Origin of the sequence: Pseudomonas sp. SLBN-26 (genome assembly GCF_006715895.1) — a bacterium.
GTDB classification, from domain to species: Bacteria; Pseudomonadota; Gammaproteobacteria; order Pseudomonadales; family Pseudomonadaceae; genus Metapseudomonas; species Metapseudomonas otitidis.
Window position 1 is genome coordinate 5,397,985 of sequence record NZ_VFOB01000001.1, and the last position, 54,464, is coordinate 5,452,448.

Sequence of the window (54,464 nt, forward strand, 5' to 3'; positions counted from 1 at the left end):
GCTGGCGGACCTCCAGTACCCCGACCAACCCCTGCTGGACCCGCCCGACGCTGCCGAGCCTGCGCGCTATCAAGACCGCCGGGAGCTGCGCCTGTTCGGCCGTGACTGGCAGTTGCAGGTCACTGGCACAGCGGCCTACGCCAGCCTGCAAAGTGATGGCGGACTGCGCTTCACCCTGGTTGCCGGGTTGTCGGCCGCGTTGCTGCTATCCCTGCTGGTCGGGGCTTACCTGTACCTGCGCGAGCGCGAACTGCTGGCCAGCAGCAAGTCCGCCGCCCTGCTGCAGGAACGCGAAGCACACCTGCGCGCCCTGGTGGCGCGGTTGCCGGTGGCCACGCTGCTGTGCGAAGGCGACGGGCGCATCGAGCTGGCCAACGACAGCGCCGGGGAGTTGCTGGGTTGCGACTCCGAGTGGCTGGTGGGGCAGCACGCCCTGCGCTTCCTGCCGGGTGCCAGCGGGCTGGAGGCTCTGGCTTTCGAGAGCGAGCACGCGTCGATCAGCGAGTACGAGGCGCGCTGTGACGACGGCCGGCGCACACCGGTGGCCCTGCGCCTGACCCGTATCGACCGCGCCGATGGCCCCCGCTACCTGATCAACCTGCTCGACCTGCAGGCCCGTCGCAGTGCCGAGGAGCGCTTCCGGCTGGTGGTCGAGGCTTCGCCCAACGCCATCCTGCTGGTGGACACCGGCGGGCGTATCGCCATGGTCAACCGCCAGGTGGAGCAGATGTTCGGCTACAGCCGCCAGGAGCTGCTGGGCGAGCGGGTCGAGCGCCTGCTGCCGGTGGCCCTGCGCGAGGCCCACGTGGGCCTGCGCCAGGGCTTCCAGGCCAAACCCGAACCCCGGCGCATGGGCGGTAACCGCGAGCTGTTCGGCCAGCACCGGGACGGCCACATGATCCCGCTGGAGGTGGGCCTTTCGCCGATCCGCAGCGACAGCGAGACCTGGGTCCAGGCCGTGGTGATCGACATCACCGAGCGCCGCGTCGCCGAGCAGCGCCTGCGGGAGCAGGCCGAGCAACTGATGCTCGCCAACCGCTACAAGTCCGAGTTCCTCGCCAACATGTCCCACGAGCTGCGCACGCCGCTCAACAGCATCCTCATCCTCAGTGACCAGCTGCGCCAGAACGCCGCCGGCAACCTCACCGACAAGCAGTCGCGCCACGCCGACATCATCCACCGGGCCGGCAGCGACCTGCTGCAACTGATCAACGACGTGCTCGACCTGGCCAAGGTGGAAGCCGGGCGCATGCAGCTCAAGCTGGAGCCGCTCAACGTCCAGGACATGCTGGTGGAGCTGGATGCCAGCCTGCGGCCGATGGCCGAGCTGAAGGGCTTGCAGCTGGTGAGCCGGGTCGACCCGGGGGTGCCTCGGGTCATCCACAGCGACCGGGTGCGCCTGCACCAGATCCTGCGCAACCTGTTGTCCAACGCCCTCAAGTTCACCGACCAGGGCGAGGTGGAACTGTCCGTTTCGGTGGACGCCCAGGACCTCGGCCCCGGCCGCGAGATGCTGCGCTTCAGCGTGCGCGACACCGGCATCGGCATCGACCCGGAGCAGCACGAGCGGGTCTTCCAGGCCTTCCAGCAGATCGACGGCTCCACCAGCCGGCGCTTCGGTGGCACCGGCCTGGGGCTGGCAATCACCCGCCAACTGGTGCTCGCCCTGGACGGGCAGATCAGCCTGCGCAGCCGCCTGGGCGAAGGCGCCTGCTTCACGGTCTGCCTGCCGGTGGCCGTGGGGTCGCTGGAGCCGGAGGTGGAGCTGACCGAGCCGTTGCGCAGCGGCGAGGGGCCGCCGGTGCTGATCGTCGAGGACGATGCCGGCTTCGCTGCGGTGATCGCCGAAGCGGCTCAGGGCCATGGCTTCTCCACGGTGCTGTGCAGCAACGGTCGCCAGGCAGTGGCGCTGCTGCAGGAGGAGCGCTATGCGGCGATCATCCTCGACATCCTCCTGCCCGACCTCAGCGGTTGGCAGATCTACCGGCGCCTGCGCGGGCTGCCCAATCACCGGGGCACGCCGGTGCACATCATCTCCTGCGTGCCGCAGCCGCCGGACTGGAACGACAGCGACACCCGCTACCTGGTCAAGCCCATCGGTCGCACCGAGCTGGAACAGGTGTTCGGCGGGCTTGGCGAGCCCGACGCGCAAGGCCACCGGATACTGCTGGTGGAAGACGTGGAGGTGGAGCGCGACCACTACCGCGAGCATCTGCAGCAACTGGGCTTCGAGGTGGTGGCGGTGGGCACTGCGGAGCAGGCCATCGTCGCTTACGAGGCGAACAGTTTCGCAGCCATAGTGGTCGACCTGAACCTGCCGGATCTGGACGGCTTCGAGCTGCTCGACCGGCTGGATGCCCGTCGCTCCCTGCGGAACGTGCGCGTGGTGGTGAACACCGGGCTCGATGTCGGCCAGCAGCACCTGCAGCGCCTGCGGCGCTATTCGGCGACGCTGGTGCCCAAGTCCGCCACCGACCCGGCCGCCCTTGGCGAGGCGGTGCAGGGCTTTCTCGACAGCCTGCACACGCAGCCGGCAACCCATGGGCATTCCGCCCTGGAGGGCGCGCGGGTGCTGCTGGTGGACGACGACGTGCGCAACATCTACGCCCTGACTGCCGTGCTGGACGAAGCTGGCCTACGGGTCACTCCGGCGCGCGATGGCATGGAGGCCATTGCCTGTTTCCAGCGCGAACCCTTCGACCTGATTCTCATGGACATGGCGATGCCCAACATGGACGGATACACCGCGACACGGACGCTGAAAGAGGAACACGCTTGCCACATCCCGGTCATAGCCCTGACGGCCCACGCCATGAAGGGCGACCGGGAAAAGTGCATCACCGCCGGTGCCGACGACTACCTGGCCAAGCCGGTGAACCGTCAGGAACTGCTGGACATGCTGGAACGCTGGCTCGAAGCCGCCGGAGGTCGCCATGACGCAGCCCTTGCCTAAGCTCAAGGCCCCCGAAAGCATCCTCCTGGTGGTGGACGACCGCCCGGAGAACCTCGCTGCCATGGAGGCGGTGCTGGACGACTCCACCTGGGACGTGCGCACCGTCGACTCCGGCGAGGCGGCTTTGCAGGTGCTGTTGGAGGAGCAGGTGGGTCTGGTCCTGCTGGACGTGCAGATGCCCGGCATGGATGGCTTCGAGGTGGCCCGGCTGATGCGCGGCAGCCCGCACACCCGCTACACGCCGATCATCTTCATCTCCGCCATCGCCCACACCCAGGAAGCGGTGCTGCGCGGCTACGCCACCGGCGCGGTGGACTTCATCCTCAAGCCGTTCGACCCGCAGGTGCTGCGCCACAAGGTGCAGGCGCTGCTGGACCACGAGCGCAACCGCTGCGACCTGCTGCAGCTCACCCAGCAACTGGACAGTGCCCGGGCGTTCAACGCCTCGGTGCTGGAGAACGCCGCCGAGGGCATCCTGGTGGTGGGTGAGGACGGGGTGATCAGCTTCGCCAACCCGGCCATGGCGCTGATGCTCCAGGGCACCGTCAGCGACCTGGAAGGCCGCGAGTTCCTCAGCCTGATCGCCGCCCCCGAATACGCCGGGGACTGGCGCCTGTCGGACTTCTACCGGCACTGGAAGCGCGGCGAACCCTACCGCCTGCACGACGCCGCGCTGAAGACCCAGGCCGGCGGCAGCCTGCCGGTGGCGCTGTCCTGCGCGCCGTTGCCCAGGGCTCAGCGCTCGATGGTGGTGATCGGCCTCGACATGTCGGCGGTGCGCCAGCTGCACGCCCAGCTGGAGGCCCAGGCCATCACCGACTCGCTCACCGGGCTGCTCAACCGGCGCGGCTTCTACCAGGCGCTGGAGTCGGCCCTGGCGCGGGTGGAGCGCAACGGCAAGCGCATGGCGGTGCTGTACCTGGACCTGGACGGCTTCAAGCGCATCAACGACTCCCTCGGCCACGACGCTGGCGACCAGGTGCTGCGCCGCGTGGGCGAGCAACTGAAGACCTGCATGCGCCCCTACGACATCCTCGCGCGCATGGGGGGCGACGAGTTCACCGCGCTGATCGACTCCCTCGACCACCCGGAAGACGCGGCGCGGGTGGCGGAGAAGCTCATCGAGCTGGTTTCGGTGCGCTACCGGGTGGACGGCATCGACGTCACCCTCGGTGCCAGCGTGGGCATCGCCTGCTTCCCCGAGTGCGGGCAGACGGTGGACGGCCTGCTGCGCGCCGCCGACATCGCCATGTACGAGGCCAAGCGCGCCGGACGCCAGCAGTACCGCTTCTTCTCGCCGGAGATGAATGGCCGCGCGCGCTCGCGGCTGATGCTGGAGGAGAGCCTGCGCAACGCCATCGAGCAGGACGACTTCGTGCTGGTCTACCAGCCCCAGGTGTACCTCGCCACCGGGCGCCTGCGGGGCTTCGAGGCGCTGCTGCGCTGGGAGCACCGGGTGGCCGGTACGGTCGCGCCCAATGTGTTCATCCCGCTGCTGGAGGAGACCCGGCTGATCAACCGCCTGGGGGACTGGATCTTCCAGCAGGGGGTCAGCCAGGGGCTGAAATGGCGCGAGCGCTTCGGCGAGGACCTGGTCATCAGCCTCAACGTCAGTCCGGTGCAGTTCGGCATGCCGCACCTGGTGGAGGACCTGCGCCGGGCGCTGGAGCAGCGCGGCCTGCGCCCTTCGCAGATCGAGGTGGAGGTGACCGAGAGCGCGTTGATGCAGGACCTGGACATCACCCGCGAGCAACTGCGCCAGTTGCGCGAACTGGGGGTACGGGTGGCCATCGACGACTTCGGCACCGGCTACTCCTCGCTGGCGTACCTGCGCCACTTCGAGCTGGACACCCTGAAGATCGACCGGCTGTTCATCGCCAACATGCTGGAGTCGCCCCGTGATGCGGCGGTGGTCGCCACCATCATCGACCTGGGCCGCCACCTGGGCCTGGAGGTGATCGCCGAAGGGGTGGAGACGGCGGCACAGCGCGACTGGCTGATCGAGCACGGCTGCTCGGTGATGCAGGGCTTCCTGGTGGCGCCCGGCCTGCCCGTGGCCAAGGCGGGCGAATTCCCGCTGCAGCTCGACTGGCAGGCGTTCGACGCCGCGCGGTAAAGCCGGCGAAGGCGGCCTACACTTGCGCCGACGGCGCGTGAGGTCGCCGCATTCGCAAGGAGCATCCTATGTATTGCCTGTTCGTCGCCTACCCCAACAACGAGGGGGGCACCTTCGATTTCACCTACTACCTGGAGAAGCACATCCCCCTGGTGCGCGAGCTGCTGGGGGACAACCTGGTCAAGGTGGAGGTCCAGAAGGGCCTGGCCTCCGGAGACGGTTCGGCGGCGCCGTTCCTGTGTACCGCGCACATCTGGATCCGCTCCATCGACACCCTCCAGGCCACCCTGCGCAAGCATGGCCAGGCCATCAACGACGACATCCCTCGCTACACCAGCATCGCGCCGTTGCTGCAGGTGAACGAGGTGCTGGGCGACTGAGGCTACCGGCTCCTGAATGACGAAGCCCGCCGATTGGCGGGCTTCTGCGTCCTGGGGGTCAGGAACGGGGCGGGTGGCTCTGGTGCAACGCCGCCAGCTCGGCGTCCTTGCGTTCCCACAGCTGGTTGACCCAGAGCTGGAAGTCCTTGCGGTAGGCCTCGTCCTGGTCATAGCTGCGGCCGAGGAAGCCGGCGGGGATCGGCAGCGCCTCGATGCGCACCACCACCTCACCGACCTGGCCGGCCATCAGCGCCCAGAAGCTCGGGTTGCCGCCGGGGTAGTGGATGGTGATGTTCAGCAGCGCCTCCAGTTGATCGCCCATGGCGTCCAGCACGAAGGCCACGCCGCCGGCCTTGGGCTTGAGCAGGTAGCGGAAGGGCGAGGCCTGCTGGGCGTGCTTGGCCGGGGTGAAGCGGGTGCCTTCGAGGAAGTTGAAGATGCCCACCGGGTTGTGGCGGAACTTGTCGCAGGTGCGGCGGGTGGTTTCCAGGTCCTTGCCTTTCTTCTCCGGGTGCTTGGCCAGGTAGGCCTTGGAGTAGCGCTTCATGAAGGGGAAATCCAGCGCCCACCAGCACAGGCCGATCACGGGGACCCAGATCAGCTCCTGCTTGAGGAAGAACTTCAGCGGGCGGATGCGCCGGTTGAACACGTACTGCAGCACCAGGATGTCCACCCAGCTCTGGTGGTTGCTGGTGACCAGGTAGGAGTGCTGGTAGTCCAGCCCTTCCATGCCCTGCACGTCCCAGCGGGTGTGGCGGACCAGGTTCATCCAGGTCTTGTTGCAGCTCACCCAGGACTCGTGGATGAAGCTCACCAGCGGGTTCAGCGCCTGGCGCACTGCCTGGAACGGCAGCAGCAGCCGCAGCAGGGTGATGGCGAACAGCGGCCAGCACCAGAACAGGGTGTTGAGGGCGAGCAGCAGGGAGGCGAGGACGCCGCGCAGGGGCGCGGGAAGGAAGCTGAGCATGGGAACCTCGTGTCTGGGCGGTCTGTGCCGCCCTGTTCGGTGGACGCCGTGCCGGTGGGCGGCCCGTTGGTGGCCAAGGTTAACGGTTGTTCACTGGACTGCAAGCGCGAAGGGTGACCGGTCGGTCGCAGCGGTTTCGCCGCTGCCCGGCCCCCTCCCGGCGGGAGGGGGCACGCGGCTCAGGCGTCGGGTCTGGTGGTGGCGGCCTGGATGGCGGTGAGGGCGATGGTGTAGACGATGTCGTCCACCAGTGCCCCACGGGACAGGTCGTTCACCGGCTTGCGCAAGCCCTGCAGCATGGGGCCGACGCTGACCACCTGGGCGCTGCGCTGTACGGCCTTGTAGGTGGTGTTGCCGGTGTTCAGGTCGGGGAACACGAACACCGTGGCGCGCCCGGCCACGGCGCTGCCCGGCGCCTTCTGCCGGCCGACGCTGTCGATGGCGGCGGCGTCGTACTGCAACGGGCCGTCGATGGACAGGTCGAGCCGCGCGGCCTTGGCCAGGCGGGTCGCCTCGCGCACCTTCTCGACGTCTTCACCGGTGCCGGAGTCGCCGGTGGAGTAGCTGATCATCGCCACCCGCGGGTCGATGCCGAAGGCGGCGGCGGAGGCGGCGCTCTGCACGGCGATCTCGGCCAGCTCCTCGGCGCTGGGGTCGGGGTTCACCGCGCAGTCGCCGTAGACCACCACCTGTTCCGGCAGGAGCATGAAGAACACCGAGGACACCAGCTTGTAGCCGGGAGCGGTCTTGATCAGCTGCAGGGCCGGGCGGATGGTGTTGGCAGTGGTGTGCACGGCGCCGGAAACCAGGCCGTCCACTTCGTCCAGGGCCAGCATCATGGTGCCCAGCACCACGTTGTCTTCCAGTTGCGCGGCGGCCATCGGTGCGTTCAGGCCCTTGCCCTGGCGCAGGGTCACCATGGGCTCGACGTAGCGCGGGCGCACCAGGTCCGGGTCGAGCACCTCCAGCCCTTCGGGCAGCACGATGCCCAGGGCGCGAGCCACGGCCTGCACGTCCTCGGGCTTGGCCAGCAGCACGCAGCGGGCGATGCCGCGCGCCTGGCAGATGGCGGCGGCCTGCACGGTGCGCGGTTCGGCCCCCTCCGGCAGGACGATGCGCTTGCCCGCCTGCTGGGCGCGCTTCACCAGCTGGTGGCGGAACGCCGGTGGCGACAGGTGCGGCACGCGCGGGGTGCCGCAGCGCTCGCGCAGCCAGTCGTGGTCGAGGAAGCGGGCGATGAACTCGGTGACCTTCTCCGCACGTTCGCGGTCGTCCACCGGGATCTCGCGGTTCATGCGGTTGAGGTCGGTGGCGGTGCCATAGGTGCCGCTGGCCACGCTGAGCACCGGCAGGCCGCCCTGCAGCGCGCCTTGGCACAGCTCCATGATGCGCGGGTCGGGCGGGAAGTCGCTGCACAGCAGCAGGCCGGCCAGGGGCACGCCGTTCATGGCGGCGAGGCTGGCAGCGAGGATGATGTCGTCGCGGTCGCCCGGGGTCACCACCAGCACGCCGGGTTTGAGCAGCGGCACGGTGTTGGGCACGGTGCGCGCGCAGAGGATGATCTTCTGCACCCGGCGCTGGTCGTAGTCGCCGGCATTGATCACCCGCGCGCCCAGCAGGTCGGCCACGTCGCGGGTGCGCGGGGCGTTCAGCTCCTCTTCCCAGGGGATGCAGCCGAGCAGGCGGAAGTGCTTGGCGCGCAGCAGGGCGGTGTTGTCCTGCAGCTGCGGGCCGAGGGTTTCGTCGCGCACCTTGTTGAGGATCACGCCGAGTACCTTGGGATCGTCCGGGCCGCCGAAGAGCTGGGCCTGGATTTCCAGGCGGTCGGCCAGCTCGGTGACCGTCTCGTCCTCCGGCGCGGAGACCAGGATCACCTCGGCGTCCAGGCTGCGCGCCAGGTGGGCGTTGACCCGCGCCGCGTAGCTGGCGTGGCGGGTCGGCACCATGCCTTCGACGATGACCACGTCGCGGCCTTCGGCCACCTGCTGGTAGCGGCCGACGATCTCTTCCAGCAGCTCGTCCAGCTGACCGTCGCCGAGCAGGCGTTCGACCTGGGCCAGCTCCATCGCCTTGGGCGGGGTCAGGCCGTGGGTGCGGGCGATGAGCTCGCTGGAGCGTTCCGGGCCGAGGTCGCCGGGGTGGGGCTGGGCGATGGGTTTGTAGAAGCCGACCTTGAGGCCGGCCAGTTCCAGGGCGCGGACCAGGCCGAGGCTGATGGAGGTCAGGCCGACACCGAAGCCGGTGGGGGCGATGAAGAAGGTATGCATGGGTGCCTCAGGTGAGCAGGGCGAGGGTGTCGAGGGCGATCTGCCGCTCCTCGTTGGTGGGGACGACGAGGATGCGGGTCCGTCCGTAGCGGTGGATGGGCCCGGCGATGCCCTGCACGCAGCGGGCATTGGCCTCCTGGTCGATAGCCAGGTCCAGCAGTTGCAGGTGGGCCACGGTCTTGCTGCGGATCAGCGGCGAGTTCTCGCCAATGCCGCCGGTGAAGATCAGCCCGTCCAGCTGGGGCAGGGCGCAGCTCATGGCCGCCAGGCTCTTGGCCAGGCGGTAGCAGAACACCTCGATGGCCAGCGTGGCGCCGGGGTGGCCCTGGCTGCGGGCCTGCTCCAGGGTGCGCATGTCGTTGGAAAGCCCGGAGAGGCCCTTGAGGCCGCTCTCGTGGTTCAGCACACGGGCCACTTCGTCCAGGCTCCAGCCCAGGGTACGGGCCAGGTGGCTGTGCAGGTTGGGGTCGATGTCGCCGCTGCGGGTGCCCATCACCGTGCCCTCCAGGGGCGTCAGGCCCATGCTGGTGTCGCGGCTCTGGCCGTTGACGATGGCGCAGGTGGAGCAGCCGTTGCCCAGGTGCGCCGACAGCCAGCTGCTGTCGCCGATGGACAGCCCGGCGATCTCCGCCGCGCGGTGGCTGACGTAGCGGTGGCTGGTGCCGTGGAAGCCGTAGCGGCGCACGCCGTGGTCGCGGTAGAGCGACTCGGGCAGGGCGTAGCGGTAGGCGTGTTCGGGCAGGCTCTGGTGGTAGGCAGTGTCGAACACCGCCACCTGGGGCAGTTGCGGGTAGACGCTCATGGCGGCTTCGATCCCCTGCAGTGCCGCCGGGTTGTGCAGCGGCGCCAGGGGCGAGATGGCGCGGATGGTAGCGAGCACGTCGGCATCCAGCCGCCGCGCCGAGGTGAAGCGCTCGCCGCCGTGCACCACGCGGTGGCCGATGCCGTGGAGCTTGCCGCCGGTGACGGCCTGTACCAGTGGCAGCAACTGGGCGAGGGCGGCGCGGTAGTCGCCATTGGGCAGCATCAGGCTGTCCTTCTCGCCGCCCCGCTGCCAGCGCAGCTCGGCCTCCGGTGTGCCCAGGCGGTCGGCGATGCCGCGCAGGGGGAACTGCGAATGGGCCTCGCTGACCAGGGCGAACTTGATCGACGCACTGCCACAGTTGATCACCAGGATATTGCGTGCGGGCATCTCGCCTCCTTGTCGGTTAGTCCTTGTCCTCGGTGTCCTGCTCCCTGGCGCACCAGCCACAGGCAAAGGGCTGGCCGAGGTGCGCCTCGCGCTGCCGTGGGTCCAGGACCCAGGCCCGCGACTGCCACGGCGGCTGATGACGCAGATGCTGGGTGTGCCCGCAGGAAAGCAGGGCCACCCAGTGGCCGTCCTCGTCCTGGCGGAAACCCAGCAAACGCGAGCCCCGTCCGTCAATCGGCGGGTCGCCATCGGCCGGTTTGGCAGTTAGACTTGCCACCTTTCCACTCTTATCCAAAAGGTCTCGCACCATGCTGATCGCCGCCAACAAGGCAGTCTCCATCGACTATACCCTGACCAACGACGCCGGTGAGGTGATCGACAGCTCCCGTGGCGGCGCGCCGCTGGTCTACCTGCACGGTGCGGGCAACATCATCGTCGGCCTGGAGCGTGCCCTCGAAGGCAAGCAGGCCGGCGACGAAGTGAAAGTGGCCATCGAGCCCGAAGACGCCTACGGCGAATACAGCGCCGAGTTGGTCGCCACCCTGAGCCGCGCCATGTTCGAAGGCGTGGACGAGCTGGAAGTCGGCATGCAGTTCCACGCCTCCGCTCCGGACGGCGGCATGCAGATCGTCACCATCCGCGACATCGACGGCGACGACGTCACCGTCGACGGCAACCACCCGCTGGCCGGCCAGCGCCTGAACTTCGAAGTGAAGGTGGTCAACGTGCGTGAAGCCAACGCCGAAGAGATCGCCCACGGTCACATCCACGGCGAAGGTGGTCACCACCACTGAGTGATGACAGGCGATCTGCGGCGCGCGGCGATGCGGATCGGCTGCTAAGCTCAAGCTCACCGGAAAGGCGCCCTCGGGCGCCTTTTTCGTCTCTCGTGCAAACCCGCGTCGATCCAGGAGTCTGTGAGATGAGTGCCTTCCACGACCTCAAGCTGCGTGCCCTCGACGGCCAGGAACTGCCGCTTGCTCCCTACAAGGGGAAGGTGGTGCTGGTGGTCAACGTTGCTTCTCGCTGTGGCCTGACGCCGCAGTACGCCGGGCTGGAGAAACTGCACCAGCAGTTCCAGGACCGGGGCTTCAGCGTACTGGGTGTCCCCTGCAACCAGTTCGCCGCCCAGGAGCCGGGCAGCGAGGACGAGATCCGCGAGTTCTGCACCCTGAACTACGGCGTGACCTTCCCGCTCGGCAGCAAGATGGACGTCAACGGCGCCAGCCGTCACCCGCTCTACCGCCTGCTGGCCGGTGAAGGGGCCGAGTTCCCCGGCGACATCACCTGGAACTTCGAGAAGTTCCTGGTGGGCAAGGACGGCCGCGTGCTCGCCCGCTTCTCGCCCCGCACCACCCCCGAAGATCCCGCCCTGGTGGCGGCCATCGAGAAAGCGCTGGGCTGACGCTTCTTTCCCCTCTTCCCATCCACCATGCGGGGGGCTGCTGAGGCCAGTTGCAGCCCTGCGGGCTGCCTGGCGACTGAAGTCGCCCCTGCAAGGTGCACGGGTTACCCCCGCGCAGGCCATTACCTCGGGGTAAGCCGCGCGGGCTTTCTGACCCAAAATCACCCTGATCAATAGTGCTGTGCCGAGCGAGACGACCGGTCATATGCTCGCCGCCATGAACAGCATCCGACTCGACAAGCGTGACCTCATCCTCGCCAAGGGCACCCAGGTGATGACCCGTGCCGGCTACCACGGCACCGGCGTGCAGGAGATCGTCCAGGCCGCCGGCATCCCCAAGGGCTCGTTCTACCACTACTTCGCCAGCAAGGAAGACTTCGCCCTCCAGGCCCTGGACTACCTGTACCAGCCGCGCCTCGAGCGCTATGCCCAAGCCCTGTCCGACCCGGCGAAGAGCCCGTGCCAGCGGGTGCTCGACTACTACGGTGAACTGGTCAGCCACTTCACCCGCCACGAGAAGCTGGAATACCACTGCTTCATCGGCAGTCTGAGCTTCGAGATGGCCGAACTGTCGCCGGCCATCGGCGCCCAGGTGGACGCCATCCTGCAGCGCTCGGCGGACATCCTCCAGGCCTGCCTGGAAGAGGCCCAGCGTGCCGGCGAGCTCCCGGCCGATGAAGACTGCGCCAACCTCGCCGGCTTCATCGCCAACGCCTGGCAGGGCGTGCTCACCCGCCTCAAGGTCGGTGCCGGCGCCCGGCCGCTGTTCGATTTCATGACCCGCCTGCAGCGCCTGCTGCGGGTGTGACCCCCTAAAAAGCCCATTAACGAGACGACCGGTCACTTGGCCGGAATCAGGAGACCCCGATGACCGCATCCGTAGACGCCCTGTTCGCCCCCTTCCGCCTCGGCGCCCTGGAGCTGCCGACCCGCGTGGTGATGGCGCCCATGACCCGCTCCTTCTCCCCGGGCGGCGTGCCCACCGAGCAGGTGGTCGAGTACTACCGCCGCCGTGCCGCAGCCGGTGTCGGCCTGATCGTCACCGAAGGCACCACCATCGGCCACCAGGCCGCCAACGGTTACCCCCACGTCCCGCGTTTCTACGGCGAGGACGCCCTGGCCGGCTGGAAGCAGGTGGTCGAGGCCGTGCACGCCGAAGGCGGCAAGATCGTCCCGCAGCTGTGGCACGTCGGTAACGTCCGCCGCCTGGGCACCGAACCGGACGCCAGCGTTCCCGGCTACGGCCCCAGCGAGAAGCTCAAGGACGGCCAGGTGGTGGTCCACGGCATGACCCAGCAGGACATCGACGAGGTCGTCGCCGCCTACGCCCAGGCTGCCCGTGACGCCAAGGCCATCGGCATGGACGGCGTGGAGCTGCACGGTGCCCACGGCTACCTGATCGACCAGTTCTTCTGGGAAGGCACCAACCAGCGCACCGACGGCTACGGCGGCAGCCTGGCCAACCGCTCGCGCTTCGCCATCGAAGTGATCGAGGCCGTGCGCGAGGCCGTCGGCCCCGACTACCCGATCATCTTCCGCTTCTCCCAGTGGAAGCAGCAGGACTACACCGCCCGCCTGGTGCAGACCCCGGAAGAGCTGGAAGGCTTCCTCAAGCCGCTGTCCGAGGCCGGCGTGGACATCTTCCACTGCTCCACCCGCCGCTTCTGGGAGCCGGAGTTCGAAGGCTCCGACCTCAACCTGGCCGGCTGGACCCGCAAGCTCACCGGCAAGCCCACCATCACCGTCGGCAGCGTCGGCCTGGATGGCGAGTTCCTGCAGTTCATGGTCAAGACCGACAAGGTCGCCCAGCCGGCCAACATCGAAGGCCTGCTGGAGCGCCTGAACAAGCAGGAGTTCGACCTGGTGGCCGTGGGCCGCGCCCTGCTGGTGGACCCGGACTGGGCGACCAAGGTCCGCGAAGGCCGCATGCAGGACATCCTGCCGTTCAGCCGCGATGCCCTGACCAGCCTGGTCTGAACACGACCCCCGGTGCGTCGGCCTGGCCGGCGCACCCATTTCCAGCCCCGTCTCATGCGGGGCTTTTTTGTGGCTACGGTTTTTGCAACTCGCCGGCGCCGAACGCTCTGAAGCAGCAAGTCATGAGCGCACTCGGTGGTCGTGCTTGCCAAGAGGGTGAGGCAGGGAAACTGCCCCTTCAGGAGGCCGAGCGCAGTCGTTGCGCAGGGGGACGAGCGGCATGGATGCCGCGAGAGGCGCGTCAGGCCATGGATGGCCCATCGCGCCGGCCCCCGTAGCAGCGACGGAGCGAGGGAAGTCCCGCGCAGCGGGACCCGAATGGCGGGGCGAGCCTTTTTGGTTTCTTTTTTGTGGGCGGCATTCCGACGATTGAAAAAAGAAACTCGCCTGGGAAGGCGAAACAGGGAACATCCGCAGAACTCGATAATCAGCTTGGTCCCCCAAATAGTGGGCTTAGGGCACGGCCTTCGACAGGCCACCCTCACCACAAACCCTCAATCGGTTGGGCTGACTTGCCCCGGACGAAGGCGCATGGTCCGGGCACCACAACAAGCGGCCGGTCCACCGGCCCTAGGAGTCGTCCCATGCGCACCGGATTGGTGGTGGATGCCACCTGCGATCTGCCTCAGACCTTCATCGCGGAGCGGGGCATCCGCGTTCTGCCCATCCGTATCCGCCTCTGCCAGGACACCCTGGTGGACCGCCGCATTCCCGAGGTCACCGGGCGTTTCTACGTCGACCAGTTGCCCCGGGTCGGCCCTGGCGATGGCAGCGAGCCGCTGAGCGCTGCGGAAACCCAGGCCTGGTTCCTCGAAGAGCTGGTGACCCAGTACGACCACGTCATCTGCTTGACCCTTTCCGCCCAGCGCAGCGCCATCTTCGAGCACGCCACCCAGGCCTCCTTCGGCCTGCTGCAGTGTTACCGCGAGCGACGCAGCGCGGCCGGGCTGACCACGCCGTTCGCCATGCGGGTGATCGACGGCCGCACGCTGTTCGCCGGCAGCGCGGTGTTGGCCGCCGAGGCCGTGCGGCTGATCGCCGGGGGCGGCCATCCCAGTGCGGTGCGGGCGCGGCTGGAGCAACTGGCCGAGTCGGTGTGCACCTTCCTCATCGCCGATGACCTCGGCCACCTGCGCAAGCGCGGCTTCCAGAAGGGCGAGCGCAGCGGCCTGCTGGACCGCATGCGCGGTGCGGCCCTGGGGATCGGTTCGCTGCTGGACGTGAAGCCGGTGATCAGCGTGCAGCAGGGCGAGGACAAGCCCGTGACCCTGGCGCCGAGCTTCGAGCGGGCGGCGGAGAAGCTCTTCGCCCACGCCTGCGCGCGGGTGATGGCGGGCGACCTGCTGGCGCCGCAGCTGTGCATCAGCTACGCCGGGGAACTGTCCCTGGTGCGCGACCTGCCGGGATTCGCCGAGCTGGAGGCCGCCTGCCTCGCACGGGATGTGGTGCTGCAGGTGGCGATGCTCAGCCCCACCGGCGCCATCAACCTGGGGCGTGGTGCCCTCAGCCTGGCCTTCGCCGCACCGGCCCGGCCGTTCGGCTGAGGCCTCAGGGCGAGGGGGGCTGCAGGCGGGCGTCGGCAGGCAGCGCCGCCTCGGCGGAGCCGACGCTGCGCAGGTGCTGCTCGAACTGCTGGACGATGCTGTCCCAGCCCTGGCGGCCGGCGTGCTGGCGGGCGTTGAGGCGCACGCGGCGCAGGGTCTCGTCGTCTTCCAGCAGCCAGCAGGCCGCGTCGCTGAAGGTGGCCGGCTCGTCGGGCACCGCCAGGGCGCCGTTGTGCCCGTGGCGGATGTGCTGGGCCGCGGCGGCCTGGTCGAAGGCCACCACCGCCAGGCCCGAGGCCAGCGCCTCCAGCACCACGTTGCCGAAGGTCTCGGATTGACTGGGGAAGAGGAACAGGTCGGCGCTGGCGTAGTGCCGGGCCAGTTCCTCGCCGCGCTGGATGCCGCAGAACAACGCCTCCGGCAGCTCGGCCTGCAAGGCGGTGCGCGACGGGCCGTCGCCCACCACGATGAGCTTCAGGCGGCGCTGGGGATGGGCCTTGCACAAGGCCTGGAAGGTGGGCGCCAGCAGCCGCAGGTTCTTCTCCGGGGCCAGGCGGCCGACGTGCAGCACGGCGATGTCGTCCGGCTCCAGCCCCCAGGCTTCCCGCAGGCCCTGGCAGCGCCGGGCCGGGGTGAACAGCTGGCCGTCGACACCGCGTGCCAGCAGGGCCAGGCGCTCGAAGCCGCGGCGGCGCAGCTCCTCGCTCTGGCTGGCGCTGGGCACCAGGGTCAGTTGCGAGGTGTTGTGGAACCAGCGCAGGTAGTTGGTCAGCAGGCGCGTCAGCAGGCCCACGCCGTAGTGGCCGGTGTACTGCTGGAAGTTGGTGTGGAAGCCGCTGATCACCGGCACCCCCAGGCGCCGCGCCGCACGCAGGGCGGACAGGCCGAGGGGGCCTTCGGTGGCGATGTAGAGCACGTCGGGGCGGCGTTGCTTCCAGCGCGTCAGCAGCTTGTGCAGGCTCGACTGGCCCCATTGCAGCCCCTGGTAGCCGGGCAGCGGCCAGCCGCGCACCAGCAGCAGCTCGTCGCTGCTCTTCACGCCCTGGTCCACGGCCTGGCGGGGGCGCACCAGCTGCAGTTGGTGCCCGCGTGCGCGCAAGCCCTCGCACAGCCGCGACAGGGTGTTGGCGACGCCGTTGATTTCCGGCAGGTAGGTTTCGCTGACGAGGGCGATTCGAAGGGCAGGCAGGCTCATGACTTGAGTGTCGACGCCCGCCGTTTAGCCCGTGTGAATTTTGCGTGACCGGCCGGTGACAGCCGAGGAGGGCGGCGCGGGTCCGGGCCCGCGCCGGTGCATCAGCGGGGCAGGGCCTTGTCGCCGCCTTCGCGGACCCAGAACAGGGTGGCGCCGGCGACGGCGGCGGGCATCATCACGATGTTGACGAAGGGGATCAGCAGCGCCAGGTACACCGAGCCACCGAAGCCCAGGCTCTGCCAGCGCTTCTCGCGCAGCCAGGCGAGCATCTCGTTCCAGCCCAGCTTGTGGTTGTCCGCTGGGTAGTCGATGTACTGCACGGCCATCATCCAGATGCCGAAGACGAACCACAGCGGCGTGCTCACCAGGTTCACCACGGGGATGAAGCTGAGGATCAGCAGGCCCGCCGCGCGGGGCAGGAAGTAGCCCAGCTTGCGCAGTTCGCGGCCGACGGTGCGCGGCACCATGGCCACCAGTTCGGCCCAGCTGAAGGGCGGGAAGTCGTCCTGGCCGCGCACCACCACTTCCACCTTCTCGGCGAGGAAGCCGTTGAAGGGCGCGGCGATGATGTTGGCGATCATGGTGAAGGTGAAGAACACCAGCAGCACCACCAGCGCCACGAACAGCGGCCAGATCAGGTATTCGAGGAAGCTCGCCCAGTCGGGCAGGCTGGGCATGAAGGCATCGACCCAGCCGCTGAATTCGCGCATGGCGAAACCGATCATGGCGATGAACAGCAGGAGGTTCAGGGTCAGCGGCAGCAGCACGAACAGGCGCAGGCCGGGACGCAGGATGAGTTTCAGGCCTTCGCCGAGGTATTGCGGGCCGGACAGGGCAGGGGCGGGCATCGGGCGCTCCATGAAGGGGTGACTGGCGCGACCTTACCGGCTTTGCCGGGGCGGTAAAAGCGGCGGCGTCACGCGCCCGCCTGGCGATAGGGGCGTCCTATCGAGGGGATAAGCAATGCACATTTCCGTGGCCGGGGGCGGCGTCGGTAGCCTTGCCAGCATTTACGGGGGCTTGCCGGCTCCCGCTGGTTCGCGAGGCCGCTGCATTCCCTAAGCCTTCCCCAAGTGCTCGCAGCGGCCTCTTTTTATTACCTGAGGTGTCCGCCATGTCCGTCACTCGCCACGCCCGCGTCATCATCCTCGGCTCCGGCCCCGCCGGTTACAGCGCGGCCGTCTATGCCGCCCGCGCCAACCTCAAGCCCTTGCTGATCACTGGCCTGCAGGCAGGCGGGCAACTGACCACCACCACCGAGGTGGACAACTGGCCGGGCGATGCCCACGGGCTCACCGGGCCGGCGCTGATGCAGCGCATGCAGGAACACGCCGAGCGCTTCGAGACGGAGATCGTCTTCGACCACATCAACGCCGTGGACCTGGCCGGCGAGCCTTTCACCCTGGTGGGGGACAGCGGCACCTACAGCTGCAACGCGCTGATCATCGCCACCGGTGCCAGCGCCCGTTACCTGGGGCTGCCCTCCGAGGAACGCTTCATGGGCAAGGGCGTGTCCGCCTGCGCCACCTGCGACGGATTCTTCTACCGCAACCGCGAGGTGGCGGTGGTGGGCGGCGGCAACACGGCTGTGGAAGAGGCGCTGTACCTGGCCAACATCGCCAGCAAGGTGACCCTGGTGCACCGCCGGGAAACCTTCCGCGCCGAGAAGATCCTGCAGGACAAGCTCCGCGCACGCATCGCCGAGGGGCGCATCGTGCTCAAGCTCAATGCCGAGGTGGACGAGGTGCTGGGCGACGACATGGGCGTGACCGGCGTGCGCCTGCGCGGCCGTGACGGGCTGATGGACGAACTGAAGGTGGACGGCCTGTTCGTCGCCATCGGCCACACGCCGAACACCTCGCTGTTCGAGGGCCAACTGGCCCTGCGCGACGGCTACGTGGTGGTCAACGGCGGGCGTGACGGCAATGCCACCGCCACCAGCGTGGCCGGGGTGTTCGCCGCCGGTGACGTGGCCGACTCGGTGTACCGCCAGGCCATCACCTCCGCCGGCGCCGGCTGCATGGCGGCGCTGGACGTGGAACGCTACCTCGACGCGCTCTGAGGGCGCGTCAGACCCAGGTGTTGATGGGCAGTTCGGCCAAGCGCAGGGTGCGGGCGTCCAGGCGCAGGAACTGCCCTTCGAGGCGGGTGGCCAGGCCCCGGTCGTCGAGGGTCAGTTCGCCGCCCGCGTCGCCTTCCTGTTCCCAGTGGTACCGGCTCAGCTGCGCGTCGCGCTTCACGCAGCGGTAGCGCTGTGGGCGTGCCTGCACCGTCAGGGTGGGCAGGTCGATGTGCGCCACCTGGTGGGTGTGTTCTTCCCAGGTCTCCAGCGGCTTGCCCAGCAGGATCGGGCTGTGGGTGAAGGGGCTGGCGCCCAGCATCACCTGGTCGCAGGGCTCCAGGTCCGGGCAGGGCTGTCCGTCGAGGGTCCAGCGGCCGTCGTCGGCGCGCTGCAGGCGCAGGCTGCGGGGGCCGTGGTCGTCCACCTTCAGCCAGAGCTGGCGGAAGCGCCATTCGGGGTCGTAGTCCAGCACGTAGGTGGCGGCGAAACTGCTGCCGCCGCGGCTCTGCATGAGGTGGCTGCTGACGTGGACGCCGTCGGCGTCACGGTGCAGGCGCAGGTGCTCCACGCCGGGGTGGGACCAGGGTTTCCAAACGAGGGTCTGTTGCATCCATGCGACTCCGAAACTGCACGGGAAGGGGAAACGCTCAACGGGTGTATAGGCGTAGGACACCTTCCCTGGTGTTCCCGTTACGTCGCGCAGGATACGTTGTTCCTTTTGTGACGTATGTCAGCTTTCTCTGACAGATGAGTCGCGTGCAGAGCGGTTTATCAGGCCTTGCGCTTGAGCGGCTCGCCGTCGAAGCGAACGCCGTCCAGGCCGTTCTTCATCAGCGCGCGGATGTTGCCGTGGTCACTGCCCTCGGGGGTGGCCAGCACGGCGCGGTAGTGCTCGCCGAACGCCAGCAGGGCTTCGTCGCGGCTCAGGCCTTCCAGCAGGGCCAGGCCCAGGGTCTTGCAGGAGCCCTCGTTCTGCCCGGCGGCGTTCTCCACGCCGCCGTTGACGAAGGCACAGGGCTGGTAGTCGTAGCCGGCGGCGATGAAGGCCAGGGTGTCGGCGAAGAGGTGCTCGCCACTGGCCAGGCGGCCACGGAATGCATTCAGGTCGTTCATGCTTTGTTCGCTTTGTCGAAGGCCGCTTGCTGCTCGGCGCTGGCTTCTTTCTGGTACTTGGCCTTCCAGTCGGCATAGGGCATGCCGTAGATCTCTTCGCGGGCCTGCTCGGGGCTGACTTCGACGCCGATGTCGTCGGCGGCGGCCTTGTACCACTTGGACAGGCAGTTGCGGCAGAAGCCGGCGAGGTTCATCAGGTCGATGTTCTGCACATCGGTGCGGCTGCGCAGGTGCTGGACCAGCCGACGGAAGGCGGCGGCTTCGAGTTCGAGGCGCTGTTGCTCGTTCATCGGAGGACTCCTTGGGATCGGTGAGGAGGGCGCGGCGATGATAAGAGCCGCTCCCGGGGACGGCAATGCCCGGCGCGAGGCCGGGCAGCGGGGATCAGCGGTGGCCGGCGAGGGTGATCGACACCGACTCGGCGAAACGCAGGGCGTGGGGCTTGTCCACTTCCACTTCGGCGTAGCTCACCCGTGGGTTGGTCATCACCAGGTCGAGGATCTCCTGGGTCAGGCGCTCCAGCAGGGCGAAGCGGTTCTCCTCGACGTGCTGGATGATGGCCTTGGTGATGGTGCGGTAGTTCAACGCATGGTCGATGTCGTTGAAGTCCACCGCGTCGGTGGCCGGGTAGAGGATGGTGAGGTTGATCAGCACATCCTGCTTGTTGAGGATCTCCTCCTCCTTGATCCCGATGTAGGTACGCAGGCGCAGGTCCTTCACGCGGATCCGCGCCATTCCTGGCTCCAGTCTCGGCATGCTCAGCTCCGTCCGATGAGTTTGAGGAATTCCTGGCGGGTGCTCGGCGATTCACGGAAGGCCCCGAGCATGACCGAGGTGGTCATCACCGAGTTCTGCTTCTCCACGCCGCGCATCATCATGCACATGTGCTTGGCCTCGATCACCACGGCGACGCCGGCGGCGCCGGTCACGCGCTGGATGGCCTCGGCGATCTGCCGGGTGAGGTTCTCCTGGATCTGCAGGCGGCGGGCGAACATGTCGACGATGCGCGCCACCTTGGACAGGCCGAGCACCTTGCCGGTGGGAATGTACGCCACGTGCGCCTTGCCGATGAAGGGCAGCAGGTGGTGCTCGCAGAGGGAGTAGAGCTCGATGTCCTTCACGGTCACCATCTCGTCGTTATCGGACGAGAACAGCGCGCCGTTGACCACTTCCTCCAGGCTCTGCTCGTAGCCACGGCACAGGTAGCGCATCGCCTTGGCAGCCCGCTTGGGCGTATCCAGCAGGCCTTCGCGCTCGGGGTTCTCACCCACGCCCATGAGGATTTCCCGGTAGTGGGAGGACAGGTCGTCATTCATCTTGGCAGTCCGTACGGCCGGTTCACTTCAGGTGGCGGCCGCCATTGAGGGTTAGCGTCGTTCCAGTGACGTAGGGGTTGTCCAGCAGGTAGCGCAGGCCCTGGTACACGACTTCCGGCCCGGGCTCGATGCCGAGGGCGGATTTGGCCAGGGTCTTCGTCCTGTAGGTGGCGTCGTCACCGGTGTTGAACATCACCAGCGCCGGCGCGATGCCGTTGACTTTGATGGCCGGGGCATAGCGGGCGGCAAAGGAGAGGGTGAGGTTGTCCAGCCCGGCCTTGCTGGCGCAGTAGGCGATGCGCTTCTCGCTGCCCTTGCGCGCCACGTCGTCACTGATGTGGACGATGTCGGCCGGACCACCGTGGCGCAGCAGCGCCTCGGCATGCAGGTTGATCAGGTAGGGCGCCAGCATGTGCACGCTGAACATCCGCTGGAAGGCCTCGGCCTCGTGGCCGGGCGCTTCGGTGAGCCAGTCGGAGGCGTTGTGAACGATGGCCCGCAGGTGCGACGTAGCGGCCTTGAGCTGTTCGATGAAGGCGAGGATGCCGGCTTCGTCCGAGAAGTCCGCCGCGATCACGCAGGCGCCGCGCTCACGCAGCCGGTGCACGCCTTCGCGCTCGGTGCGGTAGCTGATGATCACCGGCTGGCCGTCGTCCAGCAGGCGTTCGGCGCAATGCAGGCCCACGCGCTGGCTGGCACCGGTGATCAGGATGGGAGCGGCCGAAGGGCTCATGGGGGCCTCGTGGCAGGGCGATACCCCAGGCTGGGGCGGAATGGTGAAAACTTATACCAGAAGCCTGAGTTTGTACAATTCTTGGCGCTGAAGAAATCCGGATTCCGACCGTAAATTCAGCCAAGGCCTTGATTTGTGTGGGGTTATAGAAAAAGAGAGGGTGTTGGAAGGTTGTACAGATTTTGCCTCTGTACAACCTTTGTGACGTTATCGGGAGGGAGCCGTGAGGCCGGGGCGGCGGGTACGGGAAGCCGGTTCGTTCAGCCAGGGAGCCAGCAAGCGGGTGGATAACGGGATGAACCAGTAGGTCATCAGCGGCGTCAAAACCAGCGTGCTCAAAAAGACGCGCAACAGCAGGTCGAGCCCGCCGAGCCAGGAGCCGAACAGCAGGTTGAAGCCCAGCGACACCGGGAAGAAGGCCAGCCAGATGGCGATGCTCTGCTTCCAGCGGGGCGGCCGGCGGTCAGCACTGCCGAACCAGGCGTCCAGGCCCAGCGCGCGGTGTTCGTGAGGACGGTCGAAAAGGCCGGCGCCGCGTTCCAGCCAGGCACGGCGAGAGGCGGAATGCTCCCAGGCGGCCAGGGTGGGCTCGTCGGCGAAGCGGAAGATCATCTGGAATTCGTCGTCGTTGGGCGGCGGGGCCAGGACGCCCGAGCCGAGATAGCCGGGGAAGTCGGCGGCCAGTTGCTCGCCTTCGCGCAGCCAGGCCATGAAATCGTCGTAGCGCTCGCGGGTGACCCGGCGCGCCACCATGAGGGTGACGGGATCGGCAGACATCGTGTATCTCCTGTTGCGGGCGCCGCCCAGGGTAGGGGCAGCGCAGGAAGCGGCCCGGGGTAGTAGGCCTGCTTCTTTCAGAGGCAAGGATTATTCCTGTTTCGGCTGAATACGCCAGTGCCGCGTGCCATGGGGCCGCCGGATGGCAACCGGACAGTGGAAGCCGGCTCGGTGCGCGCCCATGGCGCATGCCGCACCGCATCCGGGCACTGAGCAAGGAGCCGGGCCTGGGTTAGACTCTGCGCTTTCAAGCCCAGACCTTTTGCCATGACCGATAACGCAGCCATCGCCATGCAGCAGGAAGAACTCTTCCCGATCCGCGAAGTCTCCCGCCTCACCGGCGTCAACCCGGTCACCCTGCGCGCCTGGGAGCGTCGCTACGGGCTGATCCAGCCGACCCGCACCGACAGCGGCCACCGCCTGTATTCCTATGCCGACGTCGAGGCCGTGCGCAGCATCCTGGCCTGGATCGACCGCGGCGTACCGGTCAGCAAGGTCGGGCAGATCCTCGCCCGCAGCGCCTCCACCCGGGCACCCACCCCGGTGCAGCCGGCCGCCTCCATGGCGGAGTGGGGCGAGTGGCAGACGCAGTTGCGCCGGGCGCTGTCGGCCTTCGACGGCCCGGTCCTGGAGCGGCTCTATGGCCAGGTGTTCTCCACCTACCCGCTCACCGTGGTGTTCCAGGACGTGCTGATGCCGCTCTGGCGCGACCTGCTGCTGCGCCAGGATGAATACGGCGTGGCCAGCGAATGGGCCTTCTTCGATGCCTTCCTGCGCGGGCGCGTGCTGCAGCGCCTGCAGCTGTCACCGGGGGATGGGGAAGATTGCGTGGTGGTCGCCCCGCTGCAGGGCGAGTGCCGCGAACTGGAGCTGCTGGTGGCGGCCTTGCTGCTCAGCCATGGTGACTGCGCGATCCGCGTGCTGGGACTGGACCAGCCGTTCCAGGAGCTGCCGCTGGTGTGCGAGAAGATCGCGCCCCAGGCGCTGGTGGTGTTCTCCAACCACCCGCCGGCGGACGACCTGGCCGCGCGCCTCGGGCGCCTGGCGCTCTCGGTGGAGTGCCCGCTGGCCCTGGCCGGCGAAGCCGCCGACCTGATCGGCAGCGCCCTGGAGCGCAGCCCGGTGGCCACCCTGGGCAGCGAGGGGCGCACCATGCAACTGCGCTTGCGCCGCCTGCTCGACGGTCACCTGGACACCTGACAGAACCTGGAAGAACCCGCTGCGCCGCCGCAGCGGCCTTGCCTGCCTTGACGCCTCAGCCCTCCAGTTCCGCGATGCGGGCCTTCAGGGCTGCCACCTCCGCCTCCAGTTCGCGCACGCGCTGGCGTGCCTCGACCTCGGGGCTCACGTCCTTCTGGATGCCGATGTAGTACGTCAGCTGGTCCGCCTCGTTGTGCACCGGGGTGATGGACAGCTCGTTCCAGAACACGCTGCCGTCCTTGCGGTAGTTGCGCAGGATCTGCCGGCTCGGCTCGCCCTTCTTGATCGCCTGGCGGATCGCCGCGAGGCCGAGCTGGTCACGATCGCCCGCCTGCAGGAAGCGGCAATCGCGGTAGAGGATGTCGTCCTGGCTGTAGCCGGTCAGCCGTTCGAACGCCGGGTTCGCATAGATGAGGATGTTGTCGTCGCCTTCCTGTTCGGCGACGACGATGCCGTCGTTGGAGGCTTCGACCACCAGCTGGAGCAGTTTGGCGTTGATCATGACGAGTTCCTGGTTCGAGGTGCAGGGATTCTAAAACATCGGGGGCGGACTGCCAGTTGCGGCATAATGCGATTCATTTCGCGCTAACAGGAGAAGTCATGAAAGTCGCCATCCTATCCGGCTCGGTCTATGGCACCGCCGAAGAAGTCGCCCGCCACGCCGAGCGGCTGCTCAAGGCCGCCGGCCACGAGGCCCGGCACAAGACCGGGATGACCCTCGACGAACTCAAGGCCTTCGGCCCCGAAGCGTTCCTCAGTGTGACCTCCACCACTGGCATGGGCGAGCTGCCCGACAACCTGCTGCCCCTCTACCACGCCCTGCGCGACCAACTGCCCGACTGGCGCGGCCGTCCCGCCGCCGTACTGGCCCTCGGCGACTCCAGCTACGACCAGTTCTGCGGTGGCGGCGAGATGATGCGTGAGCTGCACGCCGAGCTGGGCCTGCGCGAGGTGCAGGAGATGCTGCGCCTGGACGCCAGCGAAACCGTCACCCCGGAAGTGGACGCCGAGCCCTGGATCGCCCGCTTCGCCGCTGCGCTCAGCGCCTGATGCATCCGCGCGCGGCGTACCTCATCGAAGCCCTGCAACTGGCCCCGCACCCCGAGGGCGGTTTCTACCGCCGGGTGTTCGAGGCCCAGGGCAGCCTGGCGGATGGCCGCTCGATGTCCTCGTCGATCTTCTTCCTCCTGCCCGCCGGCGGCATCAGCCGCTGGCACCGGGTGGACGCCGACGAGACCTGGCACTTCTACGAAGGCGACCCGCTGGAGCTGCTGATCGCCGACGACCCCCAGGCCCTGCGCCGCGAGCGGCTCGGGCCGGTGGGCGAGGGCAGCCTGCCGCAGCGCACCGTGCGTGCCCATGCCTGGCAGGCGGCGCGGGCCCTCGGGGCCTACACCCTGGTGGGCTGCAACGTCGCCCCGGCCTTCGAGTTCGACGGTTTCCGCCTGCTGGCCGACGACCTCGACGCCCAGCGCCGGTGGCCGCTGCTGGACCGGCAATTCCTCTAGCCCGCTGCGTCGCCTGACGCCGTCAGCGGCGAATATTCCTTCAACAGATCCAGCCAGGCCTGCGCCGCCCGTGACAGGTAGGCGCCCTGGCGCCAGACGAAGGCGATGTCCCAGCGCAGGTCCGGCTCCACCAGCGGCACCCGGCGCAGGCCCGGTCGTTCCAGCGTGCGGGCGACGATGCGCGGCAGCAGCACCACGCCCTGGCCGGCGGCCACCAGCGCCGCGAGGAAGTCCGCCTGGCCGCTGCGTCCCACCTCCCGTGGGGTGAAGCCGGCCTGGCGACACGCCAGCAGCAGGCGGTCGTTGAGGGTGAAGCTCTGCTGGTAGAGCAGGAAGGGCGCATCCTTCAGCTGGGCCAGGGCGATGCCGTCACACCCCGCCAGCTCATGGGCTTCGGGCAGCAGCACGTCCAGCGGCTCGTTGCAGAACGGCTGGAAGGCCAGCGCCGGATCGTTGGGTGTGAGGCTGCCGCCGATGTCCAGCTCACCGCGCAGCAGCGCCTCCTCCATCAGCTTGCTGCCGCCCTCGGACAGCCGCACCACGATGTTCGGGTAGCGCTGACGGTACGCGGAGAACAGCTCGGCGAACATCACCTCGCCCCCCAGCAGCGGCAGGCCCAGGCGCAGCTCGCCCCGGGCCAGCTGGCTGAGGTCGTCCAGCTCGCTGTAGAGGTCCTGGCGCAGGCGCAGCAGCTCGTCCGCGCGGCGCAGCACCAGGGTGCCGGCATCGGTCAGGCGCAGATTCGGGCCGTTGCGCTCCAGCAACAGCACCCCCAGGCGCTGCTCCAGCTGGGCCACCTGCTTGCTGATGGTGGATTGGGTGGCGTGCAGGGTCTTGGCCGCTTGGGTGAAGCCGCCCTGGCGCACCACTTCGACAAAACTGCGCAGCTGGTGAAATTCCATCGCTATTCCAATCTCGAATGGGAGTAAGTCGAACAATTCGCTTTTGGGATGATAGGCCCGGCCCTAAGCTGCACGCCATCACTGGAGTGCATCCCATGTCCCGCGCCCGTCTCAGCCACTTGTCCCGCCTCGTCCTGCAGCTCGTCGTGCTTATCGCCCTTTACCTGCTGGGTGGCCAGATCGCCGCCTGGCTGGCCTGGCCGATTCCCGGCGGGGTGATCGGCCTCGGCCTGCTGCTGGCCGCCTTCGCCAGCGGTCGCGTGCAGCCCGCAGCGCTGCAGCTGGGCGCCGGACTGCTGATGGCGGAGATGCTGCTGTTCTTCATCCCGGCGCTGATGAGCCTGCTGGACTACGGCGCGCTGCTGCGCAGCGAAGGCTGGCGCATCCTGCTGGTGATCGGCGTCAGCACGTTGCTGGTGATGCTCGCCACCGCCCTGACCGTGGAGCTGGTGTGCCGCTGGAGTGAACGCCATGAGCGCTGATCCGATGGCCTGGTTCTGGCTCGCCCTGACCCTCGGCGGCTACCTGCTCAGCCGCTGGTTGTACCGGCGCAGCGGGCGCTACCTGCTGTCGCCGCTGATCCTGGTGCCGGCGCTGCTGCTGGCGGTGGCCGTGCCGCTGCACACCGCCTATGCCGAATACGCCGGGCTCACCCACTGGCTGATGCTGCTGCTCGGCCCGGCCACGGTGGCCTTCGCCGTGCCCATCTGGCAGCAGCGCGCCCTGCTGGCCCGGCATTGGCCGGCGCTCTCGCTGGGCATGCTGATGGGCAGCAGCGTGGCCATCGCCAGCTCCTGGTGGCTGGCCCAGGCCCTGGCCCTGGAGGCGCCGGTGAGCCGCTCGTTGGTGCCGCGTTCGATCACCACCCCCTTCGCCATGCCCCTGGCCCAGGGCCTGGGCGGCGTACCGGAGCTGACGGCGGTGTTCGTGATGATCACCGGCGTCTTCGGCGCCCTCGCCGGCAGCCTGCTGATCCGCTTCCTGCCGCTGCGCAGCAGCCTCGCCCGGGGCGCCCTGTTCGGCGTCGGCGCCCACGGCGCCGGGGTCAGCCGGGCCCAGGAAGTGGGTCGCGAAGAGGGCACCGTCGCCGGCCTGGTGATGGTCCTGATGGGGCTGCTGAACCTGTTCGCCGCGCCCCTGCTGACCCACCTGCTGTGACTCCCTCGGTCATCAGGATGGCTGCCAAGGCGACTCGCGGGGTGGCACGGCCTCGCTAGACTCCGGTCACCCACAACAACAACGAGGTGATCGCCGTGACCGCTGCCCAGACTCCGCCCAGCCCCTCCATCAAGGACCAGGTCTCCGCCGCCGAGTGGCAGACCCGCGTCGACCTGGCCGCCTGCTACCGCCTGATCGCCCTGTACGGCTGGGACGACCTGATCTTCACCCACATCTCCGCCAAGGTGCCCGGCACCGAGGACTTCCTCATCAACCCCTACGGGATGATGTTCCACGAGATCACCGCCTCCAGCCTGGTGAAGGTCGACCTGGCCGGCAACAAGCTGATGGACAGCCCCTACGACATCAACCCCGCCGGCTACACCATCCACAGCGCCATCCACGAAGTGCGCCAGGACGTCGGCTGCGTGCTGCACATCCACACCCCGGCCGGCATCGCCGTCTCGGCGCAGAAGCAGGGCCTGCTGCCGCTCTCCCAGCAATCCCTGTTCGTGCTCGCCAGCCTGGCCTACCACGGCTACGAAGGCGTGGCCCTGCACCACGAGGAGAAGGCCCGCCTGCAGGCCGACCTCGGCAGCGCCAACTTCATGATCCTGCCCAACCACGGCCTGCTCACCGCCTTCGGCAGCATCGCCGACGCCTTCCTCGGCATGTTCACGATGCAGCGCGCTTGCGAAGTGCAGGTGATGGCCCAGAGCGGCGGCGCCGAGCTGATCCACATCCCGCAGCAGATCCTCGACGGCGCCCGGCAGATGATCGCCGGCGTGATGAAGAGCCCCACCGGCATGGGCGGCGCGCTGCCGTGGCCGGCGCTGCTGCGCAAGCTCGACCAGCAGAACCCCGGGTACCGCGACTGATGGCCCTGCCGGGCATCCCCCTGGGCGACTGGCGCGCCCAGGGCCGCGACCTGCTGTTCCATCGCCACCGCATCCGCTACTGGGAGGCCGGGCAGGGCGAGCCGCTGCTGCTGATCCACGGCTTCCCCACCGCCGCCTGGGACTGGCACTACCTGTGGCAGCCCCTGGCCGAGCGCTACCGGGTGATCGCCTGCGACATGCTCGGCTTCGGCGACTCCGACAAGCCGCGCGGCCACGACTACCGCCTGCTGGAACAGGCCGACCTGCAGCAGGCCTTGGTGCGCCACCTGGGCATCGACGGCCCGGTGCACCTGCTGGCCCACGACTACGGCGACAGCGTCGCCCAGGAACTGCTGGCGCGGCACCACGAAGGCCGCGCCCGGATCGCCAGTTGCGTGTTCCTCAACGGCGGGCTGTTCCCCGAGACCCACCGCCCGGTGCTGGTGCAGAAGCTGCTGCTCAGCCCCCTGGGCCCCCTGATCGGCCGGGGTTTTTCCCGCGCCAAGCTGGGGGCGAACTTCGGCAAGGTCTTCGGCCCGGTGACCCAGCCTTCGGCAGCGGAGCTGGATGACTTCTGGAGCCTGGTGGCCGCCCACGATGGCCCGGCGGTGATGCACCGGCTGATCCGCTACATCCCCGAGCGTCGCGAGCAGCGTGACCGCTGGGTGGCCGCCATGCAGAAAGGCGGCGTGCCGCTGCGGGTGATCGACGGTGCCGTCGACCCCATTTCCGGCGCCCACATGGTGGCGCGCTACCGCGAACTGATCCCCGAGCCCGACACCGTGCTCCTCGAACACATCGGCCATTACCCGCAGACCGAGGCACCGAGCCAGGTCCTGCAGCATTACCTGGCGTTCCGCCAGGCCCTGGAGAACCCTGCATGAAACGACGTCGACTCCTGCAACTGACCGCCCTCGGGGGCGTGGCCGCTGCAGGCGCCGGTTACTGGGCGCTGCCCCGCGCCGTGGCGCCGGCGCCCGTCAGCCTGGAGGCGGCCCGGCGCCTGCTGGCCGGTTGGGAAGGGCGCACCCTGGTCAGCCTCGCCGGCTGGAGCCCGGCCGAAGTGTTCAACCACTGCGCCCAGAGCATCGAGTTCTCCCTCACGGGTTATCCACAGCTCAAGCCGGCCTGGTTCCGCCACAGCGTCGGCCCGCTGGCCTTCGACCTGTTCGCCGCCCGGGGCGCCATGCGCCACCCGCTGGACGAGGCCATCCCCGGTGCCCCGGCACTGGACGCCCCGGTCGCCCAGGCCGAGGCCCTGGCCCGCCTGCAACGCGCCTTCGCCGACTTCGCCGGGCACACCGGCGAGCTGGCCCCGCACTTCGCCTACGGCGCCCTCGACCATGCCGAGTACGCCCAGGCCCATGTCATGCACCTGTACGACCACCTCAGCCGCCTGCGCCTCGCCTAGGGGCGCTTCCCGGAGCCGTCCGGTAGTGCATTCGGAATTGTCCGGCAGCCTGCCAGCGGCTCCGCGGCCTAGCATCGCGGCCTCCTTTCCAAGATGCGCCCGGGCCCTGTGCCCGGGCTCGGAGGTCACATGCTGTACAAGCTGCTGGTGCTGCTGCACCCCTTCTTCCGCATCGCCGGGCGTGGCCTGGCCGTGCTCCTGCTGCTGGCCAGCTTCGGCCTGGTGGCCTACGCCGCCTACTACGAGAACGCCCCCTGGGTCTGGTTCAGCTGCGTCGGCTGCTTCGTCGCCTGCCTGCTGGTGACCCTGCTCTGCACCTTCTACAACTGGTGGCTGTTCAAGCTGCGCCCGCGTGGCGCGCTGTTCATGCCCTTCGACTGAACCGCCGCCGGGCGCTCTGCGACGCGCCCGGCCATCCCCCGCCGTTATCGCCCACCATTCATGCCCGTCCACCTTTCTTGTCGGCCGGGCGGCACTGCAGGACACTCGGCCGATACCCGAAACTGCCCTGGAGTCCATTGCATGAGCGAATCGATCCGTTTCGAAGACAAAGTGGTCATAGTCACCGGCGCCGGTGGCGGTCTTGGCCGCGCCCATGCCCTGCTGTTCGCCAAGCACGGCGCCAAGGTGGTGGTGAACGACCTGGGCGGCAGCACCCATGGCGAGGGCGCCAACGCCTCCGCCGCCGACCGCGTGGTGGCCGAGATCCGCGAAGCGGGCGGCACCGCCGTGGCCAACCATGACTCCGTCACCGACGGCGACAAGATCGTGCAGACCGCACTGGACCACTTCGGCCGCATCGACGTGGTGGTCAACAACGCCGGCATCCTGCGCGACAAGACCTTCCACAAGATGGAAGACGCCGACTGGGAGCTGGTCTACAAGGTCCACGTCGAAGGCGCCTACAAGGTCACCCGCGCTGCCTGGCCGCACCTGCGCGAGCAGGGCTATGGCCGGGTGCTCTTCACCTCGTCCACCTCCGGCATCTACGGCAACTTCGGCCAGTCCAACTATGGCATGGCCAAGCTCGGCCTCTACGGGCTGACCCGCACCCTGGCCATCGAAGGCCGCAAGAACAACATCCTGGTCAACGCCATCGCCCCCACCGGCGGCACCCGCATGACCGAAGGCCTGATCCCGCCGCAGGTGTTCGAGCAGCTCAAGCCCGAGCTGGTCAGCCCCCTGGTGGTGTTCCTCGGCAGCGAGCAGTGCCAGGAAACCTCCGGCCTGTTCGAAGTGGGCGGTGGCTGGATCGGCAAGGTGCGCTGGGAGCGCAGCCTGGGCGCCGGCTTCGACCCGCGCCAGGGCTTCAGCGTCGAAGACGTGGCTGCCAGCTGGCAGCAGATCTGCGACTTCGAAGGCGCCGCCCACCCGGCGGACAACGTCGAAGCCCTGAAGGAAATGATGGCCAACCTGCAGAAATACACGGGTTGATCCCGCCAGACTCCTAGGGGATTCCGCCAGCAGGCTGAACACCTCCCCGGGAACGCACTAGGGTGAAGGCCGGCAATCTTGCCGGCCTTTTTCATGCCTGCGTTTACCCCCAAGGAGTCCCCGATGAGCATCCGCGTCGAAAAGCACGGCCCCATCACCACCCTGACCATCGACCGCCCGCAGGTGCGCAACGCCGTCGACCGGCCCACCGCCGAGGCCCTGGCTGCGGCGCTGCGGGCCTTCGAGGCGGACGATGACGCGCGGGTGGCGGTGCTCACCGGCAGCGGCGGCACCTTCTGCGCCGGTGCCGACCTGGCGGCGGTGGCCGAGGACGGCGAGCGGCGCAACCGCCTGGAAGCGGACGGCGACGGGCCCATGGGGCCGAGCCGCATGCAGTTGGCCAAGCCGCTGATCGCTGCCATCGAGGGCCATGCTGTGGCCGGCGGCCTGGAGCTGGCGCTGCTGGCAGACCTGCGGGTGATGGCCGAGGACGCCGTGCTAGGTGTGTTCTGCCGGCGCTTCGGCGTGCCGCTGATCGACGGCGGCACCGTGCGCCTGCCGCGCATCGTCGGCCAGGGGCGGGCGCTGGACCTGATCCTTACCGGCCGCCCGGTGCAGGCCGACGAGGCGCTCGCCATCGGCCTGGTGAACCGCGTGGTGCCGGCCGGGTCGGCGCTGGAAGCAGCGCAAGGCCTGGCGCGAGAGATCGCCGCTTTTCCGCAGCGTTGCCTGCTCGCCGACCGCGCCAGCGCCTACGCCCAATGGGACCTGCCGTTCGAGGCCGCCATCGCCCACGAATTCGAGGGCGGCCTGGCGGTTATCCACAGCGGCGAAACCCGCCTGGGCGCCCAGGCCTTCAGCGCCGGGAAAGGCCGTCACGGCCGCTTCGACTGATCCATCAGGTGCTGGCGGAACCACGCCAGCGCCTCCGCCATCGCCTGGGGCGCATGCCGGGTGTAGGGCTCGAAATGCCCGTCCGGCAGCAGCACCAGCCGCTTCGGCTCCCGGGCCTGCTGGTAGGCGGCCAGGGCCAGGTCGGTGGGGGTCACCGTGTCGTGTTCGGCCACCAGCAGCATCAGCGGCGTGGGGCTGACGCGTTCGATGTAGCTGCCCGGTTCGTACTCGCTGGCCCGCTCGCTGGAGCGCAGGGTCACGCGGTTCTGCCAGTCCGGCGCCAGGGTGGCGCTGGCGCCGTAGAAGGCGCTGGCATCGGCACCGGGGTAGAGGCCGGGCACGTCGCCTTCGCTGATCACCCGGCGGTAGCTGGGTGGCTGCCCCTGGTAGCGGGCCAGGCGGTCGGCCTGGAAGGCCTCCCGCGCGGCATGCAGGCCCGCCCCCGCGCGCCGCAGGAAGCTCTGGTGGCCGCTGATGGTGGGCACCTGGGCAACCACGCAGCGCACCCGCCGGTCCAGCGCGCCGAGCACGATGGCGTGGCCGCCGCTGTAGCTGGAGCCCCAGACCCCCAGGCGGCTGGCGTCCACTTCCGGGCGCAGGCTGGCCCAGGTGAGCACCTCGCGCAGGTCGTCCACCTGCTGCCACGGGTCGATGTCCTCGCGCGGTTCCCCACCACTGGCGCCGAAGCCCCGGTGGTCGCAGAGCACCACGGCGAAGCCGGCCTCGGCGAAGTGACGGGCGAAGGCATCCAGGTGCAACGCCTTGAGCGCGGCGAAGCCGGGGCTCATCAGCAGCAATGGGAAGGGGGCCGTGGCATCCGGCAGGTAGTACCAGGCGTCCAGTTCGATTCCGTTGACCGGGATGCGCAGGCTGTGGCGGTGGACAGTGGGCATGGCAGGGCTCCTCGTGGCAGAGGCTCCCAGGGTAGGGCGGGCGGTGGCGGTTGGTCGTCGGTCATCGGCCAGTTACCGGCGCTGATCAGCCAGCCTCGTTGCGCCAGGCCTTCGGCGGCTTGCCCATCAGCCGGCGAAACGCACTGGTGAAGGCTCCGCTGGATTCGTAGCCCAGGTCCGCCGCGATGCGCGTCACCGCCTCGCCCCGCTCCAGCCGGGGCAGGGCTGCCTGGATGCGGGCCCGCTGGCGCCAGAGCAGGAAGCTGGTGCCCAGCTCGGCCCGGAACAACCGCGCCAGGGTGCGTGTCGAGGCCCCCACCTGGGTGCCCCAGTCCGCCAGGCTGCGGGAGTCGCCCGGCTGCTCCAGCAGGCCCAGGCAGAGCTTCTGCAGGCGTGGGTCGCGGGGCATCGGCAGGCGCAGGGGCATGGCGTGGGCCTGGCGCACCTCGTCCAGCAGCAGGTGCATCAGGTGCGCGGCGCGGCTGTCGGGCGGCGTCCGGCCGTCCACCGGCATGGCCCGGGGCAGCAGCTCGCGCAGCAGGGGGCTGACCATCAGGCTATAGGGCGTATCGGGCAGCTCGGCCGGGGCCTGGTCCGGGTGCAGGTACACCGTGCGCAGTGCCACCGGCCCTCGGGCCCGCAGCCGGTGGGGCAGGCGCGCGGGCATCCACAGCGCCTGCTGCGGCGAGATCAGCCAGCAGCCCTGGCCACAGCTCAGTTCCATCACCCCGGTGGTGGCGTAGATCAGCTGTGCGCCCTCGTGCCAGTGCTCGGGGGTGCAATGGCCGTCGGGGTAGTCGCGGGTCACCGGGCGCAGGCGGGCGTCCGGGGCATCGAACACGGGCAGGTGGCGGGGGGAGGGCGCGGGCATGCGGCGTACCAGGGAGGGGACCGCCGGCACTCTGCCCGAGGTGCCGGTCGGTTTCCAGGGCCCGAAGGCCCCGGGATCAGCGGCTGATGATGACGTAGGTCTTGCGCAGGGTTTCCTTCACGTCCCACACGCCCAGGCTGTTGGCGGGCAGCAGCAGGGCATCGCCGGCCTTGATCTCGATGGGCTCGCCGCCGTCCGGGGTGAAGGTGCAGCTGCCGTGGGTGAAGTGGCAGAACTCCTGCTCGAGGATCTGCCGGCGGAACTTGCCGGGGCTGCATTCCCATACGCCGGTTTCCACTCCGTCGGTACGCTCGACGGAATGCACGCGGGTATGGGGCACCGGCTCACCGACGGGTACCGGCACCGGGCTGGGTTCGGACAGGGGCAGGGTGTGGGTGTTCTGCAGCAGGGTGGCTTTCATGCAAGGGCTTCCAATCAGGGGGGAGGGGGCTGCGCGGCGGGGCCGCGTCAGCGCATGAGGCTTTCCATGAAGGCGGCCAGGCGCGCGGCCAGGGCTCGCCGCCAGGGGGCGCTGTGGGGGTTGGCCAGCACCCGGTCCTCGTGGACGAAGCTGCGGATGATGGCGTTGTAGCCGAGCCAGCGGCAGGGCTCCGGCTCCCAGGCGGCGAGGCGATCCAGCGGGCCGTCGCCGAGTACCCAGGGCTGGCGGGTGAGCAGGGTTTCGCGGCCGAGGATGAGGTCGGCCAGGGTGCGCCCGCCCAGGTTGGTGGCGCCGACGCCTTCGCCGCCGTAGCCGCCGGAGAGGGCGATGCCGTTGGCACGGTCCACCAGCATGTGCGGCTGGAAGCGCCGGGCCATGCCGAGGTTGCCGCCCCAGCTGTGGGTCAGGCGCACGTTGCGCAGCATGGGGAACAGCTCGCCGAACAGGTAGCGGCGCAGGCCCACTTCCTCGTCGTCGAGGTTGAAGTCTTCCCGCAGGCGACCACCGAAGCGGTAGCCGCCCCGGGCGCCGAAGGCCAGGCGGTTGTCGGCGGTGCGCTGGCCGTAGGTGACCTGGCGGCTGAACTCGCTGAACGCCTGGCCCTGGGCCAGGCCGATCTCGGCCCAGGTGGACTCCGGCAGCGGCTCGGTGGCCACCAGCAGGCTCTGCACCGGCAACTGGTAGCGCCCCAGGGGCGGCAGCGCGGCGGCGTAGCCTTCTACGGCAGGCACCACCCAGCGTGCCTTCACCTCGCCCTGCAGGGTGGTGACCCGGCCCGGGGCCCAGTCGGTGACCCGGCTCTGTTCGAACACCTGCACGCCGAGGCGCTCCACGGCGCTGGCCAGGCCGCGCACCAGGCGGGCCGGCTGGATGGTGGCGCAGTGCGGGCTGTAGAGGCCGCCCAGGGCGCCGGCCACGCGGATGTGCCCGGCCAGTTCGTGGGGCGCGAGCCAGCGGTAGTCGTCGTCGTTCAGGCCTTCGGCGTGGAGGTCGTCGAGGTAGTGGCGCAGGCGGGTTTCCTGCTCCGGGTAGCGGGCCGCGCAGTAGAGCACGCCGCCCTTGCGGTAGTCGCAGTCGATGCCCTCGCGGGTGAGCACCTCGGCCACCTCGTCGGGGATGCCGTGGAGCAGGTCCCAGCTGGCGCGGCGCTCTTCACGGGGCAGGCGGGCCAGGGCGCGGTCCTCGCCCAGCAGGTTGCCCATCAGCCAGCCGCCGTTGCGCCCGCTGGCGCCGAAGCCGGCGATTTCCGATTCCAGCACCACCACCTTCAGTTCGGGCGCCTGGCGCTTGAGGTAGTAGGCGGTCCACAGGCCGGTGTAGCCGGCGCCGATGATGGCGACGTCGGCCTCCAGGCTGCCGCCCAGGGCCGGGCGGGGCGTGAGGGGCTCGTCGAGCTGGTCCATCCACAGGCTGATCGATTTCCAGGCCGGCATGGGCATTCCTCGGGTCTAAAGGGATCGTGGGCGGCAAGCCTAGTGGCTGCCGGTCGCCTTGTCGTGCGCGCGGGCACGCCGACAAGGCAGCGGGGCGCTCAGCCCTCGGCCTGCAGGCGCTTGAGGTAGGCCTTGGGCGACAGGCCGGTGTGCTGGCGGAAGCAGCGGTAGAAGGCCGAGAGGGAGTTGAAACCGGCGGCGAAGGCCTGCTCGTCGATGCGTGCCACCGAGCGCTGCGCCTCCAGCTGGGCCAGCAGGTGACGCAGGCGCGCCTGGTTCACGTACTGGTAGAAGCTCTGGCCGAGCATCTGGTTGAGCAGGTAGGAGATCTGGTTGCGGGTGTAGCCGGTGGCGGTGGCCACCTGGTGCAGGTCCAGGGCCGGGTCGAGGTAGGGCTGGCTGCGCTGGAAGTAGTCCTCCAGGTCCCGCGCCAGCAGGCTCAGCTGGCGGGCGGAGAGGCCCAGGCGGCTGGCGGCCGGGCGGCTGGAGCGCTCGGGCTCGCCACTGGCGCGGGCATCGGCCACCAGCAGGGCGTACTCGTTGATGCGCCAGATCAGCCCGTCACGAACGGTAATGGCCTCGCTGGTACGAAAGGTACCGCTGCGGCCGACCCGCAGGCTGTACTGGATGAAGGCGGTGTCGCCGTCCACGCGGATGCGGTCGCTGTGCACCAGGAAGTCGTCCGGGGCGCTGGGCATGGTGGCGCGTACGTAGTCGCCCAGCTCCGCCAGGCGCATGCAGCGGTTCTGGAAGAAGTCGTTGTATTCCACCTCGGGGTGGTAGAGGGCGAGCACGGCGTCGATGTCGCGCGCCTTCCAGCTCAGGTGGTAGCGCATCACCACCTCGCGGGTGGCCAGGGTCTGGGCGTCGGTGTCGTTCATGGCGGTGGCCGGTGGGGCAAAGCGGGGAGGATGCCAAAGCCCCGCGCGGCCTCACAAGGCCCTCTGAGACGCCTGTGGTGGCGGTGGATTCACTCTTTCGAGCGACAGGGATGAATCCCTCCTTGGTGCGCTTATCGCCTGCGCGGGTGACTGGTTAGGGTGGTGCCCTCCTTACACCCACCAGGAAAGCCGCATGACAAAAACAACAACGCGCGCAGTTTTCCGGCCGCACGCGCTGGCCGTCGCCATCACCCTGGGTTGCGCCACCCAGGCCCAGGCCGTGAACTTCAACATCGGCGAGATCGAGGGGCAGTTCGACTCCTCGCTCTCCGTCGGCGCCAGCTGGTCCATGCGCAACGGCGACCCGGACCTGATCAGCACCGTGAACGGCGGCAAGGGCCAGTCGTCCACCGGTGACGACGGCCGCCTCAACTTCAAGAAGGGCGAGACCTTCTCGAAGATCTTCAAGGGCATCCACGACCTGGAGCTGAAGTACCGCGACACCGGCATCTTCCTGCGGGGCAAGTACTGGTACGACTTCGAGCTGAAGGACGAGGACCGCCGCTTCAAGCCCATCAGCGACCACAACCGCAAGGAAGGCTCCAAGTCCGCCGGCGCGCAACTGCTGGATGCGTTCGTCTACCACAACTACAGCATCGCCGACCTGCCGGGGAACGTCCGCCTCGGCAAGCAGGTGGTGAGCTGGGGCGAGAGCACCTTCATCGGCAACAGCATCAACTCCATCAACCCGGTGGACGTCTCCGCCTTCCGCCGTCCCGGCGCCGAGATCAAGGAAGGCCTGATCCCGGTGAACATGTTCTACCTGTCCCAGACCCTCACCGACCAGCTCAGCGTGGAAGGCTTCTACCAGCTGGAATGGGACCAGACCGTGCTGGACAACTGCGGCACCTTCTTCGGTGGCGACGTGGCCGCCGATGGCTGCGTGACCGGCTACACCGTGGGCTCCCCGGCCATCGCGCCGCTGCAGCCCATCGCGGCGGGCTTCGGCCAGGGCTTCCAGGTGGCCCGCGAAGGCGTGATCCTGCCCCGTGGCGGCGACCGCGACGCCCGCGACTCCGGCCAGTTCGGCGTGGCCCTGCGCTGGCTGGGCGACGAGACCGAGTACGGCGCGTACTTCATGAACTACCACAGCCGCACGCCGTTCGTGGGCACCCAGACCGCCAGCGCTGCGACCCTCGCCGCACTGCCCGGGATCATCGGTACGGCCAACGGCATCGTCCCCGGATCGGGCGCTGGCCTGGCGCAGAGCACCCTGCTGGGCAACGGTCGCTACTACCTGGAATACCCCGAGGACATCCGGCTCTACGGCCTGAGCTTCTCCACCACCCTGCCCACCGGCACCGCCTGGAGCGGCGAGATCAGCTACCGCCCGAACGCGCCCATCCAGCTCAACACCAACGACGTGACCCTGGCCCTGGTCAACCCGCTGGCCGGTGGCACCGCCTCGCCCATCGCCACCTCGGCGGGCGCCGACAACACCGGCTACAAGCGCAAGGAAATCACCCAGGTGCAGACCACCCTGACCCACTTCTTCGACCAAGTCCTGGGCGCCGAGCGCCTGACCCTGGTGGGCGAGGTCGGCCTGGCCCGCGTCGGCGGCCTGGAGAACCCCCGCGAGCTGCGCTACGGGCGTGACTCGGTGTACGGCACCTACGGCTTCGGCGGCGACACCCACGGCTTCGTCACCCGCACCTCCTGGGGCTACCGCACCCGCGCCGTGCTGGACTACGCCAACGTCATCGCCGGCATCAACCTCAAGCCCAACGTGGCCTGGTCCCACGACGTCGACGGCTACGGCCCCAACGGCCTCTTCAACGAAGGTGCCAAGGCTCTGAGCATCGGCCTCGACGCCGACTACCAGAACACCTACACCGCGAGCATCAGTTACACCGACTTCTTCGGCGGCAAGTACAACACCCTGGTGGACCGCGACTTCCTCGCCGTCAGCTTCGGCATGAACTTCTGAGTGGACGAAACGACTATGCGCAAGACCCTCCTGCAAAGCACCGCCCTGGCCCTCAGCCTGCTGGCCAGCCAGGTGATGGCCGCGGTTTCCGCCGATGAAGCCGCCCAGCTCGGCACCACCCTCACCCCCCTGGGCGCGGAGAAGGCCGGCAATGCCGACGGCAGCATCCCCGCCTGGACCGGTGGCATCGGCAAGGATGCCGGCGCCGTGGACGCCAAGGGCTTCCTCGCCGACCCCTTCGCCAACGAGAAGCCGCTGTTCACCATCACCGCGCAGAACGTGGACCAGTACAAGGACAAGCTCTCCGACGGCCAGGTGGCGATGCTCAAGCGCTACCCCGAGACCTACCGCATCCCGGTGTACCCCACCCACCGCACCGTGAACGTGCCCCAGGCCGTGCAGGACGCCGCGAAGAAAAGTGCGCTGTACGTCCAGCCCATCAACGACGGCAACGGCCTCGCCCACTTCGCCGAAAGCCGCTACTACGCCTTCCCCATCCCCAAGAGCGGCGTGGAAGTGATCTGGAACCACGTCACCCGCTACCGGGGCGGCAACCTGCGCCGGGTCATCACCCAGGCCACGCCCCAGGTGAACGGCTCCTACACCCCCATCCGCTTCGAGGAAGAAGTGGCCGTGCCCCAGGAAATGCCCGACCTGCCGGCCGCCAAGGGCGAGAACGTGCTGACCTTCTTCAAGCAGCAGGTCACCGCCCCCTCGCGCCTGGCCGGCAACGTGCTGCTGGTGCACGAAACCCTCGACCAGGTGAAGGAGCCGCGCCTGGCGTGGATCTACAACGCCGGCCAGCGTCGCGTGCGCCGTGCACCCCAGGTCGCCTACGACGGCCCCGGCACCGCCGCCGACGGCCTGCGCACCTCGGACAACTTCGACATGTTCTCCGGCGCACCGGACCGCTACGACTGGAAGCTGGTGGGCAAGAAGGAGATGTACATCCCCTACAACAGCTACAAGCTGGACTCGCCCTCGCTCAAGTACGACGACATCATCAAGGCCGGCCACATCAACCAGGACCTGACCCGCTACGAACTGCACCGCGTGTGGGAAGTGGTGGCCACGGTGAAACCGGGTGAGCGGCACATCTACGCCAAGCGCCACATGTACATCGACGAGGACAGCTGGCAGGTGGCCCTGGTGGACCACTACGACGGCCGTGGCCAGCTGTGGCGCGTCGCCGAGGGCCACGCCCAGTTCTACTACCACCACCAGGTGCCGGCCTACACCCTGGAAGCGCTGTACGACATCATCGCCGGCCGCTACCTGGCCCTGGGCATGAAGAACGAAGAGAAGCACAGCTTCGAGTTCGGCTTCGTCGGCAAGGCTGCCGACTACACCCCGGCCGCCCTGCGCAACGCCGGCGTTCGCTAACCGCTCCACCCGCGCACAAGGAGGTGTGCGGTCCCTTGCTTGTCAGTGACGCTTGATAGCGGCCTTCGGGCCGCTTTTTTGTGGCTGTGCTTCCGCTTCGATGCTTCGGGGGCCTGCGGCCGCCGTCTCCCCCAGCCCTTATAGGCCCGAATCAGGGGCCTGAATGATCCTTCAACAACGCCTCCCCCCGCGCCTAGGGTGGCGCCACGAGCAGCCCTGAACAGAACAAGAGGCAGCCGGCATGTCCTCACTGAACCTCATCGCGCCACCGGTGTGCCTGCCCAGGCTGCCGGCCCTGCATGTCGCCCGTCCCCGGCTGGTGGAGCTCCTGCTGGCCAGCGCCGCGCGCCTGCGCCTGCTCTGTGCACCCGCCGGCTGTGGCAAGAGCGTGCTGCTGCTGGAGTGCGCCCAGCGCCGGCCCCCGGGCTATGCCCTGCACTGGCTGCCCCTGGGTGGCAGCGAGGGCGAGGCCGGGTTGCGCGCCATCCTGGCCGCCGCGCTGGGGCTGGAGGCGGACGACGAACCCAGCCTGCTGCGCGCCCTGGCCGTCTGGCGCAGCCCCACCTGGCTGATGCTTGACGACTACGCCCGCCAGCCCGACCCCGCCCTCGACGCCTGCCTCGACCGACTCATCGCTGCCAGTGGCGGCGCCATCACTTGGTGGCTGAGCACCCGCCGCCGCCCTGCCTACAACCTCCCGCGCCTGCTGATCGACGGCGACCTGCTGGAGTTCGACGCCGCCACCCTGGCCTTCCAGCCCGACGAACTGGTGCCGCTGCTGCGGGATTCCCGCCAGCCCTGGCCGGCCGACGCGCCGGCGCGCTTGCACGAGAGCACCGGCGGCTGGTGCGCCGGGGTGCGCATGGCCCTGCTGGAGCCGGTGGAGTGGGGCTTTGCCGATCCGCTGCAGCGCCAGGCCCTGTCCACCACCCTCATGGGTTACCTGGAGCACGAACTGTTTGCCGGCCTGGGCCAGGAGCTCAGCGAAGCCTGGCACGCCCTGGTGCACCTGCCGCGCTTCAATGCCGACCTTTGCGAACACCTGTTCGGCCCGGGGGAGGGCGCCGGCCTGCTGCGTGAGCTGGAAGCCCTCGGCGGCTTCGTCGAAAGCGTGCCCGAGGCGCCCGGCTGGTTCCGCCTGTTCCCGCCCCTGGCCCGGCAGGTGCGCACCCGTGACGGCAGCGGTGGACGCGGCTGGCACCTGCGCGCCTGCCAGTGGTTCGCCGCGCGCCAGGACTGGCCGGCCGCCATCGAACACGCGCTGGAGGCCAGCCAGCCCGAAGTGGCCGTCAGCCTGCTGCAGCACTACGGCGTGCGCGAGCTGTTCATCGGGCGCAACGCGGCCTTGCTGCTGCGCCTGCACGCCGACGTCGGCGAGGACCTGCTGCGGGTCTCACCGCATTCCCTGCGGCTGCTGGCCGGTGCCCTGCTGTTCGCCGGGCGCCTGGACGAAGCCGTGCGCTGCATCGCCGAGCAGGGCCGCTTCCTGCCCCAGCCGGACGCCCGCCAGCAGCGGCGCCTGGTGGCCTACTGGCAGGCGCAGCACGGCCTGCTGGCCCACCTTCAGGGCGACGGCCCCAACGCCCGGCTGCATCTGGGGGAAGCCCTGGTCGGCCTTGACGAAGATGCCTGGGACCAGCGGCTGATCTGCTATTCCGCACTCACCCAGCAGGCCCTGCTGGCCGGCGAGCTGGACCAGGCCCAGTCCCTGAACCGCGAAGCCCTGGTGCTGGCGCGCAGCCAGGGCTGCCTGTTGCTGGAGGCCTTCCTCGAACTCGACCACGCCCAACTGCTGGAACACCGGGGCGCGCTGCTGCGGGCCGATGCCGTGCTGGAGCGGGCGCAGACCTTCCTCATGGGCCAGGCGCTGGACGCCAGCCCGCTGCTGGGCCGTATCGCCCTGCGCCGGGGCCGCCTGGCCCTGCGCCAGGGCCTGGAGGACGCCGCCCGTCAGCACTACCAGTCCGGCCTGCGCGAGGCCCGCGCCTGCGAGGACTACCGAGCCCTCTACGGCTACCTCGGCCTGGCCGTGCTGGACGCCAACCAGCGCGCCTTCGACCAGGCCTTCGACCGCCTGCGCGAAGCCGAGCGCCTCATGCAGCTGCGGCACATCCCCGAGCGGGTCTACCGCGCCGTGCTGCTGCAGGTGAGCAGCAGCCTGCTGCTCATGCAGGGCCGCGCCGGCCAGGCCCGCCATGCCCTGCTGCGGGTGCTGCGGCACTTCCGGGGCGAGCATGCCGTGCAGGCGCCGCCAGCGACCCTCGACCTGATCCCGCGCATCGAATGGCAACTGGCCCTGGCCGAGTTGTACGAGGGCGAAGTGTTCAACGCTCGGCAGCGGCTGCTCGGGCAGTTGCAGAAAGCCCGGGAGAAGGGGCTCCAGGCCCTGGAGGTGGAAGTCCACCTGGCCCTGGCGGAAACCGAATACCTCAGCGGCGAGGCCGACACCGCCGCCGCCGTGCTGCGCAATGCCCTGGCCCTCGCCAGCCAGCTGAACCTGCAACAACCGGTGCGCGAGCTGCGCCTGCGCCAGCCGGAGATGCTGCGTGAACTGGGGGTGGAGGAGGGCGAAGCGCTGGAGGAGGAGAGCGGCCCGCTCAGCCCCCGCGAACTGGAAGTGCTGGGGCTGATCGCCCAGGGCAGTTCCAACCAGGAGATCGCCGAGCGCCTGTTCATCTCCCTGCACACGGTGAAGACCCACGCCCGGCGCATCAACGGCAAGCTCGGGGTCAAGCGGCGTACCCAGGCGGTGGCCCACGCCAAGGCGCTGGGCCTGATGCAGTGATCAGTGCAGCCGTGGCGGAGCGCCCAGTTGCTCCAGGCGGCGGCTGAGCAGCAGCCGCTGTGTGGCGTCCTCGCACAACAGCAGCGCCCGCTCCAGGTCGTAGCGTTCGGCCTGGGGGCACTCCAGCTGCTTGTAGATATCGGCCCGCGCCAGGTGATCGATCAGGTTGGCCGGGCCCAGCTCCAGCACCCGTTCCGCATCCTTCAGCGCCTCTTCCACCTGCTCGGCCTGCAAGTGCAGCTGGCGCAGGTTGCGTGACAGCCGCTGCAACTGCTCCAGCGCCGAACAGGGGCGCATGTGCTCGGCCAGCAGCTCGGCCTTCGGCCCCAGGGTGCGCAGCAACAGCTCGCGGCAGTCCCGGGGGTAGAGGCGGCGACCGGTGCAGGGGTCCAGCAGGTGGTCGGCGACGGGCACCCGCACCAGGAAGTGACCGGGAAAGTTCACCCCCGCCAGGGGAATCTCCAGGCGTGCCGCCAGCGCCTGGGCCACCAGGGCCAGCGACAGCGGCTGGCCCCGGCGCCTTGCCAGCACCTGGTCCAGCAGCGCGGCGCGCGGTTGCAGCGGCTGGTCGTCCTCTTCGCAGAAACCCAGCTCCGCCATCCGCCGCAGCAGCGGTTGCGCCAGCTCCGCCGGTGGCGCTTCGGGCAGCCCGGCGGCCACCTCCCGCAGCAGGTGGTCGAACACCCGCAGGGTGTCGGCGGGCACCCGGCTCGGGTCATGCTCGGCGGCGATCCACAGGGCTGCCTCCAGCAGCGCCGGCGGGCTCTTCTGCACGCAGTCCAGGCAGTGTTGTCGCGGGGTCATCGGGGCTCTCCGTGTCGCCTCTGCGGTTTGTAGCCGGCTCGCCCGCCTTCGTCCAGTGGGCCGGCGGCCGGGTTCCGGTGGGCGGCCTATACTCCCTGGCAACGTCAGCAAGGGGGCCCGCCATGTTCAACCAGATGGAAGGCGCTCGGCTCGAAGCGCTCCACCTCGCCCAGGACCCGGTCACCGGCCTGCGCGCGATCATCGCCATCCACGACACCCGCCTGGGCCCGGCCCTCGGTGGCTGCCGCTACCTCGCCTACCCCGACGACGACAGTGCGTTGCGTGATGCCATCCGCCTGGCCCGGGGCATGAGCTACAAGGCCGCGCTGGCCGGCCTGCCCCACGGCGGCGGCAAGGCGGTGATCCTGCGGCCTGCCCACGTGCCCGACCGCGCCGCGCTGTTCGAAGCCTTCGGGCGCATGGTGGAAACCCTCGGCGGCCGCTACATCACCGCCGTGGACAGCGGCACCTCCAGCCTCGACATGGACTGCGTCGCCCTCCACACCCGCCACGTCACCAGCACCCAGGCCGCCGGCGACCCCTCGCCCTGTACCGCTCTGGGGGTGTTCGCCGGCATCCGCGCCAGCGCCCTGGCACGCCTGGGCAGCGACGACCTGGAAGGCCTGCGCATCGCCGTGCAGGGGCTCGGCAACGTCGGCTACGCCCTTGCCGAACAACTGGCCGCCGCCGGCGCCGACTTGCTGGTCAGCGACCTCGATCCCGGCCGCGTGCAACTGGCGGTGGAGCAGCTGGGCGCCCACCCGGTGGCCAGCGACGCGCTGCTCACCACCCCCTGCGACATCCTCGCGCCCTGCGGCCTGGGCGGCGTGCTCAATGCCCAGAGCGCGCCCCAGCTGCGTTGCGCGGTGGTGGCCGGGGCGGCGAACAACCAGCTGGCCAGCCCCGACATCGCCGACCTGCTGGAAGCGCGCGGCATCCTCTACGCACCCGACTACGTGATCAATTCCGGAGGCCTGATCCACGTCGCCCTGCGCCACCGGGGCGACGACATGCCGGCCATCACCGCGCACCTGGCGCGGATCGGCCAGCGCCTGACCGACATCTACGCCCACGCCCAGGCCGACAAGCGCTCACCCGCGCGGGTCGCCGATGCGTTGGCCGAGCGCCTGCTCTACGGCTGAGCGGCGCCCACGCGGCCCGGCCGGGATCCAGGCCGGGCCGGGTTCGGCGCCATGAGCGCCGTCATCCCTGCGCACCCACAAGGTGAGGAGGCGACATGCACACACGGATCGACCTGCCCCATACCCGCTACCTGGCGGCCGACGGAAGCCCCGTCGGCGACCTGCCGCCCTGGGCGGATGACTTCAACCTGCTGGCCCGGCTCTACCGGCGCATGCTGCTTACCCGCCTGTTCGACCAGAAGGCCGTGGCCCTGCAACGCACCGGCCGCATCGGCACCTACGCGCCCACCCTCGGGCAGGAAGCCATCGGCGTCGGCATCGGCGCGCGCATGCAGCCCGAGGACGTGCTGGTGCCCTACTACCGCGACACCGCCGTGCAACTGATGCGCGGCGTCGCCATGGAGGAAATCCTCCTCTACTGGGGCGGCGACGAGCGCGGCAGCGCCTACGCCGAACCCGCCGCCGGGCAGGACTTCCCGCTCTGCGTACCCATCGCCACCCAGTCCCTGCACGCCTGCGGCGTCGCCACCGCCTTCAAGATCCGCGGCGAGCACCGCGTCGCCGTCACCACCTGCGGTGACGGCGCCACCAGCAAGGGCGACTTCCTCGAAGCGCTCAACGTCGCCGGCGCCTGGCAGTTGCCGGTGGTCTTCGTGGTCAACAACAACCAGTGGGCCATCTCCGTGCCCCGGCGCATCCAGTGCGGCGCGCCGACCCTGGCACAGAAGGCCCTGGGCGCCGGCTTCCACGGCGAACAGGTGGACGGCAACGACATCCTCGCCGTCTACGACCGGGTCGGTGCCGCCATCGAGCGCGCCCGCCAGGGCAAGGGACCGACCCTGGTGGAATGCCTCAGCTACCGCCTGGGCGACCACACCACCGCCGACGACGCCACCCGCTACCGCAGCGCCGAGGAGGTGCACCAGGCCTGGGAAGAGGAGCCCATCAAGCGCCTGCGCGCCTACCTCGCCGCCAGCGGCGTGTGGGACGAAGCCCGCGAGCAGGCGCTCATCGCCGAATGCCAGCGCGAGGTGCAGGCCGCGGTGGAACGCTTCGAGCACGCCGGCCGCGAAGGCCCCGAAGCCGTGCTGGATCACGTCTACGCCCGCTGGCCGGCGGCCCTGGCCGACCAGCGCGACCTGGTGCTGGAGCGCGCCGCGCGCCGCGAGGAGAACCGCCATGACTGACACCCCCAAGCGCAGCCTGCTGGAAGCGGTGAACCTGGCCCTGCACCGCGCCATGGGCGAAGACGAGAACGTGGTGGTGCTGGGCGAGGACGTCGGCGTCAACGGCGGCGTGTTCCGCGCCACCCTCGGCCTGCGCGATGCCTACGGCTTCAAGCGCGTCATCGACACGCCCCTGGCGGAAACCATGATCGCCGGGCTCAGCGTCGGCATGGCCGCCCAGGGCCTCAAACCGGTAATGGAGATCCAGTTCCTCGGCTTCATCTACGCCGCCATGGAGCACCTGGTGTCCCACGCCAGCCGCCTGCGCAACCGCACCCGTGGGCGCCTGTCCTGCCCGCTGGTGGTGCGCAGCCCCATGGGCGCCGGCATCCGCGCGCCGGAGCACCACAGCGAAAGCACCGAGGCACTGTTCGCCCACCTGCCCGGCGTGCGCGTGGTGATCCCCTCGTCGCCGGCCCGTGCCTACGGCCTGCTGCTGGCCGCCATCGACGACCCGGACCCGGTGATCTTCCTCGAACCCACCCGGCTCTACCGGATGAACCCGCAACCCCTGGTGGACGACGGCCGGCGCCTGCCGCTGGACCGCTGCTTCACCCTGCGCGAGGGCAGCGACCTGACCCTGGTGACCTGGGGCGCCAGCGTACTGGAAACCCTGGAGGCCGCCCGGCAGCTGGAGGCGCGCGGCATCAGCGCCGAGGTGATCGACGTTGCCTGCGTCAAACCGCTGGACCTGGAGACCCTCGAAGCCTCGGTGCGCAAGACCGGCCGCTGCGTCATCGTCCATGAGGCGCCGCGCAGCTGCGGAGTCGGCGCCGAGATCGCCGCCAGCCTCTACGAGCGTGTCCTCACCGACCTGCAGGCGCCCATCCAGCGGGTCACCGCGCCGGACATCCCACCGCCGCTCTACCGACAGGAATCCCTCTACATCCCCGGTCCCGACGACATCCTCGCCGCCTGCGAGCACGTCCTCGACCCCGCCTGAGGAGACGACCATGAACTACTTCAAGCTGCCCGACCTTGGCGAAGGCCTGCAGGATGCCGAAATCGTCGAATGGCACATCAAGCCCGGCGACCGCGTGCACGCCGACCAGCTGGTGGTCTCGGTGGAGACCGCCAAGGCCCTGGTGGACATCCCCGCCCCGCGCGACGGCGTGGTCGCCAAGCTGTTCGGCCAGGAGGGCGACATCCTCCACGTCGGCGAACCGCTGCTGGCCTACGAAGGCGAGGACCAGGACGCCGGCACCGTGGTCGGTCGCCTCGACGGCGGTGGCGAAAGCCATGCCGACCAGTTCTTCATCGGCGCCGCGCCCTCCACCCAGGAACACCTCGCCCCCCGCGCCACCCCCGCCGTGCGCCAGCTGGCCCGGCAACTGGGGGTGGAGCTGGCCGGCCTCGCCGGCAGCGGCGCCGACGGGCTGATCAGCCGCGCCGACGTGGAGGCCGCCGCCCAGCAGGCCCGCGACCGCTTCGGCGGCGAACGGCTGCGCGGCGTGCGCCGCAGCATGGCGATCAACATGGCGCGCTCCCACGCCGAGGTGGTGCCGGTGACGCTCTACGGCGACGCCGACCTGCACCGCTGGGCCCAGGCTCGCGACCCGCTGATCCGCATCGCCCAGGCCATCGCCGAAGCCTGCCGCGCCGAGCCCATCCTCAACAGCTGGTTCGACGGCCACATGCTCGCCATCCGCCAGCACGAGCAGCTGGACCTCGGCATCGCCGTGGACACCCCCGACGGTCTCTTCGTCCCCGTGCTGCGCAAGGTCGGCGAGCGCAGTGCCGACGACCTGCGCGACGGCATCGCGCGGCTGCGGGCCGACGTCAAGGCGCGCTCCATCCCCCCGCAGGAAATGATGGGCGCCACCCTCACCCTGTCCAACTTCGGCACCCTGTTCGGGCGCTACGCCAACCCCGTGGTGGTGCCGCCCCAGGTGGCCATCATCGGCGCCGGTGGCATCCGCGACGAAGTGGTGGCCTGGGAGGGCCAGCCGGCGGTCCACCCGGTGCTACCGCTGTCGCTCACCTTCGACCACCGGGCCGTCACCGGCGGCGAAGCGGCGCGCTTCTTCAAGGCCCTGGTGCAGGCGCTGGAACGGCCCTGAGCGATCTCTGCAGGCCACGTGTTACGAGGCCTGCAGAGGTTTTCCACAGGCTGCCCTGGCGACCCTCGAACCCCTGTGACTTCCCATCCCCAGGGCGCTTGCGTCGGGTGGCGCGGAACGCCGGTCGGCCGATCACGAACGTCGATTCACAGTCGCCAGCGCTGGGCTATAACTCCCTAAGCCCTGAGTCAAAACCCTTTCTTTCGGAGAGGCCATGGACGTCCACGCTTCCGCTGTTCCGTTCGACTCGTCTTCCTCCCTGCCTCAGGCCCAGTTGCATGCTGCGGACCAGTTGATGACCCGGCTGGAGCTGTCCGCCGATGGGCAGGTGCTGGACGCCAACCCCCGTTTCCTGGCCCTCCTGGGCTACGCGCTGGCCGACCTCCAGGGCCAGCACCACCGCATCCTGCTGCCGCCGGAAGAGGCCCAGGCCGCTGCCTACGACGTGTTCTGGAAAACCCTGCGCGACGGCCAGGCCTGGGAAGGGGAGTTCCACTACCGCGACAGCCAGGGGCGGGATGTGTGGCTGCGCGGCGGCTGCTGCCCGTTGCGGGATGCCGAAGGCCGCACCCAGCGCATCATCGAATACGCCATCGACCTCACCGAGCAGAAGCACCTCACTGCCAACTTCCAGGGCCAGCTCGATGCCCTGAGCCGGGTGATGGGCAAGGTGGAGTTCGCGCTGGACGGCACCATCCTCGACGCCAACCCGCGCTTCCTGGAAACGGTCGGCTACTCGCTGGACGAACTGAAGGGCCAGCACCACAGCCGCCTGGTGAATTCGGACTACGCCCAGTCCGCCGACTACCGCGCCTTCTGGGACACCCTGCGGCGCGGCGAATACCTGGCCGGCGAATTCTGCCGGGTGGCCAAGGACGGGCACGAAGTGTGGATCCAGGGCTCCTACAACCCGGTGCTGGACCTGGACCGCAAGCCCTGCAAGATCGTCAAGTTCGCCACCGACATCACCGCCCAGGTGGAGCAGAACCGCCGCCTCAAGCAGGCGATGGAGGAGGCCGAGGAGGCCGCCCGCGTGCGCGAGGAGCTGCACCAGTCGCTGCAGGAGATGTCCACCCCGGTCACCCCCATCTGGGACGGCATCCTCCTCCTGCCGCTGGTGGGCATCATCGACTCCATGCGCACCGCCGACGTGATGAACAAGTCGCTGACCAAGATCGCCGAGACCCGCGCCCGGGTCTTCGTGCTGGACATCGCCGGGGTCGCCACGGTGGACACCGGGGTCGCCAACCAGCTGATCAAGATCACCAAGGCCACCCAGTTCATGGGCTGCGAGGCGATCATCTCCGGGGTGTCCCCGGCCATCGCCCGGACCATGGTGGAACTGGGCGTCTCGGTGGGCGACATCCGCACCACCGCCACCCTGCGCGACGCCTTCGAGATCGCCCTGAAGCGAGTCGGGTCCGCGCTCTAGGAGGCGGTCATGGAGCTGGAAAGCAACGACCTGGGCATCGCCGACGTCGCCGATTGCATCGTCGTCAGCATGCGTCCGGACCTGGGCGACGAGGGCATGCAGCGGCTCACCCAGGCGCTGTCGCAGCGGCTGCTCGCAGGACGCCAGCATGCCGTGCTGCTGGACTTCTCGGCGGTCACCCTGCTGGACCACCACGAGTTCCGCGAGGTGCGCAAGCTGGCAGACGTGTGCCGCCTGCTCGGCGCCCTCTGCCTGCTGGTGGGGCTGAACCCCGGCATCGCCGCGTTCCTCGCGCTGGCCGACGCCGAGCCCGGCCCGCTGCGCTGCTTCCTCGACATGGATGACGCCCTGGCCCATGCACGCAGCCGCAAGGGGGAGGCCTAGGCCATGCCGGTGGAACAGGACGCCCGCGCGGTCCGTTACCCGCTGCGCCACGAGGTGGACCTGCACCTGGCGGTGATGTCGGTGCGCCGGCTGCCGTTCCTCGCCGATCTGCCTGAGGTGGACCGGGCGATGCTTTGCACCGTGGTCTCCGAACTGGGCAGCAACATCCTCAAGTACGCCGTTAAGGGCGAAGTCACGCTGGCGCTGAACCAGGCCGAGGGGCGCCCCTGCATCGACATCGTCGCCTGCGACCAGGGCCCCGGCATCGCCGATGTGGCGCAGGCCGTGCAGGACCACTACAGCACCTCGGGCACCCTCGGGCTGGGGCTGCCCGGCGTGCGGCGGATGATGTCCGAGCTGTCCATCAGCCTGCCGCCGGAGGGCGGTACCCGGGTGCTGGCGCGCAAATGGCTGGGGCCGGCGCCGACACCGGCGCGGCTGTCCGTGCCGAAGGCCGAAGCCGGCGGCCAGGGGCTGCGACTGGCCTGGGCCAGCGAGAACCGCCCCTGCCACCCGGAGCGGGTCTCCGGCGACCTGGCCTTCATGCGTACAGGGCCGGACGGGGTGAGCCTGGTGCTGATCGATGTCAGCGGCCACGGCGCCTCGGCCCACCAACTGGCCCAGGCCCTGGAGGCGGTGCTGCAGCAGACCCCGGAGCAGGAGCCGGCGCGCCTGCTGCAGGTGCTGCACCAGCACTGCCTCGGCACCCGTGGCGCGGCAGCGGGGGTGGCGCTGGTCAATGGCGAGCGGGGCGAGCTGAGCTACGCCGGCATCGGCAACACCCGCATCTGCCTGCGCGGCCGCGAGCCCTGGCGCGGCGTCTCCCGCGACGGGGTGCTCGGCGAGCGCTTCCCCACGCCCCTGTTGCAACGCCGGGCCATCGTCCCCGGCGATGTGCTGATGCTGTATTCCGACGGCATCAGCGAATCGCTCAACCTGCGCGACGGCCTGCTCGACCTGGGCGCCGATCCCGCCGTCCTGGCCCACCAGGTCATCACCCACAGCGGCCGCAGCACCGACGATGCGAGCTGCATCGTGCTGCGGGTGCACGCCGGGGAGGGCGGCTAGATGCGGCAGGCGATCGGCGACATCACCCTCAGCGGCCCCGGCGCCGCGCTGGCGGCCCGGCGCAAGGTGGCGCGGGTGCTGGAATGCATCGACCCGCGTCCCACCTTCCTGGCCCCGCTGGCCGGCACCACTTCCGAGCTGGTACGCCAGCTGGCCGCGACCCTTCCCGCCCTGCGCCTGCAGGTCTGGCTGGACGCCAGGGCCCAGGAGCTGGTGCTGGACCTGTCGGCGGACCAGCCGCTGCAGCATCGCCTGCCCGAGGCGGTGCACGGCGGCGTCCGCCTGGCCGTGCTGGCGGAGAACAACCTGGCCCTGTGCTGCCGCCTGCCCCGCTGGCCCGACGCCGAACTGCAGCAGCGCATGCGCCAGCGGTTCGCCGAGCCGACCCGGGACGAGCTGTTCGCCCTGATGCAGGCCAAGAATCGCGAGCTGGAAGAAGCCTACGTGCTGGCGGAGAGCGCCACCCACGCCAAGAGCGACTTCCTCGCCAACATGAGCCACGAGATCCGCACGCCGATGAACGCCATCCTCGGCATGGCCCACCTCGCCCTGCAGACCGACCTGGACCCGCAGCAGTTCGACTACCTCAGCAAGATCCAGCGCTCGGCCCAGCACCTGCTGGGGATCATCAACGACATCCTCGACTTCTCGAAGATCGAGGCCGGCAAGCTGGACCTGGAGCGCATCGAGTTCGACCTCGACCACGTGCTGGAGAACCTCGCCACCCTGGTGGGGGAGAAGGCCGAAGCCAAGGGCATTGAGCTGCTCTTCGAGATCGACCGCCGGCTGGACACCCTGCTGCTGGGGGACCCGCTGCGCCTGGGGCAGATCCTGATCAACTACGCCAACAACGCGGTCAAGTTCACCGAGCAGGGCGAGATCCTGGTCAAGGTCAGCTGCCTGGAAACCTGGCCGGAGGAGGTCCTGCTGCACGTCTCCGTGCAGGACAGCGGCATCGGCATGAGCCCGGAGCAGCAGCAGCGGCTGTTCCAGTCCTTCCAGCAGGCCGACACCTCCACCACCCGCAAGTACGGCGGCACCGGGCTGGGCCTGGCCATCTCGCGGCGCCTGGCGGAGCTGATGGGCGGCGAGGTGGGCGTGCAGAGCGAGCTGGGCCGGGGCAGCACCTTCTGGTTCACCGCCCGGCTCGGCCGGGGGCGGCGGCGGGCCCGCTACCTCCCAGGCCTGGACCTGCGCGGCCGGCGCATGCTGGTGGTGGACGACAGCGCCAGCGCCCGCAACATCCTCGCCACCCTGCTCGACAGCATGACCTTCACCGTGGACACCGCCGAGTCGGGCCAGCAGGCGCTGCAGATGATCGCCGCCGCCGAACAGGCCGGGCGGCCCTACGAGGTGGTGCTGCTGGACTGGCACATGCCGGGGCTGGACGGCATCGAGACCGGGCGTCGGCTGATCGCGCGCGGCATGACCCCCCGGCCCTACCGCATCATGGTCACCGGCTATGGCCGCGAGGAGGTGTTCCGCCAGGCCGAGGGCGCCGGGTTCGACCGGGTGCTGGTCAAGCCGGTGTGTGCCTCCGTGCTGTTCGACACCCTCATCGGCCTGTTCGGCCAGCAAGCCACCGCGTTGCCCACCCGTAGCAACGGGCCGCCCGTGCCGCAGCGCTTCGACGGCGCGCGGATCCTCCTGGCCGAAGACAACGAGTTGAACCAGCAGGTGGCCAGGGAGCTGCTGCACCTGGTGGGCGTCGAGGTGGTGGTGGCGGACAACGGCGCCATCGCCGTGGACATGGCCGCCCAGGGCCCCTTCGACCTGATCCTGATGGACATGCAGATGCCGGTCATGGATGGGCTGGCCGCGACCCGTTGCCTGCGCGAGCGCGAGCGGGACAGCGAACGCATCCCGATCCTGGCGATGACCGCCAACGCCATGGCCGGCGACCGTGAGCGCTGCCTGGCCGCCGGCATGGACGACCACATCGCCAAGCCCATCGACCCCGAGAAGCTCTATGCCGCCCTGCTGCGCTGGCTGCCCGCCTTTGCCCACCAGGCCGAGCCGCCGAGCGAGCCGCCGGCTCCGGTCCCGGCCTCGCCGGAGCATGGGCTGGAGCCGCTGCAGGCACTGGGCCTGAACGCCGAGGTGGCGCTGCAGCGCCTGATGCACAACTGGCAGTGGTACGAAGACCTGCTGCGCAGCTTCGCCCGCCAGGGCAGCCAACCCATGCAGAACCTGGTCGCCGCCCTGCAGGCCGGCCAGCGGGAGGAGGCGCACCGCCACGCCCACACCCTCAAGGGCATCGCCGCCACCCTGGGGGCCGAATCGCTGCGGGCGCTCTCGGCCCGGCTCGAAGCGGCCCTGGCAGGCCAGGAGGAACTGGCCCGCCTGCTGCCCCTGGCCGAGGAGGGTGTGCAGGAGCAGCAGCGCCTGGCCGACGGGTTGCAGGCGCTGCTGCCGCCCGAGGAAAGCGCCCCGCCCAGCGAGGCGCAGCCCGACATGCCCGGCCTGCTGGCCCGCCTGATGGCGCTGCTGGCCGAGGACGATGCCGATGCCGTGGCCCTGTTCCAGCAGCACCGGCAGTCGCTTAACGCCGCCCTGGGCGAGGCCGCCTCGGTTATCTCAGAGGCAATGACGCAGTTCCGCTTCCCCGATGCCCTGGCGCATCTGCATGAAGCCCGGGCCGCCCGGCCCGATCTGTTCCAAACGGAGTGAGGCGTTCTCGATGCTCAAGCTGATGGATCCCGACAGCAAACCCACCCTGCTGGTGGTCGACGACACACCGGAGAACCTCTCGCTGCTCAGCGCCCTGCTGTCACCCCACTACCGGGTCAAGGTCGCCATCAATGGCCAGCGGGCCCTGGACATCCTCGCCTCGGACACTCGGGTGGACCTCATCCTCCTCGACGTGGTGATGCCCGACATGGACGGCTACCAGGTGATGCAGGCGCTGCAGGACATCCCCCAGGCGCGCGGCGTGCCGGTGATCTTCCTCACCGCCCAGGTGGAGGAAAGCGCCGAGGCCCACGGGCTGGCCCTGGGCGCCGTGGACTACATCCACAAGCCCATCACCCCCGCCATCGTCCTCGCCCGGGTGCGCAACCACCTGGAGCTGAAGGCCGCGCGGGACCTGCTCTACAACCAGAACGCCTACCTCGAACAGGAAGTGGAGCGGCGTACCCGGGAGAACGAGCTGATCCAGAACATCACCATCCACTCCCTCGCGTCCCTCGCCGAAACCCGCGACAACGAGACCGGCAACCACATCCTGCGCACCCAGCACTACGTGAAGCTGCTGGCGGAGGAACTGTCCGATCACCCGCGCTTCCAGGATGAGCTCACGCCCAAGACCATCGAACTGCTGTTCAAGTCCGCCCCCCTGCACGACATCGGCAAGGTCGGCGTGCCGGACCGGATCCTGCTCAAGCCCGGCAAGCTGGAACCGGAGGAGTTCGCCCAGATGAAGAACCACCCGGTCCTCGGCAAGGAAGCCATCGTCCATGCCGAGGAGGCCCTGGGGGTGGAGGTGGAGTTCCTGCGCCTGGCCAAGGAGATCGCCTGCTACCACCACGAGAAATGGGACGGCAGCGGCTATCCCCACGGCTTGGCCGGTGACGACATTCCCCTGTCGGCCCGGCTCATGGCCCTGGCCGACGTGTACGACGCCCTCATCAGCAAGCGCTGCTACAAGGCCGCCCTGCCCCACGACGAAGTGGTGCCCATCATCCTCGCCGGGCGGGGCAACCACTTCGACCCGGACATCACCGACGCCTTCGCCCGCATTCACCCCCAGTTCCAGGAAATCGCCCGGCGCTTCCACGACGACTAGGCCACGCGCACCCCTGCCGCTCTCATGAAGCAGCATGCCCGTAGCCCGGGCTTCAGCCCGGGAAGGCCGCACGGCAAGAGCCTCCCCGTGGGAGTGAATTCATTCGCGATTGGTTTGGCACGGAGCTTTCGCGGTTGAAACCGCTCCCACAAAAAGCGACCTGCCGCTAACCCAGATGCACCAGGCTCGGCATGTCCTCCAGCGGCACCCAGAGCTCGCCCTGCCAGTTCAGCATCACCACCCGCGTGCCCTGCCACCTCAGCAGCACCCGGCGTGGCGCGTTGCCGTCCGCCGCGTGGGCATCGCGCAACGTAGGGATCACCTCGCGATTCAGCCAGCGCTCCAGGTGGGCGTTCTCCGGATGGCCGAAGCGCACCAGCGCCTTGTACAGGCCGGCTTCGCTGATCACATCCACCGGTTCCTCAAGGCTGCTGGAGCAGGCAAGGACCACGCGCCGCGCATGGTCGCCGCCCACACGGCGGTGCAAGGTCTGTGGATGCTGCATGC

The 54,464-nt window shown here is 69.3% G+C and carries 54 protein-coding genes (2 of these 54 only partly in view); 32 read left to right on the forward strand and 22 right to left on the reverse strand.

Translation table 11 applies throughout. The features are described from left to right. The 3 genes from FBY21_RS25045 to FBY21_RS25055 all read left to right on the forward strand — a co-directional run. A protein-coding gene (locus tag FBY21_RS25045; RefSeq protein WP_142014617.1) for a response regulator crosses the window boundary here: on the forward strand, positions 1 to 2,953 show its 3' portion. It extends 758 nt beyond the left edge of the window; the window shows 2,953 of its 3,711 coding nt (coding positions 759-3,711); its start codon lies beyond the left edge, outside the window; its stop codon occupies positions 2,951 to 2,953. Beyond that, positions 2,934 to 5,069 (forward strand): putative bifunctional diguanylate cyclase/phosphodiesterase, encoded by a 2,136-nt coding sequence (locus FBY21_RS25050; RefSeq protein ID WP_142014620.1) that lies wholly within the window; start codon positions 2,934 to 2,936, stop codon positions 5,067 to 5,069. The genes FBY21_RS25045 and FBY21_RS25050 overlap by 20 nt, the downstream gene beginning before the upstream one ends. Before the next feature lie 68 nt (positions 5,070 to 5,137). Then, complete coding sequence (locus FBY21_RS25055) at positions 5,138 to 5,449, forward strand: EthD family reductase (protein WP_044411471.1); 312 nt, start codon at positions 5,138 to 5,140, stop codon at positions 5,447 to 5,449. A gap of 58 nt (positions 5,450 to 5,507) precedes the next feature. Here the strand turns inward: FBY21_RS25055 and FBY21_RS25060 are convergent, their stop codons facing one another. The 4 genes from FBY21_RS25060 to FBY21_RS25075 all read right to left on the reverse strand — a co-directional run bounded on the left by FBY21_RS25060 (position 5,508) and on the right by FBY21_RS25075 (position 10,215). After that, a complete protein-coding gene (locus tag FBY21_RS25060; protein WP_142014624.1) occupies positions 5,508 to 6,416 on the reverse strand; it encodes an acyltransferase in 909 nt (302 codons plus the stop codon). Between the two features lie 179 nt (positions 6,417 to 6,595). Next, the gene (gene pta, locus FBY21_RS25065) at positions 6,596 to 8,683 is read right to left on the reverse strand and encodes a phosphate acetyltransferase (RefSeq protein WP_142014627.1); all 2,088 of its coding nucleotides are present in this window, start codon (positions 8,681 to 8,683) and stop codon (positions 6,596 to 6,598) included. Between the two features lie 7 nt (positions 8,684 to 8,690). After that, positions 8,691 to 9,875 carry an acetate kinase gene (locus tag FBY21_RS25070; protein ID WP_142014630.1) on the reverse strand — a complete coding sequence of 395 codons (1,185 nt, stop codon included), beginning with the start codon at positions 9,873 to 9,875 and terminating at the stop codon, positions 8,691 to 8,693. Between the two features lie 16 nt (positions 9,876 to 9,891). Next, positions 9,892 to 10,215, reverse strand: a complete 324-nt coding sequence (locus FBY21_RS25075; RefSeq protein WP_074970991.1) for a DUF3565 domain-containing protein — start codon at positions 10,213 to 10,215, stop codon at positions 9,892 to 9,894. Between FBY21_RS25075 and FBY21_RS25080 the strand changes: the two genes are divergently transcribed. From FBY21_RS25080 to FBY21_RS25100, 5 genes are all read left to right on the forward strand, one after another. Next, positions 10,184 to 10,669, forward strand: coding sequence for a peptidylprolyl isomerase (locus FBY21_RS25080; RefSeq protein ID WP_074970702.1), 486 nt, complete (start codon positions 10,184 to 10,186; stop codon positions 10,667 to 10,669). The two genes, FBY21_RS25075 and FBY21_RS25080, sit on opposite strands and share 32 nt — an antisense overlap. A 128-nt stretch (positions 10,670 to 10,797) precedes the next feature. Beyond that, positions 10,798 to 11,280: a glutathione peroxidase gene (locus FBY21_RS25085; protein WP_044411458.1), complete on the forward strand. Its 483-nt coding sequence runs from the start codon at positions 10,798 to 10,800 to the stop codon at positions 11,278 to 11,280. Between the two features lie 217 nt (positions 11,281 to 11,497). Next, on the forward strand, positions 11,498 to 12,088 hold the full coding sequence (locus FBY21_RS25090) for a TetR/AcrR family transcriptional regulator (RefSeq protein ID WP_174244743.1): 591 nt from the start codon (positions 11,498 to 11,500) through the stop codon (positions 12,086 to 12,088). A gap of 59 nt (positions 12,089 to 12,147) precedes the next feature. Then, entirely contained in the window at positions 12,148 to 13,257 is a 1,110-nt protein-coding gene (locus FBY21_RS25095; RefSeq protein ID WP_074970706.1) for an NADH:flavin oxidoreductase, read from the forward strand. Positions 13,258 to 13,841: 584 nt separating this feature from the next. Continuing rightward, entirely contained in the window at positions 13,842 to 14,801 is a 960-nt protein-coding gene (locus FBY21_RS25100) for a DegV family protein (protein WP_142014633.1), read from the forward strand. A 4-nt stretch (positions 14,802 to 14,805) separates the two neighbouring features. Here the strand turns inward: FBY21_RS25100 and FBY21_RS25105 are convergent, their stop codons facing one another. Together FBY21_RS25105 and cysZ are read right to left on the reverse strand one after the other, a co-directional pair. Further along, the gene (locus FBY21_RS25105; RefSeq protein WP_142014637.1) at positions 14,806 to 15,996 is read right to left on the reverse strand and encodes a glycosyltransferase family 4 protein; all 1,191 of its coding nucleotides are present in this window, start codon (positions 15,994 to 15,996) and stop codon (positions 14,806 to 14,808) included. Positions 15,997 to 16,097: 101 nt separating this feature from the next. After that, a complete protein-coding gene (cysZ, locus tag FBY21_RS25110; protein WP_142014640.1) occupies positions 16,098 to 16,844 on the reverse strand; it encodes a sulfate transporter CysZ in 747 nt (248 codons plus the stop codon). Between the two features lie 266 nt (positions 16,845 to 17,110). On the opposite strand from cysZ, the gene trxB reads away from it, so the two are divergent. Further along, positions 17,111 to 18,058 carry a thioredoxin-disulfide reductase gene (gene trxB, locus FBY21_RS25115; protein ID WP_142014645.1) on the forward strand — a complete coding sequence of 316 codons (948 nt, stop codon included), beginning with the start codon at positions 17,111 to 17,113 and terminating at the stop codon, positions 18,056 to 18,058. Positions 18,059 to 18,065: 7 nt separating this feature from the next. Here the strand turns inward: trxB and FBY21_RS25120 are convergent, their stop codons facing one another. The 7 genes from FBY21_RS25120 to FBY21_RS25150 all read right to left on the reverse strand — a co-directional run bounded on the left by FBY21_RS25120 (position 18,066) and on the right by FBY21_RS25150 (position 21,997). Then, complete coding sequence (locus tag FBY21_RS25120) at positions 18,066 to 18,668, reverse strand: putative glycolipid-binding domain-containing protein (RefSeq protein ID WP_142014648.1); 603 nt, start codon at positions 18,666 to 18,668, stop codon at positions 18,066 to 18,068. Between the two features lie 161 nt (positions 18,669 to 18,829). Beyond that, on the reverse strand, positions 18,830 to 19,171 hold the full coding sequence (locus FBY21_RS25125; protein ID WP_142014650.1) for a HopJ type III effector protein: 342 nt from the start codon (positions 19,169 to 19,171) through the stop codon (positions 18,830 to 18,832). Beyond that, positions 19,168 to 19,461 carry a DUF1244 domain-containing protein gene (locus FBY21_RS25130; protein ID WP_044411434.1) on the reverse strand — a complete coding sequence of 98 codons (294 nt, stop codon included), beginning with the start codon at positions 19,459 to 19,461 and terminating at the stop codon, positions 19,168 to 19,170. The genes FBY21_RS25125 and FBY21_RS25130 overlap by 4 nt, the downstream gene beginning before the upstream one ends. A 94-nt stretch (positions 19,462 to 19,555) precedes the next feature. Continuing rightward, positions 19,556 to 19,927 carry a dihydroneopterin triphosphate 2'-epimerase gene (gene folX / locus FBY21_RS25135; RefSeq protein ID WP_044411431.1) on the reverse strand — a complete coding sequence of 124 codons (372 nt, stop codon included), beginning with the start codon at positions 19,925 to 19,927 and terminating at the stop codon, positions 19,556 to 19,558. Between the two features lie 2 nt (positions 19,928 to 19,929). After that, entirely contained in the window at positions 19,930 to 20,487 is a 558-nt protein-coding gene (folE, locus tag FBY21_RS25140) for a GTP cyclohydrolase I FolE (protein WP_044411428.1), read from the reverse strand. Positions 20,488 to 20,509: 22 nt separating this feature from the next. Then, complete coding sequence (folM, locus tag FBY21_RS25145; protein ID WP_142014653.1) at positions 20,510 to 21,220, reverse strand: dihydromonapterin reductase; 711 nt, start codon at positions 21,218 to 21,220, stop codon at positions 20,510 to 20,512. Positions 21,221 to 21,427: 207 nt separating this feature from the next. Further along, on the reverse strand, positions 21,428 to 21,997 hold the full coding sequence (locus FBY21_RS25150) for an antibiotic biosynthesis monooxygenase (protein WP_142014656.1): 570 nt from the start codon (positions 21,995 to 21,997) through the stop codon (positions 21,428 to 21,430). A gap of 267 nt (positions 21,998 to 22,264) precedes the next feature. Between FBY21_RS25150 and FBY21_RS25155 the strand changes: the two genes are divergently transcribed. After that, the gene (locus tag FBY21_RS25155; protein WP_142014660.1) at positions 22,265 to 23,197 is read left to right on the forward strand and encodes a MerR family transcriptional regulator; all 933 of its coding nucleotides are present in this window, start codon (positions 22,265 to 22,267) and stop codon (positions 23,195 to 23,197) included. A gap of 55 nt (positions 23,198 to 23,252) precedes the next feature. On the opposite strand, the gene FBY21_RS25160 is transcribed toward FBY21_RS25155, so the two are convergent. Then, entirely contained in the window at positions 23,253 to 23,699 is a 447-nt protein-coding gene (locus FBY21_RS25160) for a PAS domain S-box protein (RefSeq protein WP_069562302.1), read from the reverse strand. A 98-nt stretch (positions 23,700 to 23,797) separates the two neighbouring features. Between FBY21_RS25160 and FBY21_RS25165 the strand changes: the two genes are divergently transcribed. After that, entirely contained in the window at positions 23,798 to 24,247 is a 450-nt protein-coding gene (locus tag FBY21_RS25165; RefSeq protein WP_142014663.1) for a flavodoxin, read from the forward strand. After that, positions 24,247 to 24,705, forward strand: coding sequence for a cupin domain-containing protein (locus tag FBY21_RS25170; RefSeq protein WP_074970722.1), 459 nt, complete (start codon positions 24,247 to 24,249; stop codon positions 24,703 to 24,705). Before FBY21_RS25165 ends, FBY21_RS25170 begins: the two co-directional genes overlap by 1 nt. Here the strand turns inward: FBY21_RS25170 and FBY21_RS25175 are convergent. Further along, on the reverse strand, positions 24,702 to 25,607 hold the full coding sequence (locus FBY21_RS25175) for a LysR family transcriptional regulator (RefSeq protein WP_142014666.1): 906 nt from the start codon (positions 25,605 to 25,607) through the stop codon (positions 24,702 to 24,704). The genes FBY21_RS25170 and FBY21_RS25175 overlap by 4 nt on opposite strands. Positions 25,608 to 25,702: 95 nt before the next feature. Here FBY21_RS25175 and FBY21_RS25180 point away from each other — a divergent pair, with 95 nt between their 5' ends. From FBY21_RS25180 to FBY21_RS25215, 8 genes are all read left to right on the forward strand, one after another. Beyond that, complete coding sequence (locus FBY21_RS25180; RefSeq protein ID WP_142014670.1) at positions 25,703 to 26,089, forward strand: CidA/LrgA family protein; 387 nt, start codon at positions 25,703 to 25,705, stop codon at positions 26,087 to 26,089. Continuing rightward, the gene (locus tag FBY21_RS25185) at positions 26,079 to 26,765 is read left to right on the forward strand and encodes an LrgB family protein (protein ID WP_142014673.1); all 687 of its coding nucleotides are present in this window, start codon (positions 26,079 to 26,081) and stop codon (positions 26,763 to 26,765) included. The genes FBY21_RS25180 and FBY21_RS25185 overlap by 11 nt, the downstream gene beginning before the upstream one ends. 95 nt (positions 26,766 to 26,860) lie before the next feature. Then, positions 26,861 to 27,643, forward strand: a complete 783-nt coding sequence (locus tag FBY21_RS25190; protein WP_107330444.1) for a class II aldolase/adducin family protein — start codon at positions 26,861 to 26,863, stop codon at positions 27,641 to 27,643. Next, positions 27,643 to 28,527, forward strand: a complete 885-nt coding sequence (locus FBY21_RS25195) for an alpha/beta fold hydrolase (RefSeq protein WP_142014676.1) — start codon at positions 27,643 to 27,645, stop codon at positions 28,525 to 28,527. Before FBY21_RS25190 ends, FBY21_RS25195 begins: the two co-directional genes overlap by 1 nt. Next, a complete protein-coding gene (locus FBY21_RS25200; protein ID WP_142014679.1) occupies positions 28,524 to 29,054 on the forward strand; it encodes a DUF1569 domain-containing protein in 531 nt (176 codons plus the stop codon). The genes FBY21_RS25195 and FBY21_RS25200 overlap by 4 nt, the downstream gene beginning before the upstream one ends. Before the next feature lie 129 nt (positions 29,055 to 29,183). Further along, entirely contained in the window at positions 29,184 to 29,435 is a 252-nt protein-coding gene (locus FBY21_RS25205; protein ID WP_044411391.1) for a hypothetical protein, read from the forward strand. Between the two features lie 141 nt (positions 29,436 to 29,576). Continuing rightward, entirely contained in the window at positions 29,577 to 30,488 is a 912-nt protein-coding gene (locus FBY21_RS25210; RefSeq protein WP_142014682.1) for an SDR family oxidoreductase, read from the forward strand. A gap of 123 nt (positions 30,489 to 30,611) precedes the next feature. Continuing rightward, positions 30,612 to 31,382, forward strand: coding sequence for a crotonase/enoyl-CoA hydratase family protein (locus FBY21_RS25215; protein WP_142014685.1), 771 nt, complete (start codon positions 30,612 to 30,614; stop codon positions 31,380 to 31,382). Here the strand turns inward: FBY21_RS25215 and FBY21_RS25220 are convergent. The 5 genes from FBY21_RS25220 to FBY21_RS25240 all read right to left on the reverse strand — a co-directional run bounded on the left by FBY21_RS25220 (position 31,364) and on the right by FBY21_RS25240 (position 35,857). Further along, the gene (locus FBY21_RS25220; RefSeq protein ID WP_142014688.1) at positions 31,364 to 32,275 is read right to left on the reverse strand and encodes an alpha/beta hydrolase; all 912 of its coding nucleotides are present in this window, start codon (positions 32,273 to 32,275) and stop codon (positions 31,364 to 31,366) included. The genes FBY21_RS25215 and FBY21_RS25220 overlap by 19 nt on opposite strands. Before the next feature lie 85 nt (positions 32,276 to 32,360). After that, positions 32,361 to 33,146, reverse strand: coding sequence for an AraC family transcriptional regulator (locus tag FBY21_RS25225; RefSeq protein ID WP_142014692.1), 786 nt, complete (start codon positions 33,144 to 33,146; stop codon positions 32,361 to 32,363). A gap of 76 nt (positions 33,147 to 33,222) precedes the next feature. Next, on the reverse strand, positions 33,223 to 33,567 hold the full coding sequence (locus FBY21_RS25230; protein ID WP_044411379.1) for a cupin domain-containing protein: 345 nt from the start codon (positions 33,565 to 33,567) through the stop codon (positions 33,223 to 33,225). A 47-nt stretch (positions 33,568 to 33,614) separates the two neighbouring features. Next, positions 33,615 to 35,021: an NAD(P)/FAD-dependent oxidoreductase gene (locus tag FBY21_RS25235; RefSeq protein WP_044411376.1), complete on the reverse strand. Its 1,407-nt coding sequence runs from the start codon at positions 35,019 to 35,021 to the stop codon at positions 33,615 to 33,617. A gap of 98 nt (positions 35,022 to 35,119) precedes the next feature. Continuing rightward, a complete protein-coding gene (locus tag FBY21_RS25240; protein WP_044411493.1) occupies positions 35,120 to 35,857 on the reverse strand; it encodes an AraC family transcriptional regulator in 738 nt (245 codons plus the stop codon). 238 nt (positions 35,858 to 36,095) lie between these two features. Here FBY21_RS25240 and FBY21_RS25245 point away from each other — a divergent pair, with 238 nt between their 5' ends. The 3 genes from FBY21_RS25245 (at position 36,096) to FBY21_RS25255 (ending at position 42,057) form a co-directional block, all read left to right on the forward strand. Beyond that, positions 36,096 to 37,889, forward strand: a complete 1,794-nt coding sequence (locus FBY21_RS25245) for a DUF1302 domain-containing protein (protein WP_142014696.1) — start codon at positions 36,096 to 36,098, stop codon at positions 37,887 to 37,889. A 15-nt stretch (positions 37,890 to 37,904) separates the two neighbouring features. Further along, the gene (locus FBY21_RS25250; RefSeq protein WP_074970741.1) at positions 37,905 to 39,272 is read left to right on the forward strand and encodes a DUF1329 domain-containing protein; all 1,368 of its coding nucleotides are present in this window, start codon (positions 37,905 to 37,907) and stop codon (positions 39,270 to 39,272) included. Positions 39,273 to 39,513: 241 nt separating this feature from the next. Beyond that, positions 39,514 to 42,057, forward strand: a complete 2,544-nt coding sequence (locus FBY21_RS25255; RefSeq protein ID WP_142014701.1) for a LuxR C-terminal-related transcriptional regulator — start codon at positions 39,514 to 39,516, stop codon at positions 42,055 to 42,057. Here the strand turns inward: FBY21_RS25255 and FBY21_RS25260 are convergent, their stop codons facing one another. Beyond that, entirely contained in the window at positions 42,058 to 42,861 is an 804-nt protein-coding gene (locus FBY21_RS25260) for a SirB1 family protein (protein WP_142014705.1), read from the reverse strand. It abuts the gene before it with no gap. Positions 42,862 to 42,983: 122 nt separating this feature from the next. Between FBY21_RS25260 and FBY21_RS25265 the strand changes: the two genes are divergently transcribed. From FBY21_RS25265 to FBY21_RS25305, 9 genes are all read left to right on the forward strand, one after another. Next, the gene (locus FBY21_RS25265) at positions 42,984 to 44,003 is read left to right on the forward strand and encodes a Leu/Phe/Val dehydrogenase (RefSeq protein WP_107331098.1); all 1,020 of its coding nucleotides are present in this window, start codon (positions 42,984 to 42,986) and stop codon (positions 44,001 to 44,003) included. Between the two features lie 95 nt (positions 44,004 to 44,098). Further along, on the forward strand, positions 44,099 to 45,190 hold the full coding sequence (gene pdhA / locus FBY21_RS25270; RefSeq protein WP_142014710.1) for a pyruvate dehydrogenase (acetyl-transferring) E1 component subunit alpha: 1,092 nt from the start codon (positions 44,099 to 44,101) through the stop codon (positions 45,188 to 45,190). Further along, on the forward strand, positions 45,183 to 46,172 hold the full coding sequence (locus FBY21_RS25275) for an alpha-ketoacid dehydrogenase subunit beta (protein WP_044411357.1): 990 nt from the start codon (positions 45,183 to 45,185) through the stop codon (positions 46,170 to 46,172). The genes pdhA and FBY21_RS25275 overlap by 8 nt, the downstream gene beginning before the upstream one ends. 10 nt (positions 46,173 to 46,182) lie before the next feature. After that, positions 46,183 to 47,289, forward strand: a complete 1,107-nt coding sequence (locus tag FBY21_RS25280; RefSeq protein WP_142014714.1) for a dihydrolipoamide acetyltransferase family protein — start codon at positions 46,183 to 46,185, stop codon at positions 47,287 to 47,289. Between the two features lie 214 nt (positions 47,290 to 47,503). Further along, a complete protein-coding gene (locus FBY21_RS25285) occupies positions 47,504 to 48,721 on the forward strand; it encodes a PAS domain-containing protein (RefSeq protein ID WP_142014718.1) in 1,218 nt (405 codons plus the stop codon). Positions 48,722 to 48,730: 9 nt separating this feature from the next. Then, positions 48,731 to 49,105, forward strand: coding sequence for an anti-anti-sigma factor (locus tag FBY21_RS25290; protein WP_142014722.1), 375 nt, complete (start codon positions 48,731 to 48,733; stop codon positions 49,103 to 49,105). Between the two features lie 3 nt (positions 49,106 to 49,108). Continuing rightward, the gene (locus tag FBY21_RS25295; protein WP_142014725.1) at positions 49,109 to 50,173 is read left to right on the forward strand and encodes a SpoIIE family protein phosphatase; all 1,065 of its coding nucleotides are present in this window, start codon (positions 49,109 to 49,111) and stop codon (positions 50,171 to 50,173) included. Next, the gene (locus tag FBY21_RS25300; protein ID WP_142014730.1) at positions 50,174 to 52,843 is read left to right on the forward strand and encodes a hybrid sensor histidine kinase/response regulator; all 2,670 of its coding nucleotides are present in this window, start codon (positions 50,174 to 50,176) and stop codon (positions 52,841 to 52,843) included. Positions 52,844 to 52,853: 10 nt separating this feature from the next. Then, on the forward strand, positions 52,854 to 53,957 hold the full coding sequence (locus tag FBY21_RS25305; protein WP_222119534.1) for an HD-GYP domain-containing protein: 1,104 nt from the start codon (positions 52,854 to 52,856) through the stop codon (positions 53,955 to 53,957). Positions 53,958 to 54,123: 166 nt separating this feature from the next. On the opposite strand, the gene FBY21_RS25310 is transcribed toward FBY21_RS25305, so the two are convergent. Beyond that, a protein-coding gene (locus FBY21_RS25310; RefSeq protein ID WP_142014737.1) for a Bro-N domain-containing protein crosses the window boundary here: on the reverse strand, positions 54,124 to 54,464 show its 3' portion. The gene runs 112 nt beyond the window's last position; only the last 341 of its 453 coding nucleotides appear in the window; its start codon lies off the right edge, out of view; its stop codon occupies positions 54,124 to 54,126.

What these genes read in the sequence shown, in the direction of transcription:
- FBY21_RS25050 (WP_142014620.1), top strand. Translation starts at nt 2,934, where the DNA reads ATGACGCAGCCCTTGCCTAAGCTCAAGGCCCCCGAAAGCATCCTCCTG.
- FBY21_RS25055 (WP_044411471.1), top strand. Translation starts at nt 5,138, where the DNA reads ATGTATTGCCTGTTCGTCGCCTACCCCAACAACGAGGGGGGCACCTTC.
- FBY21_RS25060 (WP_142014624.1), bottom strand. Translation starts at nt 6,416, where the DNA reads ATGCTCAGCTTCCTTCCCGCGCCCCTGCGCGGCGTCCTCGCCTCCCTG.
- pta (WP_142014627.1), bottom strand. Translation starts at nt 8,683, where the DNA reads ATGCATACCTTCTTCATCGCCCCCACCGGCTTCGGTGTCGGCCTGACC.
- FBY21_RS25070 (WP_142014630.1), bottom strand. Translation starts at nt 9,875, where the DNA reads ATGCCCGCACGCAATATCCTGGTGATCAACTGTGGCAGTGCGTCGATC.
- FBY21_RS25080 (WP_074970702.1), top strand. Translation starts at nt 10,184, where the DNA reads ATGCTGATCGCCGCCAACAAGGCAGTCTCCATCGACTATACCCTGACC.
- FBY21_RS25075 (WP_074970991.1), bottom strand. Translation starts at nt 10,215, where the DNA reads ATGGAGACTGCCTTGTTGGCGGCGATCAGCATGGTGCGAGACCTTTTG.
- FBY21_RS25085 (WP_044411458.1), top strand. Translation starts at nt 10,798, where the DNA reads ATGAGTGCCTTCCACGACCTCAAGCTGCGTGCCCTCGACGGCCAGGAA.
- FBY21_RS25090 (WP_174244743.1), top strand. Translation starts at nt 11,498, where the DNA reads ATGAACAGCATCCGACTCGACAAGCGTGACCTCATCCTCGCCAAGGGC.
- FBY21_RS25095 (WP_074970706.1), top strand. Translation starts at nt 12,148, where the DNA reads ATGACCGCATCCGTAGACGCCCTGTTCGCCCCCTTCCGCCTCGGCGCC.
- FBY21_RS25100 (WP_142014633.1), top strand. Translation starts at nt 13,842, where the DNA reads ATGCGCACCGGATTGGTGGTGGATGCCACCTGCGATCTGCCTCAGACC.
- FBY21_RS25105 (WP_142014637.1), bottom strand. Translation starts at nt 15,996, where the DNA reads ATGAGCCTGCCTGCCCTTCGAATCGCCCTCGTCAGCGAAACCTACCTG.
- cysZ (WP_142014640.1), bottom strand. Translation starts at nt 16,844, where the DNA reads ATGCCCGCCCCTGCCCTGTCCGGCCCGCAATACCTCGGCGAAGGCCTG.
- trxB (WP_142014645.1), top strand. Translation starts at nt 17,111, where the DNA reads ATGTCCGTCACTCGCCACGCCCGCGTCATCATCCTCGGCTCCGGCCCC.
- FBY21_RS25120 (WP_142014648.1), bottom strand. Translation starts at nt 18,668, where the DNA reads ATGCAACAGACCCTCGTTTGGAAACCCTGGTCCCACCCCGGCGTGGAG.
- FBY21_RS25125 (WP_142014650.1), bottom strand. Translation starts at nt 19,171, where the DNA reads ATGAACGACCTGAATGCATTCCGTGGCCGCCTGGCCAGTGGCGAGCAC.
- FBY21_RS25130 (WP_044411434.1), bottom strand. Translation starts at nt 19,461, where the DNA reads ATGAACGAGCAACAGCGCCTCGAACTCGAAGCCGCCGCCTTCCGTCGG.
- folX (WP_044411431.1), bottom strand. Translation starts at nt 19,927, where the DNA reads ATGCCGAGACTGGAGCCAGGAATGGCGCGGATCCGCGTGAAGGACCTG.
- folE (WP_044411428.1), bottom strand. Translation starts at nt 20,487, where the DNA reads ATGAATGACGACCTGTCCTCCCACTACCGGGAAATCCTCATGGGCGTG.
- folM (WP_142014653.1), bottom strand. Translation starts at nt 21,220, where the DNA reads ATGAGCCCTTCGGCCGCTCCCATCCTGATCACCGGTGCCAGCCAGCGC.
- FBY21_RS25150 (WP_142014656.1), bottom strand. Translation starts at nt 21,997, where the DNA reads ATGTCTGCCGATCCCGTCACCCTCATGGTGGCGCGCCGGGTCACCCGC.
- FBY21_RS25155 (WP_142014660.1), top strand. Translation starts at nt 22,265, where the DNA reads ATGACCGATAACGCAGCCATCGCCATGCAGCAGGAAGAACTCTTCCCG.
- FBY21_RS25160 (WP_069562302.1), bottom strand. Translation starts at nt 23,699, where the DNA reads ATGATCAACGCCAAACTGCTCCAGCTGGTGGTCGAAGCCTCCAACGAC.
- FBY21_RS25165 (WP_142014663.1), top strand. Translation starts at nt 23,798, where the DNA reads ATGAAAGTCGCCATCCTATCCGGCTCGGTCTATGGCACCGCCGAAGAA.
- FBY21_RS25170 (WP_074970722.1), top strand. Translation starts at nt 24,247, where the DNA reads ATGCATCCGCGCGCGGCGTACCTCATCGAAGCCCTGCAACTGGCCCCG.
- FBY21_RS25175 (WP_142014666.1), bottom strand. Translation starts at nt 25,607, where the DNA reads ATGGAATTTCACCAGCTGCGCAGTTTTGTCGAAGTGGTGCGCCAGGGC.
- FBY21_RS25180 (WP_142014670.1), top strand. Translation starts at nt 25,703, where the DNA reads ATGTCCCGCGCCCGTCTCAGCCACTTGTCCCGCCTCGTCCTGCAGCTC.
- FBY21_RS25185 (WP_142014673.1), top strand. Translation starts at nt 26,079, where the DNA reads ATGAGCGCTGATCCGATGGCCTGGTTCTGGCTCGCCCTGACCCTCGGC.
- FBY21_RS25195 (WP_142014676.1), top strand. Translation starts at nt 27,643, where the DNA reads ATGGCCCTGCCGGGCATCCCCCTGGGCGACTGGCGCGCCCAGGGCCGC.
- FBY21_RS25200 (WP_142014679.1), top strand. Translation starts at nt 28,524, where the DNA reads ATGAAACGACGTCGACTCCTGCAACTGACCGCCCTCGGGGGCGTGGCC.
- FBY21_RS25205 (WP_044411391.1), top strand. Translation starts at nt 29,184, where the DNA reads ATGCTGTACAAGCTGCTGGTGCTGCTGCACCCCTTCTTCCGCATCGCC.
- FBY21_RS25210 (WP_142014682.1), top strand. Translation starts at nt 29,577, where the DNA reads ATGAGCGAATCGATCCGTTTCGAAGACAAAGTGGTCATAGTCACCGGC.
- FBY21_RS25215 (WP_142014685.1), top strand. Translation starts at nt 30,612, where the DNA reads ATGAGCATCCGCGTCGAAAAGCACGGCCCCATCACCACCCTGACCATC.
- FBY21_RS25220 (WP_142014688.1), bottom strand. Translation starts at nt 32,275, where the DNA reads ATGCCCACTGTCCACCGCCACAGCCTGCGCATCCCGGTCAACGGAATC.
- FBY21_RS25225 (WP_142014692.1), bottom strand. Translation starts at nt 33,146, where the DNA reads ATGCCCGCGCCCTCCCCCCGCCACCTGCCCGTGTTCGATGCCCCGGAC.
- FBY21_RS25230 (WP_044411379.1), bottom strand. Translation starts at nt 33,567, where the DNA reads ATGAAAGCCACCCTGCTGCAGAACACCCACACCCTGCCCCTGTCCGAA.
- FBY21_RS25235 (WP_044411376.1), bottom strand. Translation starts at nt 35,021, where the DNA reads ATGCCGGCCTGGAAATCGATCAGCCTGTGGATGGACCAGCTCGACGAG.
- FBY21_RS25240 (WP_044411493.1), bottom strand. Translation starts at nt 35,857, where the DNA reads ATGCGCTACCACCTGAGCTGGAAGGCGCGCGACATCGACGCCGTGCTC.
- FBY21_RS25245 (WP_142014696.1), top strand. Translation starts at nt 36,096, where the DNA reads ATGACAAAAACAACAACGCGCGCAGTTTTCCGGCCGCACGCGCTGGCC.
- FBY21_RS25250 (WP_074970741.1), top strand. Translation starts at nt 37,905, where the DNA reads ATGCGCAAGACCCTCCTGCAAAGCACCGCCCTGGCCCTCAGCCTGCTG.
- FBY21_RS25255 (WP_142014701.1), top strand. Translation starts at nt 39,514, where the DNA reads ATGTCCTCACTGAACCTCATCGCGCCACCGGTGTGCCTGCCCAGGCTG.
- FBY21_RS25260 (WP_142014705.1), bottom strand. Translation starts at nt 42,861, where the DNA reads ATGACCCCGCGACAACACTGCCTGGACTGCGTGCAGAAGAGCCCGCCG.
- FBY21_RS25265 (WP_107331098.1), top strand. Translation starts at nt 42,984, where the DNA reads ATGTTCAACCAGATGGAAGGCGCTCGGCTCGAAGCGCTCCACCTCGCC.
- pdhA (WP_142014710.1), top strand. Translation starts at nt 44,099, where the DNA reads ATGCACACACGGATCGACCTGCCCCATACCCGCTACCTGGCGGCCGAC.
- FBY21_RS25275 (WP_044411357.1), top strand. Translation starts at nt 45,183, where the DNA reads ATGACTGACACCCCCAAGCGCAGCCTGCTGGAAGCGGTGAACCTGGCC.
- FBY21_RS25280 (WP_142014714.1), top strand. Translation starts at nt 46,183, where the DNA reads ATGAACTACTTCAAGCTGCCCGACCTTGGCGAAGGCCTGCAGGATGCC.
- FBY21_RS25285 (WP_142014718.1), top strand. Translation starts at nt 47,504, where the DNA reads ATGGACGTCCACGCTTCCGCTGTTCCGTTCGACTCGTCTTCCTCCCTG.
- FBY21_RS25290 (WP_142014722.1), top strand. Translation starts at nt 48,731, where the DNA reads ATGGAGCTGGAAAGCAACGACCTGGGCATCGCCGACGTCGCCGATTGC.
- FBY21_RS25295 (WP_142014725.1), top strand. Translation starts at nt 49,109, where the DNA reads ATGCCGGTGGAACAGGACGCCCGCGCGGTCCGTTACCCGCTGCGCCAC.
- FBY21_RS25300 (WP_142014730.1), top strand. Translation starts at nt 50,174, where the DNA reads ATGCGGCAGGCGATCGGCGACATCACCCTCAGCGGCCCCGGCGCCGCG.
- FBY21_RS25305 (WP_222119534.1), top strand. Translation starts at nt 52,854, where the DNA reads ATGCTCAAGCTGATGGATCCCGACAGCAAACCCACCCTGCTGGTGGTC.